Below are 55,091 nucleotides of genomic sequence, written 5' to 3' on the forward strand. Positions count from 1 at the left end.
CTCAATCTCGACGTCCGCGAGACCCAAACGGCGGCGATCGCGCTGTACGAGACGCTCGGCTTCAAGCGTTGGGGCACCCATCCCTTTTACGCGCTGGTCAAGGGCGACCGGCTTGCCGGACATTTCTATTCCAAAGACCTCGGACCCAACACGCCACAAGACGGAACGCCGCCATGATCATCTACCCCGCCATCGACCTCAAAGACGGCGCCTGCGTCCGCCTGCTGCGCGGCGAGATGAGCCAGGCCACGGTTTTCAACACCGATCCGGGCGATCAAGCCCGCCTGTTCCAAAGCCAGGGGTTCGAGTGGCTGCATCTGGTCGATCTGAACGGCGCCTTTGAAGGCAAGCCGGTCAACGGCGCGGCGGTTGAAAGCATCCTGAAGGCCGTGACCATCCCGGTGCAGCTTGGCGGCGGCATCCGCGATCTCAAGACCATCGGCATGTGGCTGGAAAAAGGCGTCAGCCGCGTCATTCTGGGCACCGTCGCCCTGCGCGATCCCGACTTGGTCAAGGCGGCCTGCCGCGAATTCCCCGGCAAGGTCGCCGTCGGCATCGACGCGCGCGAAGGCTATGTCGCGGTGGCGGGCTGGGCCGAAACGTCGGACATCAAGGCGCTGGATCTGGCCCTGAAGTTCGAGGATTGCGGCGTCGCCGCCATCATCTACACCGACATCAACCGCGACGGCGCGATGGGCGGGGTGAACGTCGAATCCACCTCCGATCTCGCTTTCCATCTGACCACGCCGGTCATCGCGTCGGGCGGCGTGTCGTCGATGGAGGATTTGATCGCGCTGAAGACCGAGGAGGACACCGGCATCGAGGGCGTCATCTGCGGCCGCGCCCTCTATGACGGGCGCATCGACCCGAAAGAGGCGCTCGCCCTCCTGTCCGCCCCCGCCGTCGAGGACGCCGACTGATGCTGAAGATGCGCGTCATCCCCTGCCTGGACGTCAAGGACGGGCGGGTCGTCAAAGGGGTCAATTTCGTCGATCTGGTGGACGCTGGCGATCCGGTCGAACAGGCCCGCGTCTATGACCGCGAGGGGGCCGACGAGCTGACCTTCCTCGACATCACCGCCAGCCACGAAAACCGCGACACCATCTATGACGTGGTGCGCCGCACCGCCGAACAGGTGTTCATGCCGCTGACCGTCGGCGGCGGCGTCCGCGTGGTCGAGGACATCCGCAAGCTGCTGCTGGCCGGGGCCGACAAGGTGTCGATCAACACCGCCGCCATCCACCGGCCCGAATTCGTCCAGGAAGCCGCCCAGAAGTTCGGCGCGCAATGCATCGTCGTCGCCATCGACGCCAAGAATGTCGCCCCCGGCAAGTGGGAGGTGTTCACCCATGGCGGGCGCAACGCCACCGGGCTTGACGCCATCGAGTGGGCCAAGCGGATGGAATCGCTGGGGGCGGGCGAGATCCTGCTGACCTCGATGGACCGCGACGGCACCAAGAGCGGCTTCGATCTGGCGCTGACCCGCAAGGTGGCCGACAGCCTGAAAATTCCGGTCATCGCGTCCGGCGGCGTCGGAACGCTCGACCATCTGGTGGAGGGCATCCGCGAGGGCCACGCCACCGCCGTGCTCGCCGCGTCGATCTTCCATTTCGGAACCTACACCATCGGCCAGGCCAAGCAGGCCCTGAGCGACGCCGGAATTCCGGTGCGCCCGGCCAACAACCAGGGAGGCGCCCGTCATGGCTGATCCCAAGACGCACAAGCTGTCGGGCGAGACGCTCGACCGGCTTTACACCATCGTGCTGTCCCGCAAGGGGGCCGACCCGGAAAGCTCCTACACCGCCAAGCTCTACAGCCGGGGAACCGCCAAGATCGCCCAGAAGGTGGGTGAAGAGGCCGTCGAGGCCATTTTGGAGGCGGTGCGCGGCGACAAGGCGGCGCTTGCGGCGGAATCGGCGGACCTGCTCTATCACCTGATGGTGCTGTGGGCCGACGCTGGGTTGGATCCCGTCGTCGTCTGGGAAAAGCTGGCCCAACGCGAAGGCGTCAGCGGCCTGGATGAGAAAAAAGCCCGCAAGTCCTGACCGAACACACAAGGACCCGCCCGATGGCCAAGAGCTACGATTCCAACAACGTCTTCGCCCGCATCCTGCGCGGGGAAATCCCCTGCAAGAAGGTGCTGGAGACGGAGCACGCCCTCGCCTTCCACGACATTGAGCCGCAGACCCCCACCCATGTTCTGGTGATCCCCAAGGGCGCCTACATCGATCTGGACGATTTCACCGCCAAGGCGTCGGAGGCGGAAATCGCCGGTCTGTTCCGCGCGGTGGGCGAGGTCGCCCGCATGACCGGCGCGGCGGAACCCGGCTATCGCATTCTGTCCAATTGCGGCGAAGCCGCGCACCAGGAAGTGCCGCACCTGCACATCCACCTGTTCGCCGGACGCGACCTGGGCCGGATGATCGGCAAGGCGTAACGGAACGGGCGCAACCCATTCCGATCACTCGGCGGCGACGACGTCCTCCGCCAGAATGGTCCGGTTGCGCCCCTCTCGCTTGGCCCGATAGAGCGCCTGATCGGCGAGCATCACCAGACTTTCTGGCGGATCGCCGAATCCTGGAACGCGCACCGCCACCCCCGCGCTGATCGTCACCCGCGACAAGGGCGACATGGCGTGAGGAATCTCCAGCCCTTCCAAAGCCTTGCGAATGGTTTCCGCCAGCGCGAAAATCGCCTCGTCGTCCATCCCAGGGGCCATGAAGGCGAACTCTTCCCCGCCATAGCGGGCCACCAAATCGCCCGAACGGCGCGCGTGTCCATGCAGAAGCTGAGCGACCTTGCGCAGGCAATCATCGCCCTTCAGATGGCCGTAATGGTCGTTGTAATTCTTGAACAGATCGACGTCGAACAGGATCAAGGCCAGCGTCTGGCCGCTGCGCGCCGCTCTGTTCCATTCCTGAGCGAAGGTTTCGTCAAAGCGGCGGCGGTTGGCGATGCCGGTCAAGCCATCCGTGGCGCTGAGCGCCGACAGCTTGCGGTTCAACTCCTCCAGATCGCGGGTGCGATCCGCCACCTTGGCCTCCAGTTCGGCCTTTTCCTCAAGGGTCTTCAAGGTGGCCACCCGTTGCCGCCAACCGCGAGCCGTCTGAATGGTTAGAGAAAAGAAAACCAGTGTAAACAACAACCATATGACAATTAATGTTATCGCGTTTGTTTTCCATCCCTCCAACGATTCTTCTATGCTCAATCCGACTGAAATATAAAGTTCATATCCTGTTATTTTTCGACTGGAGTATATGCGATCAACACCATCAACCTGAGATATTGCTCTTTCGGCGTTTTTACTTTTTCCTGTCTTAATCAATTCTTGAAGTAAATTTGAGTTTACCTTTTTCCCAATGGCGCTGCCGAATCCGTTCTGCTCGGGGTAACGGACAACCAGAGCCGCTTCGCTGTCGAACAAGGACACGGCGCCCTGCTGGCCAACCTTGATTTGAGAAAATATCTTTGTGAATGATTCAAGATTTATCGGGGAAAACACCACGCCTGCAAAAGAACCATCCGGCTTGTTCATACGGCGGGCAAAAATAACCGCCCATTTTTTGCTGATCCGACCAATCAAAGGCTTGGACATCGCCAAACCAGCGTTGGGATCGTCGCGAAGCTTGATGAAATAGTCGCGCCCCACCGCGTTGGCGCCGGGAAGCACCCCTTCGCCATACAGGGTTGCGCCCTCGGCGTTGGTCGCCCGCAACCCATCCGCGTTGGGAAGGCGGGCGTTCTGGCGGGCAAGAAAGGCGTTGAAAGACACGGGATCAAGCCCGCCGCCGTCCTGCATTTGTCGGCTGGCTTCATCGCTGGCCGACAGCAGAGCGTGATCGATCAGAGTGATCGCGCCCCCCAGGCTTTGCTCGATCACCCACGACAAATTTTCAACGGTGACAACCGCCTGCTCCTCGCGTTGCCGGAACCCCTGAACCAAGACAAGCGCAACGAGAAAACCAACCAAAAGGCTGGCAAGCACGGCGCCGACCACCATTCGCCGTACAAAATTTTCCTGTCTTATGTTGCCAAGCATGGGAATTCGCAGCCACATTCTTTTGGGTATCCGCGATTGCCGCTGTGGGCGTTTCACACTCTAACCCAAACAACATTTAAGCGCAAAATTGCTTCGTTCGTTTCCTGCATTCTTATGTATTATTTCTTTGTTGTAATTTTTACCCCTTGGGGCAGAAGCAGAACATAGCCACCCTTGCTTTTCATCACCCCGGCCTTGCTCTCAGCCTCCGCGCCATGCCCCCAGAACACATCGCCGCGCACAGGGCCACGAATGGCCCCGCCGGTGTCCTGCGCCACCAGAAGACGGCGCAAGGGCTGGTTGGGGTCGAGCGGGTCTTCCGCGTCCAGCCAGACCGGAACGCCGTAGGGCAAGAATTTGGAATCCACCGCCAGACTGCGGCCCGGCGTCAGCGCCACGCCCTGGGCGCCGATCGGTCCATCGCCCTTCATCGTCTGGAAAAAGACGTAGGACGGATTCTTATTCATCAAGGCCTGCGCCTCGTCGGGATGGGCGATCAACCAAGCGCGGATGGTCTGGAGCGAGACCTCCTCTTTCTTCAACGCGCCCCGCTCGATCAACTCCTTGCCGATGGCCACATATTTGTGGCCGTTCTGCCCGGCGTAATTGACCCGCTCCTCCGTCCCATCGGGCAGGCGCACGCGCCCTGAGCCTTGGATGTGCAGGAAAAAGGCGGCGATGGGGTCCTTCAGCCACAGCAGTTCCAGCCCCTTGCCGCGCAAGGCCCCGGCTTCGATGGCGGCGCGGTCTTCAAACGGCTTCAAACGCCCGTCCACCACCCGCCCGGCGGTGCGTTCGCCCTTCCAGCGCTCGGCGAACTCGCCAAGATCGACCATCACCAGATCGCTCGGCCGTTTGTAGAGCGGCACGGGATAGGCCGGATCCGGCTGGCGGGAGCCTTCCAGCTCGGTTTCGTAATAGCCGGTGAACAGCCCCTTGCGGTCGCCGTTGTTGCCCGCCGCGTAGGGGGTGAAGTGCGCCTCGAAATAGCTGCGCGCCGTGGCGTCGTCCGCCGAGGCCAGCAGCGCCAGCCGGGTGCAGGGCGTCTGCCAATCGGCGATGGTCCCGGCGATCCCGCCCGGCCCGACCGGACGGTCCAGCGGCAGGCTCATCATCCGCTTGCAGGAGCGCGCCAAGGCTGGCAGCGCCGCCGATTGCGCGTCAACCGTCCAGCCGGGCAGATCGGCAAAGGCGAGTGGGGACAGGGTCAGCGCGTCCGGCGGCGAAGCCGGTTGCGCGGGCGCGGGCGGCGGCGCCTTGGCCTCCTCCTCCTTGCGCTCGCAGGCGGCCAAGGCGACCGCCAGAAGCAGAAGACCGACAGAAACCCGACGCCAGCCCGCCACGATCAGTGGATCGCCCGGATTTCGCTCAAGACCCAATTGGGGCTGCGCGACTGGGTGTCGCGGGCGAAGGTCCAAACATCGTTGGCCTCGACCACCGCCTTCGGATCGCCCTCGATCACCGCGCCGTCGCGACCGCGCAGAACGTTGATTTGATCGGAGACCAGACGCACCGTCACCACGGCGTAGCGGCCCTGGTCGAGACGGGCCTCCACCACCTCGGCCTCGCGCACGCGCTCGACGCGAGTGTCGTCGGTTTCGCCCCGGCTCTGACGGTCGCGGATCACCCGGTCGAAGCTGGCGAACACGTCGTCGGCCAGCAATGGGCGCAGGGTCGCGGACTCGCCACGGGCGAAGGATTCGACGATCATCTGGAAGGCCGCCTTGGCGCCGTCCAGGAAATGCTTTTCATCAAAACTGGAATCGACGGCCTTGATCTGGTCAAGCGACCCGGCCAGCGACAGCGGTTCGTCCGACACAACCGCGTCATCGGGACGCGGACGGTCGCGGTTGGGCAAGGGAATGACGTTGTCGGGCTGCCCGGCGCGCGCGGTGAAGGGGTTGGGGCGCGGCTGCTCCTCGCCCGTGCGGCGACCGAGAACGCTGCGCAGGCGGTAAACGAGAAACGCCGCGATCATCGCGAAGATCACGATCTCGATGAACACGAACCCATCTCCCATTGTCCACATCCTTCCGGTTTCACTGTCCAGAGCGGATCAAACCCGATGATCGCACCGGCTTCCCCCTGGACCCATCGCCCGCGCCACATTACCTGTAATCGACAGACGCGCAATTGGCGCGCGTCCGGTCCTTTTGATCGACCGGACGGCTTAGCCAGTTGTAGATAGGGCTTGAAGGCCCGAAGAGCAAGGACAGCCATGCCCATCCTGTTGTGGTTCCTTTTGCTGCCGATCCTGGAGATCGTCGGTTTCATCCAGGTCGGCGACTGGATCGGCGCCGGGCCGACCATCGGGCTGCTGCTGCTGTCGGCGGTGATCGGCGTTCTGTTGATCCGCCATCGCGGTTTGGCCTCCCTCAGCCGCGTGCAGGGGGCCGCCCTGCAAGGCGACGCGGCGCTCAGCGGGCTGCTGGACGGCGTGTGCGTGGTGATCGCCGGCATCTTGCTGATCATTCCGGGATTCTTGAGCGATCTTCTGGCGCTGGTCCTGCTGATTCCGCCCTTGCGTCGGCTGATGGGCCGCTGGCTGGTCGGTCGGTTGGCCGCTGGAAACGCCTTTCAAGTTTTCGGATCGGCGAGTTTTTCTCAAACGCCCGGCGGTTTCCAGCCCGGATCTGGATCGGGGGCCGGATCCGGCCCTGCCGGGCCATCGTTCCAGGCGCAACCGGGGGTGATTGACGGGGATTACCAGGATGTTTCCGACCAGACGCCGAACGCCGCCCCCGGCACGCCGCGCCTGTCCGATTCCCAATGGGGCAACCAACCACCCGATCGGCGGCCAAACAGCCGAGACTGACCCTCGCGCTTTCCGTTGGCAGGCCCCGGCGATCCATGATAGCCAGCCTTTTGGCGAAAGCTTCTCCACCTCAACCCATCGCGGCCCGCCGCCCCCAGGACGGACGGACCGATGATTCAGGAGTCCGTTATGTCCGATCAGCTGAGCAATGGCGCCGAGCAGACCCAGGCGTCCTCGCTGCCGATGCACATCCTGGCCCAGTATGTGAAGGATTTCTCCTTCGAGAACCCCAACGCGCCGCAAAGCCTGCTGCCCAACCAGCCGCAGCCCCAGGTGAACATCGGCGTCGATGTTCAGGCCCAGGCCGTTGGTGAGGACATCTACGAGGTGGTTCTCCAACTCCGTTGCGAAGCCCGCCAGGGCGAAGGCGTCGCCTTCCTCGCCGAGCTGACCTATGGCGGCCTGTTCCAGCTTCCCGGCCTGCCGCAGGAGCATCATCGCCCGGTGCTGATGATCGAAGCCCCGCGCATGCTGTTCCCCTTCGCCCGCTCGATCATCTCGACCGCGACCCGCGAAGGCGGCTATCCGCCGCTGATGATCAACCCCATCGACTTCGCCGACCTGTACCACCGCCAGGGTCAGGCCGCTGCGGCGACCGCCGAGCAGCCGCAACAGCCGCCGTTCTAAGGCGCTGTTGCGCAAGCGGGGCCGGATCCGGCCCCCGCTTCGGACGATGGCGAGCAAGAAAAAAGGCGAGAGGCCATCGGCCCCTCGCCTTTTTCATGTCCAAAAACCAATAACTTTATTGGTTCATGCTGTCGAAGAATTCGCTGTTCGACTTGGTGTGCTTCAGCTTGTCGACCAGGAAGTCGACCGCGTCGGTCACGCCCATCGGCATCAAGATCCGGCGCAGGATCCACATCTTCGACATGGTGCCCTTGTCGACCAGCAGCTCTTCCTTGCGGGTGCCCGACTTGGAAATGTCGATGGCCGGGAAGGAACGCTTGTCCGACAGCTTGCGGTCCAGGACGATTTCCGAATTGCCGGTGCCCTTGAACTCTTCAAAGATCACTTCGTCCATGCGGCTGCCGGTGTCGATCAGCGCCGTGGCGATGATGGTCAACGACCCGCCTTCCTCGATGTTGCGCGCCGCGCCAAAGAAGCGCTTGGGCCGCTGCAACGCGTTGGCGTCCACGCCGCCGGTCAGCACCTTGCCCGACGACGGCACCACCGTGTTGTAGGCGCGGGCCAGACGGGTGATGGAATCGAGCAGGATGACGACGTCGCGCTTGTGCTCGACCAGACGCTTGGCCTTCTCGATGACCATTTCGGCCACCTGGACGTGGCGGGTCGCCGGTTCGTCAAAGGTCGAGCTGATGACCTCGCCCCGCACCGAACGGGCCATGTCGGTCACTTCTTCCGGGCGTTCGTCGATCAGAAGAACGATCAGATAGGCTTCCGGGTGGTTGGTGGCGATGGAATGGGCGATGTTCTGCAACATCACCGTCTTGCCGGTGCGCGGCGGCGCGACGATCAGACCGCGCTGCCCCTTGCCCAGCGGCGCCACCAGATCGACGATGCGTCCGGTCAAATTCTTCTTGGTCGGGTCTTCGACCTCCATCCGAATCCGCTCTTCCGGGTAGAGCGGCGTCAGGTTGTCGAAGTTGATGCGGTGACGGACCTTGTCCGGCGCGTCGAAATTGATCGTGTTGACCTTGAGCAGGGCGAAATAGCGCTCGCCGTCCTTGGGCGACCGGATCTGCCCTTCCACCGTGTCGCCGGTGCGCAGGCCAAAGCGGCGCACCTGGCTGGGGCTGACATAGATGTCGTCGGGACCGGGCAGATAATTCGCCTCGGGCGAGCGCAGAAAACCGAAACCGTCCTGAAGAACCTCCAAAACCCCGTCGCCGAAGATCGGAATGTCGTTTTCGGCCAGTTGCTTGAGGATCGCGAACATCATGTCCTGCTTGCGCAGGGTGCTGGCGTTTTCGATCTGCAACTCCTCCGCAAACGCCAGAAGTTCGGCGGGGCTTTTGCACTTCAGCTCTTGGAGATGCATGGGTATGCCTGTGATGTCGTCAGCGGGGGAGCGCCTGAAATCCCGGCCGACAGCGCATGCGTGGGGGCGGTCGCGTCGGTTGGACGGCGATGGAATCCTGGCGGAGTTGAACAGACTCGCCAGCCACCGCGTCCGGCTCAAGGAACGAGCGTCGGAATGGCGGATGTGGGGATGGGTGCCGCAGGGCGAAAAACCCCGTGGTGAAAACAGGATTATCGGAAGGATCGGCGCAAGTCAAACGAAAGCGGGGCGGATCCGGCGCGACCCGCCCGCTTTTCCCTCAACCAAACAAAGGGGTTGGTCAGAAGGGTTTGACGATGACGAAAATCACGATGCCGATCATCAACAGGGTCGGAACCTCGTTGGCGATCCGGTAGAAGCGTTGGGGCCGCTGGTTGCGGTCCTCGGCGAACTCCCGCCGCCAGCGGGCCATCATCATGTGGCTGACGGTCAACAGCGCCACAAACAGCAGCTTGGCGTGCAGCCAACCGCCTTGCTGGAAGATCGACAGGTCCATGGCGATCATGGTTCCGCCGAACAGGTAGGAGGCGATCATCGCCGGGTTCATGATGGCGCGCAGCAAACGCCGTTCCATGACCTTGAAGGTCTCCGACGCCTCGGATCCGGGGGCGGCCTGCGTGTGATAGACGAACAGGCGCGGCAGATAGAGCAGCCCGGCCATCCAGGCGATGACGCTGATGACGTGCAACGCCTTGATCCACAGATACAGCACCGGAAACCCCTTTTTGAGCGTCGTGTCAGAAACAATCGCCGTCAGCGGTTGGCGTGCGGACAACCGGAGAAGTTCGACGGGCAGATCCGCCCGCCGGTGTGGCTGCACAGCGGCGCCTTGGCGGCGACCGTCTGTTGCACCAGCCCGGCCAGCCCGCTGATGAAGATGGGGTTGGTCCCCACCGTCGGCACGCGGGTGAAATGCGGCACGCCGCACTCCTTGGCCATATGGCGGTATTCGATTTCGATTTCGACCAGCGTTTCGGAATGCTCCGACACGAAGGCCATCGGCACGATCAGGATCGGCACGCCGTCCTGCCCCGCCCGCTTGATCTCGGCGTCGGTGCTGGGGCCGATCCACTCCATCGGGCCGACGCGGCTCTGGTAGCAGTTGATCCAATCGAGATGGTCGACGCCCAGCGCGGCGGCGATGGATTCCGCCGTCCGCTCGCACTGCCACTGATAGGGGTCGCCGCCGCTGACCACCTTCTTGGGCAGACCATGGGCGGAGAACAACACGCGCGGCGTCCCATGGGCGGACGCCGCTTCGTACAGGGGCCGGATCTGGTCGGCGACCGCGTCGATGAAACCGGCCTGCGTCGGGTAGCAGCACAGGCGTTTGGTCGGAACATCCAGCCCGACCGTCTTGGCCGCCTCGTCCCACGCCTTGAAGCTCGACGCCGTGGTGGTGGTCGAGAATTGCGGGTAGAGCGGCAGAAGCACCACCAGATCCGGTGCGTAGTCCTTCACCTTGGCCGCCGTTTCCGCGCTCATCGGGTGCCAATAGCGCATGGCGATGAAGACGCGCGACTCCACGCCGCTCTCGGTCAACTGGCGTTCCAGCGCCTGGGCCTGGGCTTCGGTGTTTTCCAACAGGGGTGATTTGCCGCCGATCTGGGCGTAGATCGCCGCCGCCGGTTTCGCCCGCCGCCCGGAAATCAGGCTGGCGATCAGAAAGCGGAACGGGTTGGGCAACCGGATGATCGCCGGATCGGCGAACAGGTTGAACAGGAACGGGCGCACCGCCTCGGGGGCGTCAGGGCCGCCGAGGTTGAACAGAACGACGGCGACGCGTCGCGGGGAAGCGGAGGGGCTGGACATGGTTCGCTAAACTGGGGTCTTCCCCCGCCCCTGTCCAGCCCCCTTGCATCGCTTTGTTGCGTCGCGTCGTTGCGTCGCGTTGTCCCGCTGTTATGTCTGGGCGTCAGCCCAGATCCGGCCAACGGCGCAGTTGCCGGGCCAGATCCGCCACATGCTCGGGCGGCGTCGTCTGGATCACGCCATGGCCCAGATTGAACACGAAGGGCCGGGCGGCGAAGGATTCCAGAATCTCGCCAGTGGCGTCGGTCAGCGCCTTGCCGCCGGTCGCCAGCATGATCGGGTCCAGGTTGCCCTGCACCGGCAGGCGGGTTTGCAGGTTGCGCGCCGCCCACAGCGGCGACACCGTGGTGTCGAGGCCGACGGCGTCCACGCCGCTGTCAGCGACGTAATCCTCATAGGCGTGGCCCGCCCCGCGCGGAAAGCCGATGATCGGCGTTTCCGGATGCCGGGCCTTGACCGCCGCGACGATGCGCCGGGTCGGCTCGATCACCCAGCGGCGGAATTGGCCGATGGGCAACACCCCGGCCCAACTGTCGAAAAGCTGAACCGTTTCCGCCCCGGCCTCGATCTGGGCGCACAGATAGTCCGCCGTCACCTCGACCAGAAGATCGATCAGCCGGGCGAACCCCTCTGGATCGCCGTAGGCCCAACGCTTGACGTGGGCGTACTCCTTGGAGCCTCCCCCCTCCACCATGTAGCAGGCGATGGTCCAGGGAGCGCCCGCAAAGCCGATGAGCGTGGTTTCGGTGGGGATGGCGGTGGTCAGACGGCGCAGCGTCTCATAGACCGGGGCGAGAACCTCGTGAAAGCGTTCGCGCGACAGCCGGGACAGCTCCTCCGTCTTGCGGATGGGGTCGAGCTTCGGCCCCTCGCCTTCCAGATAGGCCAGCGGTTGGCCCAGCGCGTGCGGCACCACCAGAATGTCGGAAAACAGGATGGCCGCGTCCATGCCGTACCGGCGCAGCGGCTGCAACGTCACCTCGACCGCGAAGTCGGGATTGTAGCAGAGATCCAGAAAGCTGCCCGCCTTGGCCCGCAGCTCGCGGTATTCGGGCAGATAGCGCCCGGCTTGACGCATCAACCAGAAGGGCGGACGGGCGCGCGCCTCACCAGCGAGGGCGGCGAGCATCGGCTTGCGAGCGGGGATGGTCACGGACAAGGCGGACATTTCCTGAACAAGGTTTCTCTCTTCCTCTTCATTATTCTTTTTATGGTTTGAAAGGAAGTAGAGGTAGTGGATGCCTGTGGATAACGGTAATCCCCGTCATGCCCCGATCTATCCACAGATCTGGCCCCCGGTTTCGCCCTGTGCGCGAGCCTGTGGATGAATCGGAGGGCTACCCTCGGAAATGGGGGAAATGCTATAGCTGGAAGCACGGGAGTCCCGTGGATAACAGCGTGACGAACAGAGGATTCTCCCAGCTCGCAAACAGGTCAGCCGACTTGTTCGCCGGGGGGCGGTAAAGGGGATGGGGAGTCCCCCATTCGGGATGGAACGGAGGGTCTTCCGGTTGTCCACAAAATGGGCCGGGTTCTCCACAGCATGTTGAGGACGGATGAAACAGTTCCACCTACATCTCGTGTCGGACGCCACGGGTGAAACGATCAACAGCGTGGCGCGCGCCTGCGTGATCCAATTCGACGCGGTGCGCCCGGTCGAGCATTTCTGGAATTTGGTGCGCACCGACCGCCAGCTCGATCTGGTGCTGGAGGGGATCCGGGCCAACCCGGGTCTGGTGATGTTCACCCTGGTCGATGAGACGTTGCGCCGCAGGCTTCAGGAGTTCTGCCGCGAGGTGCAGACGCCCTGCATCGCCGTGCTCGATCCGCTCATCAACGCGCTCGCCGCCTTCCTCGGCATCGAGTCCCAGCGCCAGCCGGGCCGTCAGCACATGCTGGACGCCGAATATTTCAACCGCATCGACGCGGTGGATTTCGCCCTGTCGCACGACGACGGCCAATCCAATTGGGATTTGCACGAGGCCGACGTCGTGCTGATCGGCGTATCGCGCACCTCGAAAACCCCGACCTGCATCTATTTGGCCAACCGGGGCATCAAGGCGGCCAACATCCCCCTGGTTCCCGGCGCCACCCTGCCCGCCGAGATTGATCTGTTGACCAGGCCGTTGATCGTCGGCTTGACCAAGGACCCCGACCGTCTGGTGCAGATCCGCCGCAACCGGCTGAAGCTGTTGAATCAGGGCGAAACCTCGTCCTACGCCGATCCTGAGATCGTCCGCAACGAGGTGACGGAGGCCCGCCGCCTGTTCAGCCGCCGCAAATGGCCGGTGATCGACGTGTCACGCCGCTCCATCGAAGAAACGGCGTCGGAAATCATGATGCTGCTGGCTCGCCGCCAAAGCAGCGGCCTGTTGCCGGATGGCGGCAAACCGGATGGAACCAAACCGGATGGAAGCCTGCCATGACGCCGACTCTTGTTCTCGCCTCCGGCTCGCGCACCCGCGCGCTGATGCTGGAAAAGGCCGGGTTGCGCCCGATCCTCGACAAGCCGCTGGTCGATGAGGAGGAGGTCAAGCTTGCGGGCAAGGCCGAGGGCGTCGGGGCCGACGCGGTGGCCGAGGCGCTCGCCGAGTTGAAGGCCCAGCGCGTCACCCGCCGCCATCCCGGCGCGCTGGTCGTCGGGGCCGACCAGATGCTGGAGTGCGAGGGCGTGTGGTTCGACAAGCCGTCCGACCGGGCGTCGGCGCGCGCGCAGTTGCTGGCGCTGCGCGGCAAGACCCACCAACTGGTCAGTTGCGCGGTGATTGTGCGCGACGGCGAACGGCTGTGGCACAAAACAGACCGGGCGCGGTTGACCATGCGGAATTTTTCGGAAAACTTCCTTGACGGCTATCTCGACGCGGTTGGCGACGAGGTGTTGCATTCGGTCGGGGCCTATCAGTTGGAAGGGCTGGGGGCGCAATTGTTCCAGCGGGTGGAGGGGGATTTCTTCACCATCCTTGGCCTGCCGCTGTTGCCCTTGCTTGGTTTTCTGCGCGTGCATGGAGTGGGGACGGAATGACGATCAGCGGCAAGGCGAAGCTGGCCGGGGTGATGGGCTGGCCGATCGGTCATTCCCGCTCGCCCCGTTTGCACGGCTATTGGTTGGCGCGTTACGGCGTCGATGGCGCCTATGTCCCCCTGGCGGTCGCGCCGGAGCGAGCCGAACAGGCGATCCGCGCCCTGCCCGCCTTGGGCTTTCGCGGCTGCAACGTGACGGTGCCGTTGAAGGAAATCGCCTTCCGCACGGTGGACCGGCTGGATCCGGTCGCCCGCCGCATGGGCGCCGTCAACACCATCGTGGTGGATGGCGACGGCGCGCTGGTCGGCGGCAACACCGACGGCTTTGGTTTCCTGGAAAATCTGAAGGCTGGTTGCCCGGATTGGAGCGCCGAGAGCGGCCCGGCCGTGGTGGTGGGCGCCGGCGGCGCGGCGCGGGCGGTGGTGGTCGCGCTGCTCGACGCGGGCGCGCCGGAGGTCCGTCTCATCAACCGCACGGCGGCGCGGGCCGAGGAGCTGGCGGCGGATCTGGGGCCGGATTTGGCCGGGACCGTCACGGTGGTCGATTGGGTTTCACGTGAAACGGCGCTCGACGGCGCTGCCTTGCTGGTCAACACGACGACGCAGGGCATGGGCGGGCAACCGGCGCTTGATCTGCGGCTCGACGCCCTGCCCGTCTCGGCTCTGGTCAACGACATCGTTTATGTTCCCTTGGAAACCCCGCTGCTGGCGGCGGCGCGGGCGCGCGGCAACCGGGTGGTGGACGGCATCGGCATGTTGCTGCATCAGGCCCGCCCCGGATTCGCCGCTTGGTTCGGCGTGGAGCCGGAGGTCACGCCGGAGATGACCCGCTTCGTTCTGGAAGGCTGATCCGTCGATGTTCGTCCTGGGGCTGACCGGATCCATCGGCATGGGCAAAAGCACGGCGGCGAAGATGCTGGCGGCGATGGGCGCGCCGGTCTGTGATTCCGACGCGCTGGTCCATGGCCTGCTCGCCAAGGGCGGAGCCGCCGTTCCCGCCATCGCCGCCGCCTTTCCCGGCGTGGTGGTGGATGGCGCGGTGGACCGCCGGGCCTTGGGCGCGGCGGTGTTCGGCAACTCCCCGGCGCTCGCCCGGTTGGAGGCGATCCTCCACCCGATGGTGCAGAGCGCGCAGCGCCGGTTTCTTGGGAGGGCCGCCCGGCGTCGGGTCCGCGTCGCCGTGCTCGACATTCCGCTGTTGTTCGAGACGAAGGGGGAGCGTCGGGTTGACGCAACTCTTGTGGTGTCGGCCCCCTTCCGCGTGCAGAAAAGCCGGGTGCTGGCCCGGCCCGGCATGACGGCGGACAAATTCGCCGGAATCCTCGCCCGCCAGACTCCCGACGTGGAAAAACGACGGCGCGCCGATTGGGTGATCCCAACCGGGGCCGGGCGGTTGGTGACGCGGCGGGCGCTTGCGGGCATAGTGCGGGACGTGCGGCGGCGGCGCGGACGGCGGTGGCCGCCGCGCGGCTATCACCCCATCTGAAATCCGTTTCCGTCAAAGCCCGTTTTCCAGAGCCAGAGTGTGACCATGCGTGAAATCGTTCTCGACACCGAAACCACGGGTTTCAAGCCGGAGGAAGGCCACCGGCTGGTGGAAATCGGCTGCATCGAGCTGGTGAACCATGTTTCCACCGGCGAACGCTTTCACGTCTATATCAACCCCGAACGCGACATGCCGCCGGAGGCTTTCGCCGTCCATGGGCTGAGCGCCGAGTTTCTCGCTGACAAGCCGCTGTTCACCGACATCGTCGCCGATTTCGTCGCCTTCATCGGCGACGCGCCGCTGGTGATCCACAACGCGGCCTTCGACATGACGTTCCTGAATTGGGAATTGAAGATCGCCGGATACCCGACGATGCCGAAGGACCGAGCCATCGACACGCTGTTGATGGCCCGCCAGAAATTTCCCGGCTCGCCCGCCAGCCTCGACGCGCTGTGCAAACGCTTTGGCGTGGACAACACAAACCGCTCGCTGCACGGCGCCTTGATCGACGCCCAATTGCTGGCCGACGTCTATCTGGAATTGCTGGGCGGGCGTCAGGCTGGTTTGGCGCTCGCCTCCGGCCCGCTGTCCAAGGGCGGCGCCCCGGCGGCGCGGCTGGAGCGCCCCTTCCGCGAACCCCGCCCCTTCTCCGCCAGCCCGGAGGAGATCGCCGCGCACGGCGACCTCCTCAAGAAGCTGAAAAACCCGCTGTGGCTGGCCGAGTGACGGAACGCTTGTGACGGAATGCTTTTGTTCGGGGTCACTTCGACAGGCCGCTGACCCCCAGCATCAGGCCGAAGCCGACGAGGAGCGCGCCAAAGCTGCGGTCGATCCAGTGGCGGACGGCCAGGATCCGCTGACGCACCGCCCCGGCGGAAAAGAACAGGGCGACCAGCGCGAACCACAGGATGTGGGCGGCGGCGATGAAGGCCCCATAGCCGATCTGCACCGGCAGCGCCGTCGCTGGTTCAACCACCTGGATGAACAGGCTGACGATGAACACCGTGGTTTTCGGGTTCAAGGCGTTGGTGAGAAAGCCGACCCGTAACGCCTGACCGTCGCTGAGCGTCGTGGCGGCGCTTTCCGTCATGTTCCCGCCCGGTTTCGCCGCCAGCATCCGCGCGCCCAGCCAGACCAGATAGGCGGCGCCCACCAGCTTCAGCGCGTGAAACAGCGCGATGGAGTTCTGGATCAGCAGCCCCACTCCCAAAATCGTGTAGGCGACATGCACCAACACGCCGCCGCCGATGCCCAGCGCCGTCAACAACCCGGCCCGTCGGGACAGCAGCAGGCTGTTGCGCGAAACCATGGCGAAATCCGGGCCGGGGCTGATGACGGCGAGGATGGTGATGGTGATAACGGCGAGAAGCTCTGTCATGATCGGCCTTGCCTGTGGTGGTGAAGACAAGACCGGGATAGCCGATCCGAACGCGCTGGAATAACGATGGTTTCTGACGGAATGGGTGAGCAGGACTCACAGATCGGGGCGACCCGCCTGCCGCCGCTGGCCGCCTTGCGCTGCTTCGAGGTCGCCGCCCGGTTGGAAAGCTTCAGCCAGGCGGCGGACGCCCTGCATCTGACCCACGGCGCGGTGAGCCGGGCGGTGCGCGCGGTGGAGGAGGATTTGGGCGTCGCCCTGTTCGAACGGCGCAACCGCCGGGTCTTCCTGACCGCCGCCGGTCGCATGCTGGCCAACGCCGTGCGCGAGGGGCTGCGCACCATCGAGGCGGCGACGCGCAGCCTGCGGCAAACGGCGCGCAACGCGCCGCTGACGGTGTCGTGCGAACCGACGTTGTTGATGCGCTGGCTGATCCCCCGCCTGTCCTCCTTCCAGGCCGCCCACCCCGACATCCCCATCCATCTGACGGCGGGCGGCGGCCCGGTCACGCTGGGCCATGGCGTCGATCTGGCGATCCGCCGCGATGATTTCCTGTGGGCCGATCATGTGAGCGCAAACCGACTGTTCGCCGAACGGGTCGGGCCGGTCTGCCGCGCCGACCGGGTGGAGGCGTTTTTCGCCAAGCAGTGCGACGGATCGCCTGTTTTGCGTCCGACCGCGCCGCGCCTGCACAGCCGCACCCGCCCGGGGGCCTGGGACCATTGGAACGCGGCGACGGGCCAAACGGCGCCGGATGGCCCGTCCCAGATGTTCGAGCATTTCTATTTCAGCCTTCAGGCCGCCGTCGCCGGGTTGGGCGTCGCCATCGGCCCCTGGCAATTGGTGCGCGACGATGTGGAGAGCGGCATCCTCGCCGCCCCGCTCGGCTTCGTCGAGGATGGCTCGGCCTATCATCTGCTGTCGCCCGATCCGCTCGCCGATGGCGGGCGGGCGGCGCCGTTGCTGGAATGGCTGCGGCGCGTGGCGGAGTGAGGGCCGGATCCGGGGATGTCCCCGCCGGATCCGGCCCGCGTCTTACGGGATAAGCGCGGTCGATCCGGTGGTCGCCCGGCCTTCCAAGGCGCGGTGCGCGTCGGCGGCGTCGCGCAGGGCGAAGGTCTGACCGACGGTGACGCTCAACCCGCCCGCCGCGATCGTGCCGAACAGATCGGCTGCCGAAGCGACCAGATCCGGGCGCGTGGCGATGTAGGTCGCCAGCGTCGGACGGGTGACGTAGAGCGAGCCTTTCGCGGCCAGCAGCCCCAGATCCAGCGGATCGGGCGCGCCCGACGCCGCGCCGAACAGAACCATCAGCCCGCGCGGACGCAGCACGTCCAACCCCTTCAGGAAGGTGGTTTTGCCGACGCCGTCATAAACGACGGGAACGCCCTTGCCGTCGGTCAGCTCCTTCACCCGCGCGACGAAATCCTCGCTGGTGTACAGAATGGCGTGGTCGCAGCCATGCGCCTTGGCGAGGTCGGCTTTCTCATGGGTGCTGACGGTGCCGATGACGGTGGCGCCCAGATGCTTGGCCCATTCGCACAGCAGCAGCCCGACCCCGCCCGCCGCCGCCTGCACCAGAATGGTGTCGCCCGGCTGCACCGCGTGGGTGGAGCGCAGGAGATACTGCGCGGTCAGACCCTGCAACAGCATGGCGGCGACCGCCTGCTCGTCGGCCCCGTCGGGCAGAACCACCAGCCGGTCGGCGGGAACCAGCCGGGCTTCGGCGTAGGCGCCGATCAGCATGGCGTACCCCACCCGGTCGCCGATTTTGACCGACGTGACGTCCGGCCCGACCGCCTCGACCACGCCGGTGGCGGCGGTGCCCAGCGTAGCGGGCAGCACTGGCAGCTTGTACGCGCCGGAGCGGTGGTAGGTGTCGATGTAGTTCAACCCGACCGCCGTCTGGCGGATCCGGGCCTGTCCGGGGCCGGGTTCGCCGACCTCGACCGCGTCCCAACGCAAAACCTCCGGCCCGCCGTGTTCATGGATGCGGATGGCGTGAACCATGATCGTGTTCAATCCTTGATGTGATGGTGGGGTGGGTGAGGAGGATTCAAAGCAGCGCGCGTTGGCTGTCCCGCGCCGTTGATTGGATGAGCGATTGGGCCGTCGATTGGGCGGGCGCGTGGCGGCGTTCCAGCGTCAGCAGGAACGCCTTGGTGTCCAGCCCGCCAAAGCCGGAATAGCCGCCCGGCGCGCCGCCGCTGGCCAGCACCCGGTGACAGGGGATGATGATCGGAATCGGGTTGGCCCCGCAGGCCCCGCCGACGGCGCGCGGGGCGCTGCTCAGGGCCTTGGCCATCCCGCCATAGGTCGCGGCCTCGCCATAGGGAATGGTCAGCATCAAATCCCAAACCCGTTGGCGAAAGGGCGTTCCCGCCGGGTTCAGCGGCAGGTCGAAATTGTGCAGCCGTCCGGCAAAATAGGCGTCCAACTGGCGGGCCGTCTCCTCCAACAGCGGATCCGACCCCGGATCCGGGTGTTGATCCGCCCCAGTTCCGTCCCGGTTGACCCAATCCAGCGCCGTCAGCGCCCGCCCGTCGCTGGTCAGCCGCAGCGGCCCCAGCGGGCTGTCGATGATCCGTGTCCCCATTCCAGCATTCCCCGATCAAGCCCGTCAGGCGTGGCGATGGTTGAGCGCCCGGACCAGATCCGCCGCCGCCGTCACCGGGGCGGAGCAACTGGTCCCGACGCAGACATAAGCGGTGGCGGCGCCGTCGCGCATCCCCTTGCCCTGGGCCGGGTGGCCGGGCGGCAGCATTGTCAGGATGCGGTTCGGCAGCGAACAGCCCAAGACGGCGCGACGCAGGGCCTCGGTCTCCGGCGTTTTCGGCGGGCCGACGATGACGATCTGCACCGGGCGGTGCAGACGCTCCACCGCGTTGAGGAAGGTCGGCAGCGGAAAGAAGTTCCGCGCGATCTCGCCGGAAAAGGCGTCGGCGAGCGCTTCGGCCCGCTCGCGGTAGGCCTCCTCCCCGGTGCGGCTGTGCAGGGTCGCCAGCACGGCCAGCATGGTCCCGTTGCCGTTCGGCGTGGCGTTGTCGTAGGCGCTCTTGCTGCGGACGATCAGCCCTTCCGCGTCGTCGGCGGTGAAGAAATAGCCGCCGCTGGCGTCATCCCAGAAATGGGCGTCGACCACCGAAACCCAATCGCGCGCCTGATCGAGCGCGGCGGGATCGCCGGTCGCCTCGTGCAGCGCCAGGGCGGCGCGCGCCATCGCGGCGTAATCGTCAAGCATGCCGGGATGCTTGGCCTGCCCGTTCCGCCAACTGTGGCGCAGCCGGTTTCCCTCATTCATCCGGTCGCGGACGAAGGCGAAGGCGCGGGTCGCCGCCGCGATCCACTCCGGCTCGTCCAGCGCCAAACCGGCGTGGGTCAGCGCGGCGATCATCAGGCCGTTCCAGTCGGCCAGCACCTTGTCGTCCCAACCGGGCCGCACCCGCTTTCCGCGCGCGCGCAGCAGGGTTTCCCGCGCGGCGGCCAGCTTGGCTTCGGTGGCGTCGTCGGCCAGATCCAGCCCGCCCAGCCGATTCAAAATCGTCGCGCCTTCCCAATTGCCGTGCGGCGTGACGTCGTAGACCCGCTTGAACAGCGCGGCGTCGGGGCCGAGAAGCCGGTCGATCTCCGCCTCGTCCCACACGTAAAAGCGGCCCTCCTCGCCCTCGCTGTCGGCGTCGAGCGTCGCGGCGAAGGCGCCGCCGTCGGCGATCATCTCGCGCAGCAGCCAGCCGACGGTTTCGCGGATGCGCGCCTCGAACAGCGGGCTGCGGGTGTCCTGCCAAACCAGGGTCAGCAGGTCGAGCAGTTCGGCGTTGTCGTAGAGCATTTTCTCGAAATGCGGGGCGAGCCACCGCTCGTCCGTGGAATAGCGGGCGAAGCCGCCGCCGAGATGGTCGTAAATCCCACCTTGAGCCATGTTGGCCAACGTGTTCAGCACCGCCTCGCGGTAGGGTTCTTTCCCAGTCCGCTGCCAAGCCCGCCACAGGAGTTCAAACAGCGGGACTTGCGGGAATTTCGGCGCGCTGCCGATGCCGCCATGGATGGGATCGACCTCGCGCGCCAGACGCCCGGCGATCTGGTCGATGGCGGCCAGATCCAGGGTTCCGCCGGATCGGTTTTCCGCCTGAGTGGTCAGCGCGCTTTTCAGCGCCGCGACGTTGCGCGACACCTTGTCTTGCTCGTCGCCGTAGGTTTCGGCGATGCCGCGCAGCACCTCGGGGAAACCGGCCCGGCCATAGCGCGCCGCTGGCGGGAAATAGGTGCCGCCCCAAAAGGGTTCGGCGTCGGCGGTCAGGAACATGGTCAGCGGCCAGCCGCCCTGTTGCCCCAGCATCGCCAAGGCCGACTGGTAAATCTGGTCGAGGTCGGGGCGCTCCTCGCGGTCCACCTTCACGCTGACGAACAGCTCGTTCATCAGCGCGGCGATGGCCGGAGTCTCGAAGCTCTCGTGCGCCATCACATGGCACCAGTGGCAGGCGGCGTAGCCGATGGACAGCAGCACCGGCTTGTTTTCCGCGCGGGCGCGGGCGAAGGCCTCCGGCCCCCAGGGCATCCAGTGAACGGGATTGTCCTTGTGCTGCAACAGATAGGGACTGGTTTCAAATTCCAGCAGATTGGCGGTCATGGCGGGGTTCCGTCGGGTTGGCCGCCATCGCTGTGGCGTTGCGAATAAGGTGGGGTGGTGGTGGCGTTGCGCCAGTGCGCCCTATCTGTATAGTGGGGCATGAGCCGACGCGGCGCTCAACCCCAAAAATTCTGTTGTGCGGATGAGTTCCATCCTCCGCGTTGTCAGAGGGGTTCGGGCATGAAGATCACCATCGACATCGATTGCACCCCGGAAGAGGCCCGGCATTTTCTGGGCCTGCCGGACGTCAAGCCGATGCAGGACGCCATGATGCGGGAGATTCAGGAGCGGATGAGCGCCAATCTTCAGGCGATGGATCCCGACACCATGCTGAAGACCTGGCTTCCCGCCGGACTTCAGGGCATGGAGCAATTCCAGAAGATGTTTTGGACCCAGATGGCCTCGGCCATTAAACAGGAAGGACGAACGTGAGCGACCCGAAGCCTTATTTTGAAGCCCATGTGTTTTGCTGCACCAACCGCCGCCCCGACGGGCACAAGCGCGGCTCCTGCGCCGCCCACGGGTCGGAAAAACTGCGCGACTATATGAAGGTGCGCGCCCGTGAGTTGGGGTTGGATGGCCGCGTGCGAATCAACGCCGCCGGATGCCTGGACCGTTGCGAGCTGGGGCCGACGCTGGTCGTGTATCCCGAAGGCGTTTGGTACGTCTATCAGACCACCGAGGATGTTGACGCCATCCTGCAAACCCATTTGGTCGAAGGCCGTCGGGTGGAGCGGCTGATGCTGACGCCGGAGCAGCGGGAGTTGCGCCCGGACCAGCGCGGCTGAGAACGGATCACGCAACCATGACCGCGACCATTTTCGCGCTCGCCACCGCGCCCGGACGTTCCGGCGTGGCGGTGGTTCGCGTGTCCGGGCCAGATTCCGCCGCGACGCTGGCCGCTCTGACAAACCGGCCTTTGCCGGAGCCGCGCCGCGCCGCTCTGGTCACGCTGCGCGACCCGACGAGCGGCGACGCGCTCGACGACGCGCTGGTTCTGCGCTTCACCGCCCCGGCCAGCTTCACCGGGGAGGATGTGGTGGAGTTGCACCTGCACGGTGGGCGCGCGGTGGTCGCCGGGGTGATCGCCGCCCTGGCCGCCCGCCCGGGCCTGCGTTTGGCCGAACCCGGCGAATTCACTCGCCGCGCCTTTGAAAACGGCAAGCTGGATTTGACGGAGGCCGAGGCCGTCGCCGATCTGATTGACGCTGAGACCACGGCGCAGCGGCGCCAAGCCCTGCGCCAGATGGACGGCGCGTTGGGGCGGCTTTACGACGGTTGGCGCGACCGGCTGACCCGCGCCCTCGCCCACATCGAGGCCGACATCGACTTCGCGGAAGACGATCTTCCGGGCGGCGTCGCCGACGCGGTGCGTCCGGTGATCGAGCGTCTGTTGGGCGAAATCACCGAACATCTGAACGACGGCGGGCGCGGCGAGCGGCTGCGCGAGGGGCTGCACATCGCCATCGTCGGCGCGCCCAACGCCGGGAAATCCAGCCTGCTGAACGCCCTGGCCCGGCGCGACGCCGCCATCGTCTCGGCCCGCGCCGGAACCACCCGCGACATCATCGAGGTGCAGTTGGATCTGGGCGGCTATCCGGTGGTGCTGGCCGACACGGCGGGCCTGCGCGAGGCTGCCGCCGACGAGGTGGAGGAGGAAGGCATCCGCCGGGCGCGTGACCGGGCGGCGCGGGCCGATGTGAAGGTCGCGGTGTTCGACGCGACCGCCCTGCCCGATCTGGACCCGGCGACGCTGGCCCTAATCGACGCCGACAGCGTCGTGGTTCTCAACAAATGCGACGTGGCGACGGCGACGCCACCCAATGTCGCTGGCGCGTCTCCGGTCCTTGTGTCGGCCCGCACCGGCGCGGGCTTGCGCGATTTGGAGCAGCGTTTAACCGCGTTTAGCGCGGATCGCCTGGCCGTGGGCAGCGCCCCGTCTTTGACCCGCGCCCGCCACCGCGCCGCGCTGGATGAATGCCGCGCGGCGCTGGATCGCGCCTTGACGGCCCCCCTGCCGGAACTGGCGGCGGAGGACATTCGCTTGGCCAGCCGGGCGTTGGGCCGCATCACCGGGCGGGTCGATGTCGAGGATTTGCTCGATATCATCTTCCGGGATTTCTGCATCGGCAAGTGAATGCGTGACGCGTGGATCGGCGGTGTTTCACGTGAAACATCGTCGATCCATTCGCCTGCATGGCGGGGCGATTCTCATGAGTAAGCGATGTTCACACGGATGAACACGGATGTCGCCTGTGGCGACGCACGGGTCAACACGGATGAAACGATGCCTTTGATCCGTGTCCATCCGTGAACCGACGCAGTCGGTATCCGTGTTCATCCGTGTAAAAAGTCTGTCTCCAACGCCATCAAACCGCACGTCAGCCCCCCTTGGCGAAGCCCATCGCTTCGGGTATGGTCCCGGCCATGCAAAGCTTTGATGTCATCGTTGTCGGCGGCGGTCACGCCGGCTGTGAAGCGGCCGCGGCTGCGGCGCGCATGGGCGCGCGCACCCTGCTGCTGACCCACAAAATCGAAACCATCGGCGAGATGTCCTGCAACCCCGCCATCGGCGGCTTGGCCAAGGGGCATTTGGTGCGGGAGATTGACGCGCTCGACGGCGTGATGGCCAAGGCCATCGACCGGGGCGGCATCCAATTCCGCATCCTGAACCGCAGCAAGGGACCGGCGGTGCGCGGCCCGCGCGCCCAGGCTGATCGCAAGCTGTACCGGCAGGCGATGCAAAGCCTGCTGGCCGAACAGGCGAATTTGACCATCGCGGCGGGCGGGGCCGAGGATTTGATCGTTGATGGCGACGGTTGGATCACGGGCGTCGTCACCGGCGCGGGCGAGCGCATCGCCGCCGGGGCGGTGGTGCTGACCACCGGCACCTTCCTGCGCGGCCTGATCCACATTGGCGAGGAACGCACCCCGGCGGGCCGCGTCGGCGAAGCGCCGTCGCTGGGTCTGTCCGACACGTTGGCCCGCTTGGGCTTCCCGCTGGGCCGTTTGAAGACCGGCACGCCGCCGCGTTTGGATGGGCGCACCATTGATTGGGACGCGCTGGAAAAGCAGCCCGGCGATTTTCCGCCGCCGCCCTTCTCCTATCTGACCGAGCGGATCGACACGCCGCAGATCGACTGCGCCATCACCTGGACGACGCAGGCCGCGCATGATCTGATTCGCGCCAATCTGCACCGCGCGCCGATGTATTCCGGCCAGATCACCGGCACCGGCCCGCGCTATTGCCCGTCCATCGAGGACAAGGTGGTGCGCTTCGCCGACAAGGAGCGTCACCAGATATTCCTGGAGCCGGAGGGGCTGGACGATCCCACCGTTTACCCCAACGGCATTTCGACCTCCCTGCCCCGCGACGTCCAGCTTGGCATCTTGAAGTGCATGCCCGGTCTGGAACGCACGGTGATGATTCGCCCCGGCTACGCCATCGAGTATGATTACGTCGATCCGCGCGAGCTGAAGCCGACGCTGGAAACCCGGCGCGCCCCACGCCTGTTCCTGGCCGGTCAGATCAACGGCACCACCGGCTATGAAGAGGCGGCGGCGCAGGGTCTGATGGCGGGAATCAACGCCGCCCTGACGGCGAGCGGTTCGGCGGAGGGCTTCGTGCTTGACCGCGCCGACGCGTACATCGGCGTGTTGATCGACGATCTCATCGGGCGCGGCACCAACGAGCCATACCGCATGTTCACCTCGCGCGCCGAATACCGGCTGCTGCTGCGCGCCGACAACGCCGACCAGCGTTTGACCGCCAAGGGCGTCGCCATCGGCTGCGTCGGTTCCCACCGTCGCGACGTCTTCGCCGCCAAGAGCGACGCCTTGCAGGTCGGTCGCGCGCTGGTCAACGCGCTGCAAGCCACCCCGGTGGAACTGTTGCGCCAAGGCGTCGCCGTCAACCAGGACGGCGTGCGGCGCAGCGCGGCGGATCTGTTGCGCTACCCCGACATCGACCTGTCGGTGTTGACTCGGCTGTGGCCGGAGTTGGCCGAGATCGGCCCGGTGATCGCCGAGCAGTTGGAGATCGACGGCAAATACGCTGGTTATCTCGGACGGCAGGAGGCCGACATTCGCGCCTTCCGCAAAGACGAGGCGTTGGCCCTGCCCGAGGATCTCGACGTGGACGGCATCGGCAGCCTGTCGGCGGAAATCCGCCAAAAGTTGCGCCAGTCCCGCCCGGCGACCTTGGGCGCGGCGGCGCGGATTCCCGGCATGACCCCGGCGGCGCTGGTGTCCTTGCTGCGCCATGTGAAGCGGCGCGATTTGCAGGCGGCGGAATGATGGCCCAGCTCAACGCTTCAACCTTCGACGCGTCGGCCTTTCAAGAGGCCACGGGTGTTTCACGTGAAACACTCGACCGGCTCACCGCCTATGAAACAATGCTGCGCAAGTGGCAGCCGAAGATCAATCTGGTCGGCCCCTCCACCCTGCCCGATCTGTGGCGGCGGCACTTCTATGATTCGGCGCAGCTTCTGCCGCTGCTGCCGGATCCGGCCCGCGTTCTGGTCGATCTGGGCAGCGGCGCCGGTTTCCCCGGTCTGGTGCTGGCGATCCTGGGCGTGCACGAGGTTCATCTGATCGAAAGCGATTCGCGCAAGGCCGCCTTTCTCCGCGAAGCGGCGCGGGTGGCGGGCGCGGCTGTCACCGTTCACAACAAGCGAATTGAGGCGGTCAGCGGTCTTGCCGCCGACGTCGTCACCGCCCGCGCCTTGGCCCCGGTCGCCGATTTGCTGGCTTGGGCGGTTCCGCTGATGGGACCGCAGCGGGTTGGGCTGTTCCTGAAGGGGCAGGCTCTGGACGACGAATTGACCGCCGCCGCCAAAAGCTGGACAATGCGCGCCGAACGTTTTGACAGCCGCACCGATCCCACCGGAACCATTTTGCGTGTGAGCGGAATCGCGCGTGTCTGAGACCCGCGCGACTCCGCTCATCTCCTGTCCCGAGGCTTCCCAAGAGGCTGCCATGTCCGACGTCATCACTCCTCCCGCCCGCGTGGTCGCTGTCGCGAACCAGAAGGGTGGCGTTGGCAAGACGACGACGACCATCAATCTGGCCACCGCGCTCGCCGTCATCGGCAAGCGCGTGCTGGTCATCGACCTTGATCCGCAGGGCAACGCGTCCACCGGCTTGGGCATTCCGCGCTCCGACCGGCGGATCGGCATTTACGACGTGCTGTTCGACAATGTGCCGTTGGAAGACGCCGCCATCGAATCCGCCGTGCCGAACCTGTCGATCATCACCTCCTCGGTTGATCTGTCGGGCGCGGAGATTGAGTTGGTCGGGGCCGAGCGCCGCGAGTTCCGCCTGCGCGAGGCGGTGGCCAACAGCGCGCTTGAGTATGATTACGTGCTGATTGATTGCCCCCCGGCGTTGGGCTTGCTGACGCTGAACGCGCTGGTCGCCTCGCACGCGGTCATGGTGCCGTTGCAGTGCGAGTTCTACGCGCTTGAGGGTCTCAGCCATCTGGTCCGCACCATCGAGCGGGTGAAGCGCGCTTTCAACCCCAACCTCGACATTCACGGGGTGGTGCTGACCATGTTCGACAAGCGCAACAATCTGTCCGACATGGTCGCCGCCGACGTCCGGGGCTTCTTCGGCGAAAAGGTTTACGACACGGTGATCCCGCGCAACGTCAAGGTTTCCGAGGCGCCGTCGCACGGCAAGCCGGTGCTGATCTACGACATGCGTTGCCCAGGATCGCAGGCTTACATCCATTTGGCGGGCGAGGTGCTGCGCCGCGAAAAGAGGCTGTGCGCATGATCGACGACGCCAAGCGTATGGATGGTGGAGGGGCGCGCCGCGCCAGTCTCGGCCGTGGCCTGTCCGCCCTGTTTGGCGAGACGACGGAGGATTATTCGGCGCTCGACAAGGTGCGCCAGTCCAAACAGGTGCCCATCGAGTTCGTCCATCCCGGCAAATACCAGCCGCGCCGCAAGTTCGACGAGGAGGCTATCCAGGGCCTCGTCGAGTCGATCCGCGACAAGGGCATCTTGCAGCCCCTGCTGGTCCGCCGCGATCCCGAGACGGCGAACGCCTATGAGCTGATCGCCGGTGAACGCCGCTGGCGGGCGGCGCAGATCGTCGGTCTGCACGAGGTTCCGGTCATCATCCGCGATCTCAGCGACCGCGAGGCGCTGGAAATCGCCCTGATCGAGAACATCCAGCGCCAGGATCTGACCCCGCTGGAAGAGGCGGAGGGCTACCGCCGCCTGATGGACGAGTTCGACCACACGCAAGAGGATCTGGCCCGCGCCCTGGGCAAGAGCCGCAGCCACGTCGCCAACATGATGCGCCTGCTCGCCCTGCCCGATCCGGTCAAGAACATGGTGCAGGACGGCGCGCTGACCGCCGGTCACGCCCGCGCGCTGTTGACGGCGACCGATCCGGTTCTGGTGGCGCGCGAGGTGGTGGCGCGCGGCCTGAACGTGCGGCAAACCGAAGATTTGATGCGGGGCGACCAACCCAAGCCCCGCAAGGGCGAGGCCGGATCCGGCGGCGCGGCGAAGGCCCCGGCGGTCAAGGACGTCAATCTGCTCAATCTGGAAGAGGAAATTTCCGCCCGGATCGGGCTGAAGGTGGCGATCAACCCGCAAGGTCAACGCGGAACCATCACCATCCATTACCAGACGCTCGACCAGTTGGACGACGTGCTGCACCGGCTGGGCGGCGAGGCGTAAGGCTTTTGGGGGCGTGGCGGGGACTTAACCCTCGCCAAGGCCCGACGTCACCCGCTCGCAATCGACATACTGAAACCGCAGGCCGTTTTCCTCCTGCGGCGGGCTGGACCAGCGCTCGACCCAGTCATCCCCCAGCGGCGGCAAAATGGTGTCGCCGTCGATAGTGTGGTCGATGCGGGTCAAGTGGATGCGGGTGGCCAGCGGCATGATGTCGGCAAACAGAGCGGCCCCGCCGATGACGCACAGTTCCGCCGCGCTCGTCTTGCGCGCCCAATCCAGCGCCCCGGTGTAATCGCGGAACCAATGAGCGCCGTCGCGCGGTCCTGTTGGTTGCGTTCGGCTGACGACCAGATTGTCGCGACCGGGCAACGGCCGGCGGGGCAACGAGTTCCAGGTCTTGCGGCCCATCAGGATGGGCTTACCGAGCGTCAACTCTTTGAAGCGCTTGAGGTCGCTGGGCAAATCCCAAGGCAAGCCGCCGTCTTTGCCGATCACGCCGTTCGCGGCGGCGGCGACCACCAGGGTGATGCGCATGGGCAGCGTGTTCCTTTTTCTCAGGCCAGCAAGGCCGCCAACACCGCGTTCAGCCTTTGCCGTCCCTCATGGGTGGCGCGCAAACGGTCCTTCTCGACCGTCAAAAACCCGCCGTCGGTCAGCCGTTTCAGGGCCGCTGGATCAATGAAGGCCCCCAGATCCAGGCCGGATTCCTCGACCAGACGGGCGAGCGGAACGCCTTCGGTCAGCCGCAGCCCCATCATCAACAGCTCGGCGCCGCGCGCCCGGCGGTCGATGGGATCGGGCGTCGCCGCGCCGTGGCCATCGCGTTCCACCCGCTCCAGCCAGATTTCCGGGGCGCGGTGGGCGCGGGTCGCGACTTTCTCACCATCCAGGGTCAAGCGCCCATGCGCGCCCGGTCCGACGCCGATGTAATCGCCATAACGCCAATAGGTCAGATTGTGGCGGCTTTCCTCGCCGGGGCGGGCGTGGTTGGAAATCTCATAGGCCGGAAGCCCGGCGCGGGTCAGCAGGCTTTGCGTGGCCTCATAGAGGTCGCCAGCGAGATCCTCGTCCGGCAACACCAGATCGCCGCGCGCGTGCAGGGGGAAAAAGGCCGTCCCCTCCTCGATCGTCAACTGATAGACCGACAGATGACCGACGGCGTGGTCGAGCGCTTGCGTCAACTCGGCCTCCCACGCGGCGACGCTCTGGCCGGGGCGGGCGTAAATCAGGTCGAAGGAAAAGCGGTCAAAGATCGTCGCGGCCAGCGTGATGGCTCCGGTGGCCTCCGACGCGCTGTGCTGGCGACCGAGAAAGCGCAGGGCGTTGTCATCCAACGCCTGGATGCCCAGCGACACCCGGTTGATTCCGGCGCTGCGGAAGGCGCGGAACTTGTCGGCCTCGACCGAGGTCGGGTTCGCCTCCAGCGTGATTTCCAGACCGTCGGCGACCGGCCAGCGTTCGGCGATGCGGTCGATCACCGCGCCGACCGTCGCCGGTTCCATCAAGGACGGCGTGCCGCCGCCGAAAAACACCGAGGTGACGCGGCGTCCGGCGGTCTGGTCGGCGTAATGGTCCAGCTCCCGCAACAGACCCGCCCGCCAGCGGTCGTGATCGACCCGCTCGCGGACATGGCTGTTGAAGTCGCAATAGGGGCATTTCGACTTGCAGAAAGGCCAATGGACATAAATGGCGAAGCCAGGGGCCGCGAAGCCCGGATCTTGGCTCACTGGAAGCAACGCTCCACCAACTGGGCGAAGGCGTCGGCGCGGTGGCTCATCTCGTGCTTTTCCGTCGGGTCCATCTCGCCGAAGGTGATGGCGTAGCCGTTGGGGCGGAACATCGGGTCATAGCCGAAGCCATGCTCGCCCTGCGGCGGCCACACCAGCGTGCCGTAACAACGGCCTTCCACCGTTTCGACATGGCCGTCGGGCCAGGCGAGCGACAGGGCGCAGACGAAATAGGCCGAACGGTCGGTCTTGCCCGCCAACCCCTCCTCCACCTTGGCCATGGCGAGGGCGAAATCCTTCTCCGGCCCGGCCCAGCGGGCGGAATAGATGCCGGGATCGCCGTTCAGCGCCGGAACCACCAGCCCGCTGTCGTCGGCCAGCGCGATGTGACCGGCGGACGCCGCCGCCCGCGCCTTCAATTCGGCGTTGGCGACGAAACTGTCGCCGGTCTCCTCCGGTTCCGGCAGGCCAAGCGCCCCCGCCGTGGTGAAATGCGCCGCATAGGGGGCGAGAAGCTCGGCGATTTCGCGAACCTTGCCCGAATTGTGGCTGGCGATCACCAGGGTGTCGCCGGTGAAGCGGCGGGGTGCGCTCATGGTCATTGCCCTTACTTGACGCCCAAAACGGATTTTTGCAGCGCCACCAGCTCGTCCACGCCCTTGCGGGCGAGCGCCAGCAGCTCCAGGAATTGCGGTTCGGAGAAGGGGGCTTCCTCGGCGGTGCCCTGGATTTCGACGATGCCGCCCTTGCCGGTCAGGACGAAATTCGCGTCGGCCTGGGCGTTGGAATCCTCGGGGTAATCCAGATCGAGGACGGCGTTCCCCTTGTAGAGGCCGCAGGACACGGCGGCGACCTGATCGGTCAACGGCATGGTCTTCAGCGCGCCGATGTCGATCAGATGCTGAAAGGCCAGATGCAGGGCGACGTAACTGCCGGTGATGGCGGCGGTGCGGGTGCCGCCGTCGGCCTGGATGACGTCGCAGTCGATCTTGATCTGCTTTTCGCCCATCGCTGCGCGGTTGGTGACGGCGCGGAGCGCGCGACCGATCAAGCGCTGAATCTCTTGCGTGCGGCCCGACTGCTTGCCCTTGGCGGCTTCACGGTCGGTGCGGCTGTGGGTGGAGCGCGGCAGCATGCCGTATTCCGCCGTGACCCAGCCGAGGCCCGTGTTCTTCAGAAAGCGCGGCACCGTCTCGTCCACGCTGGCCGTGCACAGCACATGCGTGTTGCCGAAGCGCACCATGCAGGACCCTTCGGCGTATTTGCTGAAGCCGGGTTCGAGCGAGACGGTGCGCAGTTGATCGAGGGCGCGGCCTGAGGGGCGCATGGGCATCATCCAAACGGTCGGTTGTCAAGTGGCCGCAAGCTACCGACTCCGCCCCACCGCGTCCAGCGCCGCAACGGCGGGGCGGGAGGCGCGTTCCAGCCACAGGGTCAGCAGCGGCACGGCGAGGCCGATCCCGATCGACACCGTGGCCATCAGCGGAACATGGACCAGCGCGCCATCCGCCGCGTTTTCCAGGATGTGGGCGGACAGAAAGGCGCCAAAGGCCGAACTCATGTGCTGCACGGCGGAGACGAGCGCCATGAACCCGGCGCGCTCCGCCGGGTCGGGAACGCGCGACAGGGCGGTGCCGTTGGCGACCATGCGGATGCCGATGAACATCATGAACAGCGGGAACACCGCCAGCACCGGCATCCAGGCCGGGTAATTGACGAAGGCGACGTAGATGACCGCCGTCAGACCAACCGTCCCCGCCAACGTCACCGGCGACGCCCCCACCCGGTCCACCAGCCGCCCGGCCCAGCGCGTGGTGAGGAAGCTCAAAGAACCGCCGATCAAATAGAACAGTCCCAGATGCTCGCGCGGAAAGCCCAGATTGCCCTGCACATAGGAGGCGATGTTGGGAATAATCATGAATTGCTGGATCTGGATCAAAGCCACGGTGGCGTAAGCCAGCCACGTCTTGCGTCGGGTCAACAGCGCGGTGAAGCGCACCCAGGCGCCGGGGCCGGTCTCGCTGGTCAGATGGCCGCGCTGCGGCGGCAGAATGGCGAGCGCGATGGCGGCGACGACCAGCCCGGCGGCGGCGACGGCGAAGAAGGGCAACCGCCAGCCGCCCAGCCGCGCCAGCTCCAACCCCACCGGAACCCCGGCGATGGCGGCCAGCGAGAAGGATGACATGACGATGCCGGTCGCCTGCCCGCGCCGCTCCGCCGCCACGCTGTCGCTGACCACGGCGATGGCGATGGCGACCGCCGGGCCGCCGAACAGCCCGGCCAGCACGCGGGCGGCCAGCAGCGAGGGCAGATCCCACGCGAACCCGCCGAGCGCGGTGGAGATCACCAGCCCGGCCATCGCCACGGCCAGAGCCTTGCGCCGGTCAAAGCGGTCGAGAAACAGCGAACCAAGCAGCCCGGCGACGCTGGCCGCCGCCGTGTAGCTGCCGCCAATGTAGCCGATGTGGGCGACCGGAATGTCGAGCGCCTTGGCGAAATCGGGGCCGAGCGGCATCACCATCATGAAATCCAGGATGTTGATGAACTGCACCGCCGCGATGACCAGCGTGAGGCGGCGTTCCTGCGGGGTCAGGGACAAGCGGATGGCTCCGACGGAATGGGAAGGGAAGAGACGTGAACGCACTGTAGACACGCTTTGCGCTCCCGCCAAATCGCGGCGGCCATGCGGGAAACGATTGCCCCCTCCCCGGCCCTCCCCCGCTTCGCGGGAGAGGGAGGCTGGAGCTTTGTCAAGGCGCGGTGGAATCGGACGGCCCGCGTGCGGCTTGTTGCCGCTTCATGACGGGTTATGTCGCGGACGGCTCTTTTTTCGCATCTTTCGTGCGAGAAACCACAAAGCGGGCTTGGCGAGGCCGCCATGGGGAGGCTAACATCGCAACCCCACCGTCGGCAGCGAGACCCACCGGGACACAACCGCAGCAGGCCCAACGACGACCGACGGGCATCAGCTCTCCGTTGAGGAACACGACACCCATGTCTGACAACAAGCGCGTCACCGACGAAGAAGCCCTGCTGCTGCATTCCAGCGGGCGGCCCGGCAAACTGGAGATCACGCCGACCAAGCCGTTGACGACGCAGCGCGATCTTGCGCTGGCCTATTCGCCCGGCGTGGCGGTTCCCTGCCTGCGCATCGCCGAGGATCCCTCGCTGGCCTATGACTACACGGCCAAGGGCAATCTGGTCGCCATCATCTCCAACGGCACGGCGGTGCTTGGCCTGGGCGATCTGGGCGCGCTGGCGGGCAAGCCGGTGATGGAAGGCAAGGCGGTGCTGTTCAAGCGCTTCGCCGACGTGGATGGCATCGATCTGGAGGTCGACACCCGCGACGTGGACGAGTTCGTCAATTGCGTGCGCTTCCTCGGCCCGACCTTCGGCGGCATCAATCTGGAAGACATCAAGGCGCCCGACTGCTTCATCATCGAAGAACGGCTGCGCGAGCTGCTCGACATTCCGGTGTTCCACGATGACCAGCATGGCACGGCGATCATCGCCGCCGCCGGTCTCATCAACGCCTGCGACATCACCGGGCGGAACCTCAAAGACATCAAGATGGTGGTGAACGGGGCCGGCGCGGCGGGCATCGCCTGCGCCGAGCTGTTCTGCACCGTCGGTGTTTCACGTGAAAACATCACGCTGTGCGACACCAAGGGCGTCGTCTATCGCGGCCGCACTGACGGCATGAACCAGTGGAAATCGGCCTTCGCCACCGACACCGACCGCCGCACGCTGGTTGAGGCGGTGGCTGGGGCCGACGTCTTCGTCGGTCTGTCGGCCAAGGGGGCGATGACGCAAGAGATGGTCAAGTCGATGGCCCCCAAGCCGATCATCTTCGCGCTGGCCAACCCCGACCCGGAAATCACCCCGGAAGAGGTCAAGGCGGTGCGCGGCGACGCCATCGTCGCCACGGGGCGGTCGGACTACCCCAACCAGGTCAACAACGTCCTGGGCTTCCCCTATCTGTTCCGGGGCGCGCTCGACGTGCGGGCGACCACGATCAACGAGACGATGAAGGTCGCCGCCGCCAAGGCCATCGCCGCCCTGGCGCGGGAGGACGTGCCGGACGAGGTGGACGCCGCCTATTCGGGCCGTCGCCTGCGCTATGGCCCGGAATACATCATCCCGGTGCCCTTCGATCCGCGCCTGATCGTCACCATCCCCGCCGCCGTGGCGCAAGCCGCGATGGAGTCCGGGGTGGCGCGCAAGCCCATCGTCGATCTGTCGGCCTACCGCCACACCCTGCGCACCCGCCTGGATCCGACGGCGGACAGCCTGGAGCTGATTCTGGAAAAGGTGCGGACCAACCCGCGCCGCGTCGTCTTCGCCGAGGGCGAGGAGGAGCGGACGATCCGCGCCGCCATGTCCTTCCGCAGCGCGGGCTATGGCACGCCGGTGCTGATCGGTCGCGAAGAGGTCATCAAGGAGCAGTTGGCGGCCATGGGCCAGCCGAATGTGACCTTTGAAATCCACAACGCCCGCCTGTCCGACGCCAACCGCCGTTACAGCGACCATCTGTACCGGCGCCTGCAACGCAAGGGCGCCCTGCTGCGCGATTGCCAGCGGATGGTGAATCAGGACCGCAACGTCTTCGCCGCCTGCATGGTGGCGCAGGGCGACGCCCACGCCATGGTGACGGGCCTGACCCGCAGCTTTGGCGTGGCGTTTGAAGAGGTGCGCCGCGTCATCGACGCCAAGGCGAGCGAGCCGGTGTTTGGCCTGCATCTGTTCATCACCCGCAACCGCACCGTCTTCATCGCCGACACCACGGTGCATGTCCGTCCCGACGGGGCGACACTGGCCGACATCGCCGTCGGCGCCGCCGCCAAGGCCCGGCAGATGGGGCATGAGCCGCGCGTGGCGCTGCTGTCCTTCTCCAACTTCGGGCAGACGCCGCACCCCAACACCGACCCGATCCGCGAGGCGCTGGCCATCCTCGACAGCCGCCGAGTCGATTTCGAGTATGACGGCGAAATGTCCGCCGACGTCGCGCTGGATTACCAGTTGATGAAGCGGGTTTACCCGTTCTCGCGGCTGAACGGTCCGGCCAACGTGCTGATTATGCCGGGCCTGCATTCGGCAAACATCTCGGCCAAGCTGTTGAGCAAGATGGCGAGCGGCCAGATGATCGGCCCGTTGCTGATTGGTTTGGACAAGCCCGCCCAGATCGTCAGCATGGGGTCGTCGGTCAACGACATCGTCACCGCCGCCGCGTTGGCGGCGCATGATTCGCTGCCCTGGTAAACGCTGCCCTGGTAAGAGGGCGCCGTGGCGCGCTCCACCACGATCCTTCGGGATTGTGGGGGAGCGCACGCCAGCGTGTGCGGTGCGAGTGAATCTTTTGTGACCATCGCGCAAGAGACACAGTCCTGGTGTAAAACGGCGCATCGTTTGTCCCTTCCACCATTCCGGTGCCGCCATGCGCCTCAAGGCGATGCCGCCCTTCCGATTGATGATCGCCGTTGGCCTGATGCTGACGCCGCTGCTGGTGGCCGTGGCGCTGGCGGTCCGGTCCGAAGCCTTGGGGCCTGGTTTGGCCGCTTTGGTTGGTTTGCTGCCCCTGCTGGGCGCGGCCTTGGCCTTACGGATCCACCAGCGCGAGGCCGCCGCTGTGGCCGATTACGCCACCCGGCTGAGCGACGCGGGAAGTCCGACGCCTCCGGCGGGAAACCCGGTGGCGCTGGGGGGGCTGGTCGCGGCGGTCGCCCGGTTGCACCGCGCCGCCGCCCGGCGGACGGAAAGCGTTCAGGCTCAATTGGACGCCAACGACTCGATTCTTGACGCGTTGCACGACCCGCTGGTGGTGATGGACGCCTCCCGGCAGGTGGCGCGCGCCAATTTGGCGGCGCGGGACCTGTTCGGCGACAAGGTGTTGGGCCGCGATCTGGCCTCCACCCTGCGCAACCCGCATGTGCTGGAGGCGGTGGACGCCGTGCTGCGCGGCGGGGCGACGCGGGTCATCGAATTCACCCTGCCGGTGCCGGTCGAACGAACCTTTGAAGCGCAGGTGAAGCCCTTTCAACGCAGCCTGCCCGCCGTCGATCCGCTGCCGGATCCCGTCGATGGCGTTGTCACATCGCCGTCGCCGCCGCCGCAGATCGCCCGCATGGCCATTCTGGCGCTGCACGACGTCACCGCCGCCCGCCGGTCGGAACAGATGCGGGCGGACTTCATCGCCAACGCCAGCCATGAGTTGCGGACGCCGCTGTCCTCGCTGCTGGGCTTCATCGAGACGCTGCAAGGACCGGCGCGCGACGATCCCGACGCGCAGGAACGCTTTCTCGCCATCATGCACGATCAAGCCAGCCGGATGAGCCGTCTGGTCAACGATCTCCTGTCGCTGTCGCGCATCGAATTGGACGAGCATATGCCGCCCAACGGTCGAGTCGACGTGCTCGACGAGTTGGAAAACGTCATCGCCGCGCTGGAGATCAAGGCGGCGCAGCGGCGGATTCGACTGATCCTGGACGCGCCGGAAGGGTTGCCGCGCGTGGTCGGCGATGACGACCAGTTGACGCAAGTCTTCCAAAATCTGGTCAGCAACGCGATCAAATACACCCGTGAAAACAGTGACGTGACGGTCAGCGTCGCGCTGGTTGACGGTTCGGCGGTCGGTTTCGCCGGGCTTCCTGCCGTTGGCCGCCGGGCCGGGCGTACGGGCGCGGCGATGGTGTCGGTGTCGGTGCGCGACCAGGGCGACGGCATCGCCCGCACCCACCTGCCCCGTTTGACCGAACGCTTTTACCGGGTGGACGCGGCGCGCTCCCGCGCCATGGGCGGAACCGGGCTGGGGCTGGCCATCGTCAAACACATCCTGAACCGCCATCGCGGGCGCCTGACCATCGAAAGCGAGGTCGGGATCGGCAGCGCCTTCACCGTCTATCTTCCGGCGGCGGACGAATTGGCCGACGCGGCGGCCCGCCGCAAGGCGGGGTGAGCGGGCTTTTGCGCCGGTTGGGCGCGCCATCCGCCCGATCGGCGCAGTCCAGCCATCCGCCCCGGACACGACGTCATGAAACTGTCATAAATGCGTAATCATTGCGTCTCCCTCCCCGACTAAGGTCCGGCCAACCGCGATAGGGGTCTTCAGACCTGACGCGCAACGGGGCAAGGCCAGCGGGCCGCGCTCGCGAACCATCGGCTCAATTCGGAGGGTTTACCCGTGATCACCAGGAAGCACGTCTTCACCGCAGCGGCGGCTGTGGCTCTGACCGTCGCCGTCACCGGCGCCAGCACCTCCGCTCAAGCGCAGTCGCGCGACCAGATCCGCGCCGTCGGCTCGTCCACGGTGTTCCCCTTCACCACCGCCGTCGCCGAAGCCTTCGGCAAGGGTGGCAAGTTCAAGACCCCGGTCATCGAATCGACCGGCACCGGCGGCGGTTTGAAGCTGTTCTGCGCCGGCGTCGGCCCGGCCCATCCGGACATCGCCAACGCCTCGCGCCGCATCAAGAAGTCGGAAGTCGAGCAGTGCGCCGCCAACGGCGTCACGCAGATCACCGAACTGAAGATCGGCTATGACGGCATCGCGCTCGCCTATTCCAAGAAGGCCCCGGACGTCGCGATCAGCACCGCCGTGATCTGGAAGGCGCTGGCCAAGGAAGTTCCGGTCAACGGCAAGATGGTCGCCAACCCCTACAAGAAGTGGTCGGACATCGACGCCAAGCTGCCGAACGAAGAGATCGAAGTCATCGGCCCGCCCCCGACCTCGGGCACGCGCGACACCTTCAACGAGCTGGCCATGCTCGAAGGCTGCAAGAAGGTTCCCGAGGTCAAGACCTTGGTCGCCGACGAGAAGGCCCGTGAAAAGGCTTGCATGACCATCCGCGAAGACGGCGGTTATGTGGAAGCTGGCGAGAATGACAACCTGATCGTTCAGAAGCTGAACGCCAACCCAGGCGCCTTCGGCGTGTTCGGTTACAGCTACATCGACCAGAACCGCGACAAGCTGAAGGCCGCGAAGATGGACGGCGTCGAGCTGACCGCCGAGAACGTCGCCAGCGGCAAGTATGAGCTGTCGCGTCCGCTGTTCGTCTATGTCAAGAACGCGCACGCGGGCGTCATCCCCGGCATCCGCGAGTTCATCGCCGAATACACCGCCGAGCGTGCGGTCGGCGACGACGGCTATCTGGTCGACAAGGGCCTGATCCCCGAGCCGAAGGCGGCCCGCGAGGCGGCCCGCACCTCGGCGATCAACCTGACGCCGCTCCAGCTCTGATCCTTACGCGACGCGCGGACGGCGGCCCTTCACGGGGCCGCCGCTTCGCGCGTCGAAGTGGGCGTTTTGGCCCCCGACCCGGCGGTTCCGCATGCAAATCACTGTTCTTGTCCTCATCTTGGCCTTGCTCACCGTCTCCGGCTACCAGATGGGCCGGACGCGTGCGGCCGCCTCCGTCGGTGGCCGTCTCGTCGAGCTTCACTCGGTTCCGTCCTATCACGGCTTCTACGTCGCCCTGTGGGCCGGTCTGCCTGCGCTGTTCCTGTTCGTGCTGTGGACGGCCTCGGAAGGCTGGCTCATCATGCGCATGGTCATGTCGGCCCTGCCCGACCGGCTGAGCGGCGGCGACCCGCAGGTTTTGAACCTGCTGAAGGCCGACATCCTCAACATCGCCCACGGAATTTCCACCGGGCGCGACGTTGATCCGGCGGTGACGGCGGCGGCGGCCCATTACAACAGCCTGCGCGCGATCAGCGACTGGAGCCTGTTGGCCATCGGCGCCAGCTTGGCGGTGGTTGGACTGGCCTATGGCCGCCAGCACATCAGCCCGAACCTGCGCGCCCGCAACCGGGTCGAGCGGGTGGTCAGCATCGCGCTGGTGATCTGCTCGATGGTCGCCATTTTGACGACGGTCGGCATCGTCCTGTCGCTGCTGTTCGAGGCGCTGCGCTTCTTCACCATGGTTTCTCCCATCGACTTCCTGTTCGGCGTCCACTGGAGTCCCCAGATGGCGATGCGGGCGGATCAGGTCGGCTCCTCGGGATCCTTCGGCATCATCCCGCTTTTCTCCGGCACGCTGCTCATCACCGTCATCGCCATGGTCGTGGCGGTTCCGGTCGGGTTGATGTCGGCGATCTACATGTCGGAATACGCCAACCCGAATGTGCGGACCTGGCTGAAGCCGATCCTGGAAATTTTGGCGGGCATCCCGACGGTGGTCTACGGCTTCTTCGCCGCGCTGACCATGGCCCCCTTCGTCCGTTCGATTGGGCACGGGCTTGGCCTGGACGTCAGCTCTGAATCGGCGCTGTCGGCGGGCATCGTCATGGGCGTGATGATTATTCCCTTCGTCAGCTCGCTGTCGGACGACGTCATCAACGCGGTGCCGCAGTCGCTGCGCGATGGGTCTTACGGTTTGGGCGCGACCAAGTCGGAAACCATCCGTCAGGTCGTCATCCCCGCCGCTCTGCCCGGCATCGTCGCCGCCGTCATGCTGGCGGTCAGCCGCGCCATCGGTGAGACGATGATCGTGACCATGGCCTCGGGCCTGACCGCCAATCTGACGGCCAACCCGCTGGACGCCGTGACGACGGTGACGACGCAGATCGCCACGCTGCTGGTCGGCGACCAGGAGTTTGACAGCCCCAAGACGCTCTCGGCCTTCGGCCTTGGCCTTGTGCTGTTCCTCGTCACTCTCTCCCTCAACATGGTCGCCCTGCGGGTGGTCCAGAAGTATCGAGAGAAATATGACTGATCTCGTGCAACAGGATACGCGGGCCATGTCCGTCGCCGCTTCCAAATCCCATTACCAGAGCGAAGAGTTCGCTCGCCGCCTGCGCGGTCGCTACGCCGCCGAGCGCAATTTCAAGATCGCGGGCGTCGCCGCCTTGGCGCTGGCTTCGATGATGCTGGTGGTGCTGCTCACCTCCATCGTGTCGAAGGGCTACACCGCCTTCTGGCAGTCGCAGATCCGTCTTGAGGTGACGCTGGACAAGGCCCAGGTGGAGGAGCGGAACTTCACCGCCATCCTCCGTCAGGCGATCTACGCCCAGTTCCCGCAGATCACCGACCGCACCGGCAAGCGCACGCTGAACGAGCTTCTCTCGTCCGGCGCGCCCTATGAGCTGGAGGCGTTGGTCAAGCAGAACCCGGCCATCGTCGGCACGACGCAAACCATCTGGGTGCGGTCGGACGACGAAATCGACCAGTTCGTCAAAGGCTATTTCCCCCGCAACGCCCCGGAGGCCGAGCGCCGCCTGAACGACGCGAAGATCGCCGCGATTGACACGTTGGTCGCGCAAGGGTCGCTGGTCCAGTCCTTCAACACCACCCTGTTCAGCGCCGGCGACAGCCGCGAGGCCGAACAGGCGGGCATTTGGGGGGCCATCGTCGGCTCCATGCTGACGCTGCTGGTGACGATGGCGCTGTCGGTTCCCATCGGGGTCGCGGCGGCGGTCTATCTGGAAGAGTTCGCGCCCAAGAACAAATGGACCGACCTGATCGAGGTCAACATCAACAACCTCGCCGCCGTGCCGTCGATCATCTTCGGTCTGCTCGGTCTGGCGGTGTTCCTCGGCTTCTTCGGTCTGCCGCGTTCGGCCCCGGTGGTCGGCGGTCTGGTGATGGCGTTGATGACCCTGCCGGTCATCATCATCTCCGCCCGCGTCGCCCTGAAGTCGGTGCCGCCGTCGATCCGCGAAGCGGCGCTGGGCATCGGCGCCTCGCCGTTGCAGACGGTGACGCACCATGTGCTGCCGCTGGCGATGCCCGGCATTCTGACCGGCACCATCATCGGCATGGCCCGCGCCTTGGGCGAAACCGCGCCGTTGCTGATGATTGGCATGGTCGCCTTCATCGTCGACATCCCGCACGGCATGACCGACAGCGCGACTGTGTTGCCGGTGCAGATTTACATGTGGGCCGACAGCCCCGAGCGCGCCTTCACCGAACGCACCTCGGCGGCGATTATGGTCCTGCTGGGCTTCCTGATCGTGATGAACGGGTTGGCCGTTTTCCTGCGCAAGAAATTCGAGAGGCGGTGGTAAGCCATGAGCGTTCAGACCCAGATCCACACCAAGCCGCAATCCGCCGGGCGCACCGCTCAGGTCGTGCCGAACAAGATGATCGCCCGCGACGTCAAGGTGTTCTACGGGGCCAAGCAGGCGCTGAAGGGCATCAACGTCGAGATTCAGGAAAACAAGGTTCTGGCGTTGATCGGCCCGTCGGGCTGCGGCAAATCCACGTTCCTGCGTTGCCTGAACCGGATGAACGACACCATCGAGAACTGCCGGGTCGATGGCCTGATCGCGCTCGACGGCGAGGACATCTACGGCAAGAGCATCGACGCCGTGCAGCTCCGCGCCCGCGTCGGCATGGTGTTCCAAAAGCCGAACCCCTTCCCCAAGTCGATCTACGACAACATCGCCTATGGCCCGCGCATCCACGGCATGGCCACGGGTCGTGAAGAGTTGGACGAGGTCGTCGAGAAGTCGTTGCAGCGCGCCGGCCTGTGGAACGAGGTGAAGGACCGCCTGCGCGAACCGGGGACCGGCCTGTCGGGCGGTCAGCAGCAGCGTTTGTGCATCGCCCGCGCCATCGCCGTCAGCCCGGAAGTCATCCTGATGGACGAGCCGTGCTCGGCGCTCGATCCCATCGCGACGGCCCACATCGAAGAGTTGATCGACGAGCTGCGTGAGAATTTCACCATCGTCATCGTCACCCACAACATGCAGCAGGCGGCCCGCGTTTCCCAAAAGACCGCGTTCTTCCATCTGGGCGACATGGTGGAGTGCGACGACACCGAGGAAATCTTCACCAACCCGCGCGACGAGCGCACCCAGGGCTACATCACCGGCCGCTACGGTTGATCGCCGCCGCGCTCTCCCTCTCCTGTTTCGGGAGAGGGAGTTTCGGGCGGGCTTGACGCCTTGTTATGTTGAAGGAACAGAAGATGCTGGGTAACGTCGAAGCGCGCGCAGTCAACGGAGCCACCATGAACGCGGCGCTGAAGCCGCTCGTCCTGATCGTCGAGGACGAGGCCGACATTGTCACCTTGCTGAAGTACAATCTGGAAAAGGATGGCTTCCGCGTCGTCACCGCCACCGACGGCGAAGAAGCCCTGCTGCTGGCCGGGGAACAGACGCCGCACATCGTCCTGCTCGACTGGATGCTGCCGCTGATGAGCGGGCTGGAGGTTTGCCGCCAGCTTCGCCGCAACGCCAAGACCCGCGACATTCCGATCATCATGCTGACGGCGCGCGGGGAAGAAGGCGACCGGGTGCGCGGCCTGAATTCCGGCGCCGACGATTACATCACCAAGCCCTTTTCGCCGACCGAACTGGTCGCCCGCATGCGCGCCGTGCTGCGCCGCGCCTCGCCCGGCATGACCGACGAGACTCTGCAATTCGCCGACGTCACCATGGATCTGGCGGCCCACCGCGTCCGCCGCAACGGGCGCGACGTCCATCTCGGCCCGACCGAATTCCGCCTTCTGCGCCATTTCATGCAGCATCCGGGGCGCGTCTTCTCGCGCGAACAGCTTCTGGATCTGGTCTGGGGGCATGATGTTTACGTCGAACCGCGCACGGTCGACGTCCACATCCGCCGCCTGCGCAAGGCGATGAACGAAGAAACCGAGCTGGATTTGATCCGCACCGTGCGCTCGGCGGGCTACGCGCTCGACACCAAGTCGATTTGAGTTTTATTGGGTAAGCGCCTTTTGCCCCCTCCCCAACCCTCCCCCGCTTCGCGGGAGAGGGAAACAGGAGCTTTGTTGCAGGGCAGCCTTCGTCCCCTCTCCCGCGAAGCGGGGGAGGGTTAGGGAGGGGGCATCGAAGCCGAAACGCGGCCCAAACCTCCCCTACCCCACCAGCACCCAATCCCCCACCGCCAATCCCCAATCCCGGTCGGCCCGCCCGCGATTCACGGCGATTTCCGCCAGATCGTTGGAATTTTCGTACCACAGCGCCGCCCCCACCGGGACGTCGGCAAAGGTCCGGCCCCGCCGCGCCACGCGCTCGCCAACCCGCAACAGCGCGGTGTCCGGCAGGCTCGCCGCCCGCAACCCGGTCATGGCGTTGCCGTAGACGTCCACATAGACGATCCGCGCCAGATCATCGGGCCAGTCGGGCCGCGCGATGACCGCCGGATCCAACCCCTCGCGCTCCACCGCCTGCCCCAGCGCCAAACGGGCCGCCACCGGCGCGAACAGGTCGCGCCCGTGAAAGCTGGCCGATAGCCGTTCCGGTCGCCAGTCGATCCGCCACACCCGCAGCGTCGTGGCGCGCCGGGCCAGAATCGCGAACAAGCCGTTGTCGGGACCGACGAACAACCGCCCGTCGGCCTCGACGATCAAGGGATGGCGGTCGGTGCCGACGCCGGGATCGACCACGCACAGAAAGACGCTGCCCAGCGGCAGGGCGGGGGCGTAAGCGGCCAGCAGATAGGCGGAGAGTTGCGGGTCGAAGGCGGGGGCGTCGGCGAACAGGTCGATCACCGGAACGCCGGGCGCCTGTTGCGCCAGCGCCGCCTTGACCTGCCCGGTGTAGGGACCGGACAGGCCGAAATCCGTGAACAGAAGGATCATGGGCGGCAGCATAGCCCGCCCAGGATCGGAAGAAAACACCACCACGCGACCCAACCCACCACATGACCCAACAGGGTCAAACGCGGCTCAGCCGCCGCTCTTCAACGCGTCCAAACGCGCCTTCAACAGGGTGTGCTCCGGGTCGCCCGGCTTGAATTGGGCGATCAAACGGCCCCAGAACTCTTGCGCGTCGGTTTTGTGGCCTGTGGTCATGGCGTCCAGGCCCAGCAGCCACAGGGCATCGCGGTTGGTTGCGTCAACCGCCAGCGCTTGACGCAAGGCCGCCGTCACCTCGCCCGGCATCGGGGCGGGGGTGTCGCTGCGCGGGATGGATTGCAGGATCGCCCCGGCGTAGGCGACCAGCACGTCGGGCCGGTTGGGCGCGCGCTCCTTGGCCTTGGCGGCGGCCTCCATGGCCTTCGCCCGCTCGCCAAGCACGCCATAGGAGCGGACCAGCTTCAGCCAGCCGTCGATGTCCGACGGATCGGCCTCCAGCTTCGTCGCCAGATTGGCGACCATGCCGCGAATCATCTGGTCGCGGTCTTCGGCGCTGGGTTGTCCCGGGGCGCTGGGTTGACCCGGCGCTTGTCCGGCTTGTCCAGGGGCGGCGGCTTGCGGCGCGGCGGCGTTGGCGGGGGGCTGTTCGGGCGGCAGCGGCGACGGCGTGACGCTGGCGGGGTCGAGGTTGAGGGCGACCGCCGCCTCGCGAATTTGCGCCTGCACCATCGGCACCCAGGGGGCGTTGGCTGGGGACTCGGCCAGCAGGGCGCGCCAGCGGTCCAGCGCGTCGCGCTGGGCGCCCGCCTGATAGCGGCCCAGCGCGGCGAAGAAGCGGGCGCGGGCGTCCTTGGGATCCTTGAGCAGGACCTGATCGAAGGCGTTGCGCGCCTCTTCCGTCACCGTGCCGTCGTTGGCGTCGGTCAGCACCTCGCCAAACAGGCCGAGCAATTCGGCGTCGTCCTTGCTCAGCGCGACGGCGCGGCGCAGGGCGTCCACCGCCTCGGTCGGGCGGTTCATCTTGACGTAGGCTTGGCCCAAAATGGTCCAGCCCTGGGGATCGTCCGGGTTTTCGGCCAGTTGCTTTTTCAGCGACTCGACGGCGGCGAGCACCGATTGCGGCGGGCCGGAGCGTTCCTTTTCCAAGGCGCGCGACGCCAGCGGCTGGGCTGGCGCGTCGGGGCGGCCCAGCACGGCGTAGACGGTCACGGCGCCAACGGGGACCAGCAGAGCCAGCAGCAGGGCGAGAACCCGCGCGGCGCGCGGCGCGGTGGCGGGGCTGGCGGCCGTTTCGCTTCCGGCCAGCATTCGCCGCCCAATCTCCGCCTTGGCGGCGTCGGCCTGGGCGGCGTTGATGAGGCCGCGCGCGTGGTCGCGGTCCACCTCGCCCAACTGGTCGCGGTAGACCTCGCGGTCATACGCCTCGCGGGTGGGGGCCTGAGGGGCCGCGTGGAACAGCGGCGGCAGGATCAGCAGCAGCGCCGCCGCCGTCATCGCGGCGGCGAGAATCCAGAACAGCATCAGACGTCGTCTTTCCGCAGCAGCGCGTCCAACCGACGCCGCTCATCCTCGCTCAAGGGGGCGGTGTCGGCCCCCGCCGTCACGCCGCGCCGTCCCCGCAGGAACAGCGCGGTCGCCAGACCGCCCAACGCCAGAATGGCGAAGGGGGCGATCCACAGAACCAGCGTCGTCGCCTTGAAGGGCGGGCGCAGCAGCACGTAATCGCCGTAACGGGCGGTGACGTAGGCCATCACGCCATCGTCGTCGTCGCCCGCCGTCAGCCGCTCCCGCACCAGAACGCGCAGGTCGCGGGCCAGCGGGGCGTTGCTGTCGTCGATGGATTGGTTTTGGCAGACCAGACAGCGCAAATCCTTGCTGATGTCCCGCGCGCGGGATTCCAGCGCCGGGTTGCTCAGCACCTCGTCGGGCTGCACCGCAAGGGCGGGCGACAGGACCAGCGCCGACAGCGCAAGGGCGGCGGCGAGACGAATCGCGCTCATCCCTGCCTCAGATGCTTGACCATGGGAAGGATCTGCTCCTCGATCACTTGCGGGGTCAGCGGGCCGACATGCTTGAAGCGGATGCGGCCCTGACGGTCGATCAGGAAGCTTTCCGGCACGCCGTAAACCCCCCAGTCGATCGACGTCCGTCCATCCAAATCCACGCCGATGCTGGCGTAGGGATCGCCGTTGCGGGCCAGCCAACTCAGCGCGTCTTCGGCCTTGTCCTTGTGGTTGATGGCGCGGACGGTCACGCCCTGCTCGCGGGCCAGCCGGGTGATGACCGGGTGTTCCGCCTTGCAGGGGATGCACCAGGAGGCGAAGACGTTGACCAGCGTGACGTCGCCGGTCAGCCGGGCCGACGACAGCCCTTCCGCGCGCCCCGGCAGCGGCGGCAGGTCGAAGGCCGGGACCGGCTTGTCGATCAGGGCCGACGGGATGTCGCGCGGGTCGCGCTGGAACCCCAGATAAAAGGCCACGCCGACGCCGATGAACAGCAGGAAGGGCAGCAGGTAGAGCAGGCGGCGCATGACGGCGTTCTCGTCTTCATTCGGCGGGCTGGGCCGGGGCGGAAACCCCGGCTTTGGCGGCGCTGCGGCGTTCGGGCGCGCCGATGCGGAACCGGCGGTCGGTCAGGCTGACCAGCCCGCCCAGCATCATGCCGACGCCGCCGATCCAGATCCAGGGCACCAGCGGGTGGTGATAGATGCGGACGATCCAAGCCGCGCCGTTCTGCGTCGGGTCGCCCAGCGCCACATACAGATCGGAAAAGATCGTCGTGTGGATCGCCGATTCCGTCGTGGTCATCCGGGTGACGGGGTAGCTGCGGCGTTCCGGCGTCAGGGTGGCGACGGGCTGGCCGTCCTTCGTCACCGTGAAGACGGCGCGGTCGGCCTTGTAATTCTCCCCCGCCACCGGGCCGACGCTGTCGAAATGGAATTCGTACCCGGCGAGGCTGGCCGTCTGCCCCGGACGCATCGCCTCGATGGATTCGCTCTGCCACGCCGAGGTCGCGGTCATGCCCGCGATGGACACGCCCATGAAGGTGTGGGCGATGGTCATGCCCCAGGCGCTGCGCGGCAGATGGACGGCGCGCGTCCAACTGTCGGCGAGCGGCACGCGGAACAGGCGGATGCGCTCGGCGAACTCGACCAGCGAGCCGACGATGGCCCAGGCGGCCAACGCCACCCCGACCAGCGCCAGCAGCGGCCCGCCGCCCGCCGTCAGATAGGCGGTGACGGCGACGCAGACGACCACGACCACCCCGGCGACCCACAGCCGGGTCAGCGCCGCGCCCAGATCCGCCCGCTTCCACGACAGGAAGGGGCCGACGACCATGGCGGCGACCAGCGGAATGGCGATGGGCACGAAGGTGGCGTTGAAGAAGGGCGGGCCGACCGACACCTTGCCCATCTTCAGAATGTCGAGAAACAGCGGGTAGAGCGTGCCGATGAAGACGGTGGCGGTGGCGGTGGACAGCAGCAGATTGTTCAGCACCAGCGCGCCTTCGCGGCTGACCGGGGCGAACAGCCCGCCCGCCTTCAACGCCGGGGCGCGCAGGCTGTAGAGCAGCAACGACCCGCCGGTGGCGATGGCCAGCAGCACCAGGATGAAGGCCCCGCGCGCCGGATCGACGGCGAAGGCGTGAACCGAGGTCAAAATGCCCGAGCGCACCAGAAAGGTGCCCATCAGCGACAGCGAAAAGGTGATGATGGCCAGCAGAATGGTCCAGCTTTTCAGCGCGTCGCGCTTTTCCACCACGATGGCGGAATGCAGCAGCGCCGTACCGGCCAGCCACGGCATGAAAGAGGCGTTTTCGACCGGATCCCAGTACCACCAGCCGCCCCAACCCAACTCGTAATAGGCCCACCAGGATCCGAGAGCGATGCCCATGGTCAAGGTGGACCAGGCCGCCAGCGTCCAGGGCCGCACCCAGCGCGCCCAAGCCGGATCGACCCGCCCCTCGATCAACGCGGCGACGGCGAAGGAAAAGGCCATGGAGAAGCCGACATAGCCCGCGTAGAGGAAGGGCGGGTGGAAGGCCAGCCCCGGATCCTGCAACAGCGGGTTCAGGTCGTTGCCGTCCAGCGGCGCTGGGATCACCCGGATGAAGGGGTTGGAGGTGGTCAGGATGAACAGCAGAAAACCGATGCCGATCAAGCCCTGCACCGCCAGAACCCGCGCCTTCAGCGTCGGCGGCAGGTTGCGGCCAAAGGCGGCGACGGCGGCCCCGAACAGGGTCAGCATGACGATCCACAGGACCATCGAGCCTTCGTGGTTTCCCCAGACGCCCGACACCTTGTAGAGCATCGGTTTCAGCGAGTGGCTGTTCTGCACCACATTCTGCACGCTGAAATCCGACACCACATGCGCCCAGGTCAGCGCGCCATAGGCGACCAGGACCAGCAGCATTTGGGCGATGGCGGCGGGGCCGGCGACGTTCATCCAGGCGGCGTTGCGGGTGGCCGCGCCGATCAGCGGCGGCCCGGCCTGGACAAAGGCGACGAACAGCGCCAGCACCAGCGCGTAATGGCCGAGTTCGGGGATCACGGTCCCGCTACTCCTTCTTCGTCGCCGCAGGGGGGGCGTTGGTGGGCGCGGCGTTGGCGGCGGTTTTGGCGTCGGTGTTGTTGGGGGCGGGCTTCTTGTAGACGCCCGCCTGCTTCAGCGCCTCCGACACCTCCGGCGGCATGTAGTTTTCGTCATGCTTGGCCAGCACCTCGCGGGCGACGAAAACGCCGCCGCTCAGCTTGCCTTCGGCGACCACCCCCTGCCCTTCGCGGAACAGGTCGGGCAACTGGCCGCGATAGCGGACGTCGATGGTGTGGGCGGTGTCGGTGACGCGGAATTCGGTGGTGACGCCGTCGGTCAGCTTGCGGACGCTGCCCTGTTCGACCAGCCCGCCCAGACGGAAATTGCGCTCGCCGACCTGTTGGGTCTGCAACTGGCTGGGGCTGTAGAAGAACACGATGTTGTCCTGGAACGCGGTCAGCGTCAGGGCGGTCGCGGCGCCAAGCCCCAGCAGGGCGAGGCCCAGCATGTAAAGGCGGCGTTTCTTCTTGGTCATCCTTCGCTCGCTTTCCCCGGCAGATCGGGGGCGCTGTCGGTTTCGGGTTGGGCGGCGGATCGTTTGGCGGCGGATTGGGCGCGGCGGCGGGCCGGTCGGACGCTTTCCAGCGCCTTGACCGTGGCCTCGGCCTCGCGCAGCCCCTTCAGGCTGGCGATCAACAGGCCCAGCAGCACCAGCGCGGCCAGCGCGTAGGACGGCCAGACGAAGGCGGCGTAACCGCCCATGGCGAAAAAGTCGGTCATGCTCTTACCCCGTCGCTCCGTCGCCCGCGACGCTGAAGCGCAGCGTCTGGATCTTGCGATGCGCGATTTCCGTCCGCAGCCGCAGGATGACGACCGCGATGAAATAGCTGGTGAAGGCCCCGGCCATGACCAGCAGAGGAATCAGCATGCTGGAATCGATGCTGGGGCCGCCCATCTTGATGACGCTGGACGGCTGGTGCAGCGTGTTCCACCAATCGACCGAGAATTTGATGATCGGCACGTTGACGATGCCGACCAGCAACAGGACGTTGCCCGCCCGCGTCCCGCGCTGCGGATCGTCGAACGCGTTCACCAGCGCCATGTAGCCGAGATAGAGGAAGAACAGGATCAGCACGCTGGTCAACCGCGCGTCCCACACCCACCAGGTGCCCCACATCGGCGCGCCCCACAGCGAGCCGGTGACGAGGCACACCAGGGTGAAGCCCGCGCCGATGGGCGCGGCGGCCTTGGCGAACAGATCGGCCAGCGGGTGTTTCCACACCAGCCCGGCGGCGGCGGCGGCGGCCATGTTGGTGTAGACGAACAGGCTCATCCAGGCCGCCGGAACATGGATGTACATGATCCGCACGGTGTCGCCCTGCTGGTAGTCGGGCGGCGAGCCGAACAGGCTGAGATACAGCCCGACGATCAGCAGGACCACGGTGGCCCCGGCGCTCCACGGCAACAGCAGGGTCGACAGGCGCAGAAAGCGGGCGGGATTGGCGAAACGGTGCATCGGGCTGGGCCTTACGGATGGGGGCCTTCAATCGCTCTTGCCGAGGATATAAGCGCATGGGTGCCAGAGCGCGAGGGGTTTCGCCTTGATCTTGGTCAGGTGGGGCCGCCTGTCTATCCCCGATCCGACGATGGTATGAGATTGCTGAACCGGGCCTGAACGACAGACGCCGGGGAGTGGGCGTTTCATCCCTCTCCCCGGCGCCGACGTGGCAAAAATTCTTTACAGAAGAACTGGCTGGGCCGGAGCCGGAAAGGCGGCGCCCATCGCCTGGGCGATGAGGTCGGCGTCGTGGTCGCTGACGGCGAACAGGCCGAAGCGGAGCTGATAGCCCCAATTCTTCACCCCGGCGGAAAAATCGAGCCGGTCGAGCAAGGGCTGGATCGGCGTTTCCACCCCGTCCAGCCACGCCACATCGCGCCGGAACGGCACGAAGCCGCCGCCCATGTCGAAAGGATAAGGCTCGCGGTCGCGCACAACGCCGATGGCGGTGAAGGATTGGGCGCGGTCCTTGCCGCCGAAACTCTCGGTTGGCGAGTAATAGGCGACTCGGTCGCCCGGTTGAATGCGGCGCAGGGGCGCGGCCTTGCCGTGGCACACCTGCATGAAGCCGCCCGCGCGCCCGCGCCGGACATGCTCGGCGGCGGCCACGGCGATCCAGTTCCGGCCCATGGCCCGAGATCCTTGAATCAGGCCGACGGCGGGGCGGACGGCGCGAACACGCGCAGCCGGTGCCCGTCGGGGTCGAGCGCGACGAAGGTATGGCCGAAATCCATCGCCGTCGGCGTCTGGATGATCGGCAGGCCGCGCGCCGCCCAATCGGCGTGGGTGGCGCTCACCGTGTCGGCGTCGGCGACGGCGAAGGCGATCTCCGACCCGCCGCCGCCCGCGCTCGGCGCCGGTTCCACCGTGTGGCGCGACCACAGGCCCAGCATGACGCCCGATTCCATGGCGAACATGGCGAAGCTGGGGGAGGCTTCCACCGGCGGCTTGCCCAACAGGTCGGCGTAAAAGGCGGCGCTGGCGGTCGGGCTGTCCACATAGAGCAGGACGAAATTCAGATCGGGCATGGGTCGCTTCCGTTTGGTTGGTCGTGTGACCCGGTCGGGGGCGTCCCGTCCGGCAAAACCGACCTTAGGCGGACCTGCTGTCAGATTCTGTCAGCATAGTGGAGTTGCGCGTGACGCTGGGTGGTGGGTCGATCCGGCGGGGTTCTGCAAATGACTTTCAACGACCTCGACACCGTCCAGAGGATAGTCAACTCGACCAGCCTTCAATCAAGATCGAAGGCTGTCCGACAAATCGGAGAAATTAGAGACTGGTTTTACGGATGGTGTCCATGAATCTGCCGAAATATTATCTTTTTGCTCCAGGCAAGCGACCGTACAAAGAGACAGGCGCTTCCCAATTCGGCGCGATACGCGACAACTCACAAATATCAAAGTCAGAAATATTTCCTTTGAGAACTCGACAATCACCGAATTTCAGGCCAAAATGTCCATAAATCTTGTCAAGATCGGCATAGGGAACAGGGCGGGGAAGACCCCGCATCTCCAAGTGCATGATTTTACCTTGACTGTCGTTGATGGCGTCCTGAACCCGCTTCAGCATTGGTTTGGAGTCACCTCCTGTGAAGAAGTAGTTTGACCCGATTCCAACAACGCGCACGGATGTTGGCAGAAACGACGCAAACGACCCAATCCCGTTGCCCAGAAGAACGACCGATCCCGGCGGCAGATCCGGATTTTCAATCTCGTACCACGACTTGCCCCATTTTTGCAGGCGCGCCCAATCCATCGGCAATGTTTGCGAGGACACGACAAGCGCGCCAACAGCGATTCCCGCGATCATCGCCCGCGCGTCTCGTGGCAGCGGCAGCGCCGCCAGCAAAGCCACGAGAATGGCCTGCATCACATAATCAACGATGAGGAGATAGCGGGCGTAGTAGAACATGGACACCCACAGAACGAATCCTGTCAGCACGAAGATGACAGCGAAGACCAATGGCCGGTGGTTGTTGGCCGGTTCGGTGCTGGCGGCAATTGAAAGCGGACGGCGCAGCCGATTCGCCAGTGTGACAACCGCTGTGATCGCGAGGACAACCAGGAACGTAAGCCACCGCCCATCGCTCATGCCACCCTCGACGAATCTCTTCCCATCCACAAAGAGATGGTACGGCGCCAGAAGAAGATCGCTGATTCCCTGGGCTTGCCAACGGGCGTCGCGCCAGTTGACGATGTCGTAGAGCGGCGACTTGAACAGCGCGTTGTAATAGGGAAACATCGGGCTGTCGTAATGTGATTGCATCAACATCAGCCAGTAACCGTTTGACAGCGCGAAGCCGGCGATCATGGACAGACCAAGGATGGTGGTCGGTTTGATGGCGCGCGAGGTCACAAGATACGCAAAACCGAAGGCGATGCATGGAACCAGATTGGTGTTCTTCAGTCCGCCGCTGAATCCGACCAGAGCGCCGCCAATCAGCAGAAGCACGACGCCAAGATCAGCCCGTTTGAGCTGCCGAATCACCAACAGCGCGCCGAACAGGAACGGAACGCTGCCCCAATTGTCGGCAAAACTCCGCCCCAGCTCCAGGATATTCATCGGCAGCCAAGCCGCCAGAATCACGGCCCCAAAGGCAAAGGCGAACCTTGCGGACGTCTCGCGCCGATCAACCAACTGCATCGCGATCAAGAAGACCGCAACCAGATTCAATCCCTGAAACGCTCCGATGAGAAACCCGACCACCGACGCCGGAAGGGCATGCGCCGCGAGGAAGAATGGCAGGAATGGCAACGGGTTCGTGAAGGTGCCCAGTCCGCCTGCGGCGATGTCCAGCTCAAACCGATCATCCAGCAAAAGATGCGGCGTGTAGAGATGATACATCAACTGATCGCCGTTGATGTCCTGACCAACCCAAACGCTGGCGGCGCCGGCGGCAAGACAAATCAGGGTGAGAAAGACGGGCAGTGCGAGCCGGTGGATCAGAGCGGTCATCAGCGTTCCAGATGAAAAGAAAGGGCGCCACGGGAGCGAGCTGGAATATACGGGAAACGGGCAAAGAGAAACCACACTGGCGATTGCGAGAGGCAAACACCTTCTTCACCGGGGCGTCGGGATTCCCTCCGCCGCGCGCCATTCCTTCAGCATCGCCTGACGGCGGCGGGGGTAACGGGTGTCGGTGGGGGTCAGGGCGACGATGCGGTCGGTGCGGAAATGGCGGAAGGATTGACGCAACTCGCACCAGGCCACCACCACCCGGACCCGGTCGAAAAAGCCAAGCGCGAAGGGCCAGATCACCCGGCGGCTTTCCGAACCGTCGCGGTCGCGGTAGGAGAGATCCAGCTTGTGTTCGGCGCGGATGGCTTGGCGGATGGCGGCCAACTCGGCGTCTCCGGCGGCGATGGGTTCGCCCGGCCCGACCAGCAGGGCCGACCCGTCCATCCCCTCGCGCCGGTCGGGCGGCAGAACCGCCGCGATCTTGGCCAGCGCGTTGCGCGCCGCGCCCGCCAAGCGGCTGTCGCCCCGGTCCACCACCCAGCGGGATCCCAGAACCAGCGCCTCCACCTCCTCCTCGGTGAACATCAGGGGCGGCAGCAGGAAGCCGGGGCGCAGGACATAGCCGACCCCCGCCTCCCCCTCGATCCCCGCGCCCTGCCCTTGCAGGGTGGCGATGTCGCGGTAGAGCGTGCGCAGGCTGATCCCCAGCTCCGCCGCCAGCGTGGGGCCGCTGACCGGCTGGCGGTGGCGCCGCAGGATCTGCATCAAATCAAGAAGCCGTTCGGCGCGCGACATCGCGGGTTTGCTCCTTCCGGCCCCCTCCCTAACCCTCCCCCGCTTGTCAGCGGGAGAGGGGACTGCCGCCGACCCGCTCAACCCGCCGTGATCGGGCAGACCGTCGCCTTGGCGATTCGGGCGAGGTCGGCGGGGGCCAGCAGGATTTGCAGGCCGCGCCGTCCGCCATTCACCACCATCTCGGCCAAGCCCTCGGCGCTGGCGTCCACGAAGGTCGGCAGGGGCTTTTTCTGGCCAAGCGGGCTGATGCCGCCGACCAGATAGCCGGTGGTTTTTTCGGCCAGGGCCGGATCGGCCAGATCGGCCTTCTTCACCTTGGCCGCCGCCGCGATGGCCTTCAAATCGAGCTTGGCCGCCACCGGGATCACGGCGCAGGCCAGCCCCTTCGGCTCCAACTGGACGATCAGGGTTTTGTAGACCAGCGCCGGATCCAGCCCCAGGGCGGCGGCGGCGTGCAGGCCGATGGCGTCGGCGGACGGGTCATAGTCGTATTCCATCAAGCGGAAGGCGACTCCCGCCGCCTTCGCCGCGTTGACCGCCGGTGTCACCTTCGCCGCCATCGCTTCCCATCCATGAGACCGTCAGCCCGGATCACTCGCCGCGCGAGGCCGGGTTGCCGATCATGGTCAGAAATTCACGCCGGGTCGAGGGGTCGGTGCGGAAGGCCCCCAACATCCGGCTCGTCACCATGGTGACGCCGGTCTTGTGGACGCCGCGCGTGGTCATGCATTGGTGCTGCGCCTCGATCACCACAGCCACCCCTTCGGGCTGCAACACCTGATCGATGGTGTTGGCGATCTGCGCCGTCATCTTTTCCTGGATTTGCAGGCGCTTGGCGTAGGCCTCGACCAGACGGGCGAGCTTGGAGATGCCGACCACCCGGCGCTTGGGCAGATAGGCGACGTGGGCCTTGCCGATGATCGGCACCATGTGGTGCTCGCAATAGGATTCGACGCGGATGTCGCGCAGAATCACCATCTCGTCATAGCCGTCGGTCTCTTCAAAGGTGCGCTGGAGCAGATCGACCGGATCAACCGTGTAACCGGCGAAGAACTCTTCATAAGACCGGACCACGCGGTCGGGCGTGCCGACCAGCCCTTCGCGCGACGGGTCGTCGCCCGCCCAGCGCAGCAGGGTGCGCACCGCCTGTTCGGCCTCGTCACGGGATGGGCGAACGATCGCGGGCGCGGCGGCGCGCGGCAGGCCGGGGCCGGGAACCACATTCTCGGCGAGCGGGGTCTTGGAAGCCGTCACGGGGAAAACCTTTCGATGCTGGGCCGCAATCCCGGCGCCCGTCTGTCGTTGGGCGGCCCGGTCCGGCGTGTGCGCGTCGATACGCGGCGAAGGCTGGCGTGGATCATCGGCTCAAGCCTGTTTGCGCAAATCCCGAGCCTTGACCCGCCAGCCGGTCGAGAGTCCAAAAATTGCACAAGTCCCACAACTTTCAAGGGACCAAATGACCACAAAATCGCGGGGGCATCAGTTGAGGCGCATCGGCTGGTGCGGGCTGTCCAGCGAAAAGGCGGGGATGGCGATGTCGAAGGCTTCGCCGTCGGCGTCTTCCATGCCGTAGCTGCCGACCATGATGCCCGACGGCGTGCCGAGCGGCGTGCCGCTGGTGTATTCAAAGGAGCCGCCCGGCTCCAACACCGGCTGTTCGCCGACGACTCCGGGGCCGCGCACCTCCTGCATCCGGCCCATGGCGTCGGTGATGCGCCAATGGCGGGTGCGCAGCCGAACCGTCTCCTCCCCCTCATTCTCGATGCGGACGTGGTAGGCCCAGACATAGCGGCCCTCGGTCGGGGCCGACTGGTCTTCCAGAAAAACGGGCTGGACGGTGACGCGGATCGCGCGGGTGACGGCGGTGTACATCGGGTGGCCTAACAGGGCGACAGGAGCAACGACGATCACCATAAAGGCGGGTGTCCCCCACTGTCCAGACACCGACTCGCCCGCTCCGTCACCAGCCTGCGCAACCCTGGCCAACCCCCTTGGAAAGCCTGTGAAAAATCAGGGACGGCGGGTGGAGGCAGTCATGCGTCTCATAGGGGTCAACATCGTCTTGCGCTGGGGGGGTGTGGGTGTTATATGCGCAATTG

Annotated in this window: 58 protein-coding genes (1 of these 58 only partly in view); 27 read left to right on the forward strand and 31 right to left on the reverse strand. The window is 65.9% G+C overall.

Annotated elements, in window-relative coordinates; genetic code table 11:
- The 5 genes in view from D3877_RS14940 to D3877_RS14960 are tightly spaced (at most 23 nt apart) and all read left to right on the forward strand, a layout consistent with a single transcriptional unit that may run on beyond the window.
- On the forward strand, positions 1 to 177 hold the 3' portion of the coding sequence (locus D3877_RS14940) for a GNAT family N-acetyltransferase (RefSeq protein ID WP_119831547.1). 372 nt of this gene lie to the left of the window's left edge; only the last 177 of its 549 coding nucleotides appear in the window; its start codon lies off the left edge, out of view; it ends in the stop codon at positions 175 to 177.
- Positions 174 to 920, forward strand: coding sequence for a 1-(5-phosphoribosyl)-5-[(5-phosphoribosylamino)methylideneamino]imidazole-4-carboxamide isomerase (hisA, locus tag D3877_RS14945; RefSeq protein ID WP_119831548.1), 747 nt, complete (start codon positions 174 to 176; stop codon positions 918 to 920). The genes D3877_RS14940 and hisA overlap by 4 nt, the downstream gene beginning before the upstream one ends.
- Positions 920 to 1,708, forward strand: a complete 789-nt coding sequence (hisF, locus tag D3877_RS14950; RefSeq protein WP_119831549.1) for an imidazole glycerol phosphate synthase subunit HisF — start codon at positions 920 to 922, stop codon at positions 1,706 to 1,708. Before hisA ends, hisF begins: the two co-directional genes overlap by 1 nt.
- Positions 1,701 to 2,045, forward strand: a complete 345-nt coding sequence (locus D3877_RS14955) for a phosphoribosyl-ATP diphosphatase (protein WP_119831550.1) — start codon at positions 1,701 to 1,703, stop codon at positions 2,043 to 2,045. The genes hisF and D3877_RS14955 overlap by 8 nt, the downstream gene beginning before the upstream one ends.
- Before the next feature lie 23 nt (positions 2,046 to 2,068).
- Entirely contained in the window at positions 2,069 to 2,437 is a 369-nt protein-coding gene (locus D3877_RS14960) for a histidine triad nucleotide-binding protein (RefSeq protein ID WP_119831551.1), read from the forward strand.
- A gap of 24 nt (positions 2,438 to 2,461) precedes the next feature.
- Here D3877_RS14960 and D3877_RS14965 read toward each other — a convergent pair whose 3' ends face one another.
- The 3 genes from D3877_RS14965 to D3877_RS14975 form a co-directional block, all read right to left on the reverse strand.
- Complete coding sequence (locus D3877_RS14965) at positions 2,462 to 4,057, reverse strand: sensor domain-containing diguanylate cyclase (protein WP_119831552.1); 1,596 nt, start codon at positions 4,055 to 4,057, stop codon at positions 2,462 to 2,464.
- A 101-nt stretch (positions 4,058 to 4,158) separates the two neighbouring features.
- A complete protein-coding gene (gene mltA, locus D3877_RS14970; protein WP_238474898.1) occupies positions 4,159 to 5,382 on the reverse strand; it encodes a murein transglycosylase A in 1,224 nt (407 codons plus the stop codon).
- A gap of 2 nt (positions 5,383 to 5,384) precedes the next feature.
- Entirely contained in the window at positions 5,385 to 6,059 is a 675-nt protein-coding gene (locus D3877_RS14975; protein ID WP_119831553.1) for a Tim44/TimA family putative adaptor protein, read from the reverse strand.
- A 198-nt stretch (positions 6,060 to 6,257) separates the two neighbouring features.
- Here D3877_RS14975 and D3877_RS14980 point away from each other — a divergent pair, with 198 nt between their 5' ends.
- A complete protein-coding gene (locus D3877_RS14980; RefSeq protein ID WP_119831554.1) occupies positions 6,258 to 6,854 on the forward strand; it encodes an FxsA family protein in 597 nt (198 codons plus the stop codon).
- A gap of 129 nt (positions 6,855 to 6,983) precedes the next feature.
- Positions 6,984 to 7,481, forward strand: coding sequence for a protein-export chaperone SecB (gene secB, locus D3877_RS14985; protein ID WP_119832465.1), 498 nt, complete (start codon positions 6,984 to 6,986; stop codon positions 7,479 to 7,481).
- Between the two features lie 115 nt (positions 7,482 to 7,596).
- Here the strand turns inward: secB and rho are convergent, their stop codons facing one another.
- The 4 genes from rho to hemE all read right to left on the reverse strand — a co-directional run bounded on the left by rho (position 7,597) and on the right by hemE (position 11,845).
- Entirely contained in the window at positions 7,597 to 8,853 is a 1,257-nt protein-coding gene (gene rho, locus D3877_RS14990) for a transcription termination factor Rho (protein WP_119831555.1), read from the reverse strand.
- Positions 8,854 to 9,154: 301 nt separating this feature from the next.
- Positions 9,155 to 9,586 carry a protoporphyrinogen oxidase HemJ gene (gene hemJ / locus D3877_RS14995; RefSeq protein ID WP_119831556.1) on the reverse strand — a complete coding sequence of 144 codons (432 nt, stop codon included), beginning with the start codon at positions 9,584 to 9,586 and terminating at the stop codon, positions 9,155 to 9,157.
- A gap of 41 nt (positions 9,587 to 9,627) precedes the next feature.
- Entirely contained in the window at positions 9,628 to 10,686 is a 1,059-nt protein-coding gene (gene hemH / locus D3877_RS15000; RefSeq protein WP_119831557.1) for a ferrochelatase, read from the reverse strand.
- Positions 10,687 to 10,789: 103 nt separating this feature from the next.
- A complete protein-coding gene (gene hemE, locus D3877_RS15005; protein WP_420796899.1) occupies positions 10,790 to 11,845 on the reverse strand; it encodes a uroporphyrinogen decarboxylase in 1,056 nt (351 codons plus the stop codon).
- A gap of 397 nt (positions 11,846 to 12,242) precedes the next feature.
- Between hemE and D3877_RS15010 the strand changes: the two genes are divergently transcribed.
- The 5 genes from D3877_RS15010 to dnaQ are packed head-to-tail and all read left to right on the forward strand — an operon-like array spanning position 12,243 to position 15,919.
- Positions 12,243 to 13,112, forward strand: coding sequence for a pyruvate, water dikinase regulatory protein (locus D3877_RS15010; protein WP_119831558.1), 870 nt, complete (start codon positions 12,243 to 12,245; stop codon positions 13,110 to 13,112).
- A complete protein-coding gene (locus D3877_RS15015; RefSeq protein ID WP_119831559.1) occupies positions 13,109 to 13,708 on the forward strand; it encodes a Maf family protein in 600 nt (199 codons plus the stop codon). The genes D3877_RS15010 and D3877_RS15015 overlap by 4 nt, the downstream gene beginning before the upstream one ends.
- Complete coding sequence (locus D3877_RS15020) at positions 13,705 to 14,556, forward strand: shikimate dehydrogenase (protein ID WP_119831560.1); 852 nt, start codon at positions 13,705 to 13,707, stop codon at positions 14,554 to 14,556. The genes D3877_RS15015 and D3877_RS15020 overlap by 4 nt, the downstream gene beginning before the upstream one ends.
- A gap of 7 nt (positions 14,557 to 14,563) precedes the next feature.
- Positions 14,564 to 15,193 (forward strand): dephospho-CoA kinase, encoded by a 630-nt coding sequence (coaE, locus tag D3877_RS15025; protein ID WP_119831561.1) that lies wholly within the window; start codon positions 14,564 to 14,566, stop codon positions 15,191 to 15,193.
- Positions 15,194 to 15,238: 45 nt separating this feature from the next.
- Positions 15,239 to 15,919, forward strand: a complete 681-nt coding sequence (gene dnaQ / locus D3877_RS15030; protein ID WP_119831562.1) for a DNA polymerase III subunit epsilon — start codon at positions 15,239 to 15,241, stop codon at positions 15,917 to 15,919.
- A gap of 34 nt (positions 15,920 to 15,953) precedes the next feature.
- Here the strand turns inward: dnaQ and D3877_RS15035 are convergent, their stop codons facing one another.
- Positions 15,954 to 16,571, reverse strand: a complete 618-nt coding sequence (locus tag D3877_RS15035; RefSeq protein WP_119831563.1) for a LysE family transporter — start codon at positions 16,569 to 16,571, stop codon at positions 15,954 to 15,956.
- 81 nt (positions 16,572 to 16,652) lie between these two features.
- Here D3877_RS15035 and D3877_RS15040 point away from each other — a divergent pair, with 81 nt between their 5' ends.
- Positions 16,653 to 17,564, forward strand: coding sequence for a LysR family transcriptional regulator (locus D3877_RS15040; RefSeq protein ID WP_199720814.1), 912 nt, complete (start codon positions 16,653 to 16,655; stop codon positions 17,562 to 17,564).
- A gap of 42 nt (positions 17,565 to 17,606) precedes the next feature.
- Here D3877_RS15040 and D3877_RS15045 read toward each other — a convergent pair whose 3' ends face one another.
- The 3 genes from D3877_RS15045 to D3877_RS15055 are packed head-to-tail and all read right to left on the reverse strand — an operon-like array spanning position 17,607 to position 21,198.
- A complete protein-coding gene (locus D3877_RS15045) occupies positions 17,607 to 18,581 on the reverse strand; it encodes a quinone oxidoreductase family protein (protein WP_119831565.1) in 975 nt (324 codons plus the stop codon).
- Positions 18,582 to 18,627: 46 nt separating this feature from the next.
- On the reverse strand, positions 18,628 to 19,167 hold the full coding sequence (locus tag D3877_RS15050) for a methylated-DNA--[protein]-cysteine S-methyltransferase (protein ID WP_119831566.1): 540 nt from the start codon (positions 19,165 to 19,167) through the stop codon (positions 18,628 to 18,630).
- A 24-nt stretch (positions 19,168 to 19,191) separates the two neighbouring features.
- Entirely contained in the window at positions 19,192 to 21,198 is a 2,007-nt protein-coding gene (locus D3877_RS15055) for a thioredoxin domain-containing protein (protein WP_119831567.1), read from the reverse strand.
- A gap of 180 nt (positions 21,199 to 21,378) precedes the next feature.
- Here D3877_RS15055 and D3877_RS15060 point away from each other — a divergent pair, with 180 nt between their 5' ends.
- The 7 genes from D3877_RS15060 (at position 21,379) to D3877_RS15090 (ending at position 27,890) form a co-directional block, all read left to right on the forward strand.
- The gene (locus D3877_RS15060; RefSeq protein WP_119831568.1) at positions 21,379 to 21,630 is read left to right on the forward strand and encodes a DUF6489 family protein; all 252 of its coding nucleotides are present in this window, start codon (positions 21,379 to 21,381) and stop codon (positions 21,628 to 21,630) included.
- Positions 21,627 to 21,986, forward strand: coding sequence for a (2Fe-2S) ferredoxin domain-containing protein (locus D3877_RS15065; RefSeq protein ID WP_119831569.1), 360 nt, complete (start codon positions 21,627 to 21,629; stop codon positions 21,984 to 21,986). Before D3877_RS15060 ends, D3877_RS15065 begins: the two co-directional genes overlap by 4 nt.
- Positions 21,987 to 22,003: 17 nt before the next feature.
- Positions 22,004 to 23,335 carry a tRNA uridine-5-carboxymethylaminomethyl(34) synthesis GTPase MnmE gene (gene mnmE, locus D3877_RS15070; RefSeq protein ID WP_119831570.1) on the forward strand — a complete coding sequence of 444 codons (1,332 nt, stop codon included), beginning with the start codon at positions 22,004 to 22,006 and terminating at the stop codon, positions 23,333 to 23,335.
- A 266-nt stretch (positions 23,336 to 23,601) separates the two neighbouring features.
- Positions 23,602 to 25,494 carry a tRNA uridine-5-carboxymethylaminomethyl(34) synthesis enzyme MnmG gene (gene mnmG / locus D3877_RS15075; protein WP_274379639.1) on the forward strand — a complete coding sequence of 631 codons (1,893 nt, stop codon included), beginning with the start codon at positions 23,602 to 23,604 and terminating at the stop codon, positions 25,492 to 25,494.
- The gene (gene rsmG, locus D3877_RS15080) at positions 25,494 to 26,123 is read left to right on the forward strand and encodes a 16S rRNA (guanine(527)-N(7))-methyltransferase RsmG (protein WP_119831572.1); all 630 of its coding nucleotides are present in this window, start codon (positions 25,494 to 25,496) and stop codon (positions 26,121 to 26,123) included. The genes mnmG and rsmG overlap by 1 nt, the downstream gene beginning before the upstream one ends.
- Positions 26,124 to 26,175: 52 nt before the next feature.
- Positions 26,176 to 26,973 carry a ParA family protein gene (locus tag D3877_RS15085; RefSeq protein WP_119831573.1) on the forward strand — a complete coding sequence of 266 codons (798 nt, stop codon included), beginning with the start codon at positions 26,176 to 26,178 and terminating at the stop codon, positions 26,971 to 26,973.
- Positions 26,970 to 27,890, forward strand: a complete 921-nt coding sequence (locus D3877_RS15090; RefSeq protein ID WP_119831574.1) for a ParB/RepB/Spo0J family partition protein — start codon at positions 26,970 to 26,972, stop codon at positions 27,888 to 27,890. The genes D3877_RS15085 and D3877_RS15090 overlap by 4 nt, the downstream gene beginning before the upstream one ends.
- A gap of 24 nt (positions 27,891 to 27,914) precedes the next feature.
- Here D3877_RS15090 and D3877_RS15095 read toward each other — a convergent pair whose 3' ends face one another.
- From D3877_RS15095 to D3877_RS15115, 5 genes are read right to left on the reverse strand one after another with little or no spacing between them, the layout of a single operon-like run.
- Positions 27,915 to 28,424, reverse strand: a complete 510-nt coding sequence (locus D3877_RS15095) for a dihydrofolate reductase (protein WP_119831575.1) — start codon at positions 28,422 to 28,424, stop codon at positions 27,915 to 27,917.
- Between the two features lie 20 nt (positions 28,425 to 28,444).
- Positions 28,445 to 29,626 (reverse strand): radical SAM family heme chaperone HemW, encoded by a 1,182-nt coding sequence (gene hemW, locus D3877_RS15100; RefSeq protein ID WP_420796900.1) that lies wholly within the window; start codon positions 29,624 to 29,626, stop codon positions 28,445 to 28,447.
- Positions 29,614 to 30,213, reverse strand: coding sequence for an RdgB/HAM1 family non-canonical purine NTP pyrophosphatase (rdgB, locus tag D3877_RS15105; RefSeq protein ID WP_119832467.1), 600 nt, complete (start codon positions 30,211 to 30,213; stop codon positions 29,614 to 29,616). Before rdgB ends, hemW begins: the two co-directional genes overlap by 13 nt.
- Before the next feature lie 11 nt (positions 30,214 to 30,224).
- Positions 30,225 to 30,944 carry a ribonuclease PH gene (gene rph, locus D3877_RS15110; protein ID WP_119832468.1) on the reverse strand — a complete coding sequence of 240 codons (720 nt, stop codon included), beginning with the start codon at positions 30,942 to 30,944 and terminating at the stop codon, positions 30,225 to 30,227.
- Positions 30,945 to 30,983: 39 nt separating this feature from the next.
- A complete protein-coding gene (locus D3877_RS15115) occupies positions 30,984 to 32,216 on the reverse strand; it encodes an MFS transporter (protein ID WP_199720815.1) in 1,233 nt (410 codons plus the stop codon).
- Between the two features lie 395 nt (positions 32,217 to 32,611).
- Here D3877_RS15115 and D3877_RS15120 point away from each other — a divergent pair, with 395 nt between their 5' ends.
- The 7 genes from D3877_RS15120 to phoB all read left to right on the forward strand — a co-directional run bounded on the left by D3877_RS15120 (position 32,612) and on the right by phoB (position 42,264).
- Entirely contained in the window at positions 32,612 to 34,876 is a 2,265-nt protein-coding gene (locus tag D3877_RS15120) for an NADP-dependent malic enzyme (protein ID WP_119831577.1), read from the forward strand.
- Positions 34,877 to 35,051: 175 nt separating this feature from the next.
- Positions 35,052 to 36,569: an ATP-binding protein gene (locus D3877_RS15125; RefSeq protein ID WP_119831578.1), complete on the forward strand. Its 1,518-nt coding sequence runs from the start codon at positions 35,052 to 35,054 to the stop codon at positions 36,567 to 36,569.
- A gap of 225 nt (positions 36,570 to 36,794) precedes the next feature.
- Entirely contained in the window at positions 36,795 to 37,847 is a 1,053-nt protein-coding gene (locus tag D3877_RS15130) for a PstS family phosphate ABC transporter substrate-binding protein (RefSeq protein ID WP_119831579.1), read from the forward strand.
- A gap of 91 nt (positions 37,848 to 37,938) precedes the next feature.
- Positions 37,939 to 39,321, forward strand: a complete 1,383-nt coding sequence (pstC, locus tag D3877_RS15135) for a phosphate ABC transporter permease subunit PstC (protein WP_119831580.1) — start codon at positions 37,939 to 37,941, stop codon at positions 39,319 to 39,321.
- Positions 39,322 to 39,346: 25 nt separating this feature from the next.
- Positions 39,347 to 40,612: a phosphate ABC transporter permease PstA gene (gene pstA, locus D3877_RS15140; RefSeq protein ID WP_238474900.1), complete on the forward strand. Its 1,266-nt coding sequence runs from the start codon at positions 39,347 to 39,349 to the stop codon at positions 40,610 to 40,612.
- A gap of 3 nt (positions 40,613 to 40,615) precedes the next feature.
- Positions 40,616 to 41,434 carry a phosphate ABC transporter ATP-binding protein PstB gene (gene pstB / locus D3877_RS15145; RefSeq protein WP_119831582.1) on the forward strand — a complete coding sequence of 273 codons (819 nt, stop codon included), beginning with the start codon at positions 40,616 to 40,618 and terminating at the stop codon, positions 41,432 to 41,434.
- A gap of 125 nt (positions 41,435 to 41,559) precedes the next feature.
- Positions 41,560 to 42,264 (forward strand): phosphate regulon transcriptional regulator PhoB, encoded by a 705-nt coding sequence (gene phoB, locus D3877_RS15150; RefSeq protein ID WP_119832470.1) that lies wholly within the window; start codon positions 41,560 to 41,562, stop codon positions 42,262 to 42,264.
- A gap of 162 nt (positions 42,265 to 42,426) precedes the next feature.
- On the opposite strand, the gene D3877_RS15155 is transcribed toward phoB, so the two are convergent.
- The 15 genes from D3877_RS15155 to apaG form a co-directional block, all read right to left on the reverse strand.
- Positions 42,427 to 43,152: an SAM hydrolase/SAM-dependent halogenase family protein gene (locus tag D3877_RS15155; protein WP_119832471.1), complete on the reverse strand. Its 726-nt coding sequence runs from the start codon at positions 43,150 to 43,152 to the stop codon at positions 42,427 to 42,429.
- Positions 43,153 to 43,239: 87 nt separating this feature from the next.
- Entirely contained in the window at positions 43,240 to 44,670 is a 1,431-nt protein-coding gene (gene ccmI / locus D3877_RS15160) for a c-type cytochrome biogenesis protein CcmI (RefSeq protein WP_119831583.1), read from the reverse strand.
- On the reverse strand, positions 44,670 to 45,149 hold the full coding sequence (locus D3877_RS15165; protein WP_119831584.1) for a cytochrome c-type biogenesis protein: 480 nt from the start codon (positions 45,147 to 45,149) through the stop codon (positions 44,670 to 44,672). The genes ccmI and D3877_RS15165 overlap by 1 nt, the downstream gene beginning before the upstream one ends.
- Entirely contained in the window at positions 45,146 to 45,679 is a 534-nt protein-coding gene (locus tag D3877_RS15170) for a DsbE family thiol:disulfide interchange protein (protein ID WP_119831585.1), read from the reverse strand. Before D3877_RS15170 ends, D3877_RS15165 begins: the two co-directional genes overlap by 4 nt.
- Positions 45,680 to 45,695: 16 nt before the next feature.
- Complete coding sequence (locus D3877_RS15175; RefSeq protein ID WP_119831586.1) at positions 45,696 to 47,699, reverse strand: heme lyase CcmF/NrfE family subunit; 2,004 nt, start codon at positions 47,697 to 47,699, stop codon at positions 45,696 to 45,698.
- Between the two features lie 7 nt (positions 47,700 to 47,706).
- Entirely contained in the window at positions 47,707 to 48,216 is a 510-nt protein-coding gene (gene ccmE, locus D3877_RS15180) for a cytochrome c maturation protein CcmE (protein ID WP_119831587.1), read from the reverse strand.
- Positions 48,213 to 48,461 (reverse strand): heme exporter protein CcmD, encoded by a 249-nt coding sequence (gene ccmD / locus D3877_RS15185; RefSeq protein ID WP_119831588.1) that lies wholly within the window; start codon positions 48,459 to 48,461, stop codon positions 48,213 to 48,215. Before ccmD ends, ccmE begins: the two co-directional genes overlap by 4 nt.
- A gap of 4 nt (positions 48,462 to 48,465) precedes the next feature.
- On the reverse strand, positions 48,466 to 49,197 hold the full coding sequence (locus D3877_RS15190) for a heme ABC transporter permease (RefSeq protein WP_119831589.1): 732 nt from the start codon (positions 49,195 to 49,197) through the stop codon (positions 48,466 to 48,468).
- Positions 49,198 to 49,419: 222 nt separating this feature from the next.
- A complete protein-coding gene (locus D3877_RS15195) occupies positions 49,420 to 49,869 on the reverse strand; it encodes an EVE domain-containing protein (protein ID WP_119831590.1) in 450 nt (149 codons plus the stop codon).
- A gap of 17 nt (positions 49,870 to 49,886) precedes the next feature.
- Complete coding sequence (locus D3877_RS15200) at positions 49,887 to 50,267, reverse strand: VOC family protein (RefSeq protein ID WP_119831591.1); 381 nt, start codon at positions 50,265 to 50,267, stop codon at positions 49,887 to 49,889.
- A 286-nt stretch (positions 50,268 to 50,553) separates the two neighbouring features.
- Positions 50,554 to 52,194 carry a glycosyltransferase 87 family protein gene (locus D3877_RS15205; RefSeq protein WP_119831592.1) on the reverse strand — a complete coding sequence of 547 codons (1,641 nt, stop codon included), beginning with the start codon at positions 52,192 to 52,194 and terminating at the stop codon, positions 50,554 to 50,556.
- 105 nt (positions 52,195 to 52,299) lie between these two features.
- Positions 52,300 to 52,992, reverse strand: coding sequence for a helix-turn-helix transcriptional regulator (locus tag D3877_RS15210; RefSeq protein WP_119831593.1), 693 nt, complete (start codon positions 52,990 to 52,992; stop codon positions 52,300 to 52,302).
- Positions 52,993 to 53,069: 77 nt separating this feature from the next.
- Positions 53,070 to 53,552 (reverse strand): Cys-tRNA(Pro) deacylase, encoded by a 483-nt coding sequence (ybaK, locus tag D3877_RS15215; RefSeq protein WP_199720816.1) that lies wholly within the window; start codon positions 53,550 to 53,552, stop codon positions 53,070 to 53,072.
- A gap of 31 nt (positions 53,553 to 53,583) precedes the next feature.
- On the reverse strand, positions 53,584 to 54,213 hold the full coding sequence (folE, locus tag D3877_RS15220) for a GTP cyclohydrolase I FolE (protein WP_199720856.1): 630 nt from the start codon (positions 54,211 to 54,213) through the stop codon (positions 53,584 to 53,586).
- Between the two features lie 258 nt (positions 54,214 to 54,471).
- A complete protein-coding gene (gene apaG / locus D3877_RS15225) occupies positions 54,472 to 54,864 on the reverse strand; it encodes a Co2+/Mg2+ efflux protein ApaG (protein WP_119831594.1) in 393 nt (130 codons plus the stop codon).
- Positions 54,865 to 55,091 lie beyond the last annotated feature (227 nt).

Source organism: Azospirillum cavernae, assembly GCF_003590795.1.
Taxonomy (GTDB): domain Bacteria; phylum Pseudomonadota; class Alphaproteobacteria; order Azospirillales; family Azospirillaceae; genus Azospirillum; species Azospirillum cavernae.

Coding starts and splice junctions, on each gene's coding strand:
- hisF (WP_119831549.1), top strand. CDS start 920: ATGCTGAAGATGCGCGTCATCCCCTGCCTGGACGTCAAGGACGGGCGG.
- D3877_RS14965 (WP_119831552.1), bottom strand. CDS start 4,057: ATGTGGCTGCGAATTCCCATGCTTGGCAACATAAGACAGGAAAATTTT.
- rdgB (WP_119832467.1), bottom strand. CDS start 30,213: ATGAGCGCACCCCGCCGCTTCACCGGCGACACCCTGGTGATCGCCAGC.
- D3877_RS15090 (WP_119831574.1), top strand. CDS start 26,970: ATGATCGACGACGCCAAGCGTATGGATGGTGGAGGGGCGCGCCGCGCC.
- rsmG (WP_119831572.1), top strand. CDS start 25,494: ATGGCCCAGCTCAACGCTTCAACCTTCGACGCGTCGGCCTTTCAAGAG.
- D3877_RS14955 (WP_119831550.1), top strand. CDS start 1,701: ATGGCTGATCCCAAGACGCACAAGCTGTCGGGCGAGACGCTCGACCGG.
- D3877_RS15085 (WP_119831573.1), top strand. CDS start 26,176: ATGTCCGACGTCATCACTCCTCCCGCCCGCGTGGTCGCTGTCGCGAAC.
- ccmE (WP_119831587.1), bottom strand. CDS start 48,216: ATGACCAAGAAGAAACGCCGCCTTTACATGCTGGGCCTCGCCCTGCTG.
- D3877_RS14975 (WP_119831553.1), bottom strand. CDS start 6,059: ATGGGAGATGGGTTCGTGTTCATCGAGATCGTGATCTTCGCGATGATC.
- D3877_RS15190 (WP_119831589.1), bottom strand. CDS start 49,197: ATGCACCGTTTCGCCAATCCCGCCCGCTTTCTGCGCCTGTCGACCCTG.
- D3877_RS15020 (WP_119831560.1), top strand. CDS start 13,705: ATGACGATCAGCGGCAAGGCGAAGCTGGCCGGGGTGATGGGCTGGCCG.
- coaE (WP_119831561.1), top strand. CDS start 14,564: ATGTTCGTCCTGGGGCTGACCGGATCCATCGGCATGGGCAAAAGCACG.
- phoB (WP_119832470.1), top strand. CDS start 41,560: ATGAACGCGGCGCTGAAGCCGCTCGTCCTGATCGTCGAGGACGAGGCC.
- D3877_RS15210 (WP_119831593.1), bottom strand. CDS start 52,992: ATGTCGCGCGCCGAACGGCTTCTTGATTTGATGCAGATCCTGCGGCGC.
- D3877_RS15195 (WP_119831590.1), bottom strand. CDS start 49,869: ATGGGCCGGAACTGGATCGCCGTGGCCGCCGCCGAGCATGTCCGGCGC.
- pstB (WP_119831582.1), top strand. CDS start 40,616: ATGAGCGTTCAGACCCAGATCCACACCAAGCCGCAATCCGCCGGGCGC.
- hemH (WP_119831557.1), bottom strand. CDS start 10,686: ATGTCCAGCCCCTCCGCTTCCCCGCGACGCGTCGCCGTCGTTCTGTTC.
- mnmE (WP_119831570.1), top strand. CDS start 22,004: ATGACCGCGACCATTTTCGCGCTCGCCACCGCGCCCGGACGTTCCGGC.
- D3877_RS15050 (WP_119831566.1), bottom strand. CDS start 19,167: ATGGGGACACGGATCATCGACAGCCCGCTGGGGCCGCTGCGGCTGACC.
- D3877_RS15060 (WP_119831568.1), top strand. CDS start 21,379: ATGAAGATCACCATCGACATCGATTGCACCCCGGAAGAGGCCCGGCAT.
- D3877_RS14960 (WP_119831551.1), top strand. CDS start 2,069: ATGGCCAAGAGCTACGATTCCAACAACGTCTTCGCCCGCATCCTGCGC.
- pstA (WP_238474900.1), top strand. CDS start 39,347: ATGTCCGTCGCCGCTTCCAAATCCCATTACCAGAGCGAAGAGTTCGCT.
- D3877_RS15035 (WP_119831563.1), bottom strand. CDS start 16,571: ATGACAGAGCTTCTCGCCGTTATCACCATCACCATCCTCGCCGTCATC.
- D3877_RS15055 (WP_119831567.1), bottom strand. CDS start 21,198: ATGACCGCCAATCTGCTGGAATTTGAAACCAGTCCCTATCTGTTGCAG.
- pstC (WP_119831580.1), top strand. CDS start 37,939: ATGCAAATCACTGTTCTTGTCCTCATCTTGGCCTTGCTCACCGTCTCC.
- D3877_RS15170 (WP_119831585.1), bottom strand. CDS start 45,679: ATGCGCCGCCTGCTCTACCTGCTGCCCTTCCTGCTGTTCATCGGCGTC.
- D3877_RS15205 (WP_119831592.1), bottom strand. CDS start 52,194: ATGACCGCTCTGATCCACCGGCTCGCACTGCCCGTCTTTCTCACCCTG.
- D3877_RS15125 (WP_119831578.1), top strand. CDS start 35,052: ATGCGCCTCAAGGCGATGCCGCCCTTCCGATTGATGATCGCCGTTGGC.
- D3877_RS15155 (WP_119832471.1), bottom strand. CDS start 43,152: ATGATCCTTCTGTTCACGGATTTCGGCCTGTCCGGTCCCTACACCGGG.
- D3877_RS15200 (WP_119831591.1), bottom strand. CDS start 50,267: ATGCCCGATCTGAATTTCGTCCTGCTCTATGTGGACAGCCCGACCGCC.
- D3877_RS15015 (WP_119831559.1), top strand. CDS start 13,109: ATGACGCCGACTCTTGTTCTCGCCTCCGGCTCGCGCACCCGCGCGCTG.
- secB (WP_119832465.1), top strand. CDS start 6,984: ATGTCCGATCAGCTGAGCAATGGCGCCGAGCAGACCCAGGCGTCCTCG.
- D3877_RS15095 (WP_119831575.1), bottom strand. CDS start 28,424: ATGCGCATCACCCTGGTGGTCGCCGCCGCCGCGAACGGCGTGATCGGC.
- D3877_RS15120 (WP_119831577.1), top strand. CDS start 32,612: ATGTCTGACAACAAGCGCGTCACCGACGAAGAAGCCCTGCTGCTGCAT.
- D3877_RS15010 (WP_119831558.1), top strand. CDS start 12,243: ATGAAACAGTTCCACCTACATCTCGTGTCGGACGCCACGGGTGAAACG.
- hisA (WP_119831548.1), top strand. CDS start 174: ATGATCATCTACCCCGCCATCGACCTCAAAGACGGCGCCTGCGTCCGC.
- D3877_RS14980 (WP_119831554.1), top strand. CDS start 6,258: ATGCCCATCCTGTTGTGGTTCCTTTTGCTGCCGATCCTGGAGATCGTC.
- D3877_RS15045 (WP_119831565.1), bottom strand. CDS start 18,581: ATGGTTCACGCCATCCGCATCCATGAACACGGCGGGCCGGAGGTTTTG.
- dnaQ (WP_119831562.1), top strand. CDS start 15,239: ATGCGTGAAATCGTTCTCGACACCGAAACCACGGGTTTCAAGCCGGAG.
- D3877_RS15040 (WP_199720814.1), top strand. CDS start 16,653: ATGGGTGAGCAGGACTCACAGATCGGGGCGACCCGCCTGCCGCCGCTG.
- ybaK (WP_199720816.1), bottom strand. CDS start 53,552: ATGGCGGCGAAGGTGACACCGGCGGTCAACGCGGCGAAGGCGGCGGGA.
- rph (WP_119832468.1), bottom strand. CDS start 30,944: ATGCGCCCCTCAGGCCGCGCCCTCGATCAACTGCGCACCGTCTCGCTC.
- apaG (WP_119831594.1), bottom strand. CDS start 54,864: ATGTACACCGCCGTCACCCGCGCGATCCGCGTCACCGTCCAGCCCGTT.
- D3877_RS15165 (WP_119831584.1), bottom strand. CDS start 45,149: ATGAGCGCGATTCGTCTCGCCGCCGCCCTTGCGCTGTCGGCGCTGGTC.
- ccmD (WP_119831588.1), bottom strand. CDS start 48,461: ATGACCGACTTTTTCGCCATGGGCGGTTACGCCGCCTTCGTCTGGCCG.
- rho (WP_119831555.1), bottom strand. CDS start 8,853: ATGCATCTCCAAGAGCTGAAGTGCAAAAGCCCCGCCGAACTTCTGGCG.
- ccmI (WP_119831583.1), bottom strand. CDS start 44,670: ATGCTGTTCTGGATTCTCGCCGCCGCGATGACGGCGGCGGCGCTGCTG.